Origin of the sequence: Falsiroseomonas tokyonensis, assembly GCF_019024325.1 — a bacterium.
In the GTDB taxonomy this organism is placed as follows: Bacteria; Pseudomonadota; Alphaproteobacteria; order Acetobacterales; family Acetobacteraceae; genus Falsiroseomonas; species Falsiroseomonas tokyonensis.
On sequence record NZ_JAFNJS010000002.1, the window covers coordinates 841209 to 895994 of the forward strand.

55 protein-coding genes and 2 tRNA genes (2 of these 57 running past the window's edge) are annotated in these 54786 nt (G+C 71.0%); 31 read left to right on the top strand and 26 right to left on the bottom strand.

Annotated features, from left to right (window positions below; translation table 11 throughout):
- A protein-coding gene (locus tag J3S20_RS10200) for a bestrophin-like domain (RefSeq protein ID WP_216836317.1) crosses the window boundary here: on the bottom strand, positions 1 to 185 show its 5' end (the start). The gene continues 712 nt to the left of window position 1, outside the view; only the first 185 of its 897 coding nucleotides appear in the window; the start codon lies at positions 183 to 185; the stop codon falls past the left edge of the window.
- Positions 186 to 345: 160 nt separating this feature from the next.
- On the opposite strand from J3S20_RS10200, the gene J3S20_RS10205 reads away from it, so the two are divergent.
- The 4 genes from J3S20_RS10205 (at position 346) to J3S20_RS10220 (ending at position 1896) form a co-directional block, all read left to right on the top strand.
- Entirely contained in the window at positions 346 to 672 is a 327-nt protein-coding gene (locus tag J3S20_RS10205) for an ETC complex I subunit (RefSeq protein ID WP_216836318.1), read from the top strand.
- A 10-nt stretch (positions 673 to 682) separates the two neighbouring features.
- A tRNA-Arg gene (locus tag J3S20_RS10210) sits at positions 683 to 759 on the top strand.
- A 215-nt stretch (positions 760 to 974) separates the two neighbouring features.
- Positions 975 to 1334: an H-NS histone family protein gene (locus tag J3S20_RS10215; RefSeq protein ID WP_216836319.1), complete on the top strand. Its 360-nt coding sequence runs from the start codon at positions 975 to 977 to the stop codon at positions 1332 to 1334.
- A 61-nt stretch (positions 1335 to 1395) separates the two neighbouring features.
- Positions 1396 to 1896: an HXXEE domain-containing protein gene (locus J3S20_RS10220; RefSeq protein ID WP_216836320.1), complete on the top strand. Its 501-nt coding sequence runs from the start codon at positions 1396 to 1398 to the stop codon at positions 1894 to 1896.
- A gap of 4 nt (positions 1897 to 1900) precedes the next feature.
- On the opposite strand, the gene J3S20_RS10225 is transcribed toward J3S20_RS10220, so the two are convergent.
- Entirely contained in the window at positions 1901 to 2893 is a 993-nt protein-coding gene (locus J3S20_RS10225; RefSeq protein ID WP_216836321.1) for a DUF2891 domain-containing protein, read from the bottom strand.
- Positions 2894 to 3093: 200 nt separating this feature from the next.
- Here J3S20_RS10225 and J3S20_RS10230 point away from each other — a divergent pair, with 200 nt between their 5' ends.
- From J3S20_RS10230 to J3S20_RS10255, 6 genes are all read left to right on the top strand, one after another.
- Entirely contained in the window at positions 3094 to 3726 is a 633-nt protein-coding gene (locus tag J3S20_RS10230) for a peroxiredoxin (protein WP_216836322.1), read from the top strand.
- 5 nt (positions 3727 to 3731) lie between these two features.
- Positions 3732 to 4733 carry a cysteine synthase A gene (locus J3S20_RS10235; RefSeq protein ID WP_216836323.1) on the top strand — a complete coding sequence of 334 codons (1002 nt, stop codon included), beginning with the start codon at positions 3732 to 3734 and terminating at the stop codon, positions 4731 to 4733.
- 6 nt (positions 4734 to 4739) lie between these two features.
- The gene (gene cysE / locus J3S20_RS10240) at positions 4740 to 5414 is read left to right on the top strand and encodes a serine O-acetyltransferase (RefSeq protein ID WP_216836324.1); all 675 of its coding nucleotides are present in this window, start codon (positions 4740 to 4742) and stop codon (positions 5412 to 5414) included.
- Positions 5415 to 5479: 65 nt separating this feature from the next.
- A complete protein-coding gene (locus J3S20_RS10245) occupies positions 5480 to 6277 on the top strand; it encodes an enoyl-CoA hydratase/isomerase family protein (protein ID WP_216836325.1) in 798 nt (265 codons plus the stop codon).
- A gap of 140 nt (positions 6278 to 6417) precedes the next feature.
- Positions 6418 to 7581 (top strand): acetyl-CoA acetyltransferase, encoded by a 1164-nt coding sequence (locus tag J3S20_RS10250; RefSeq protein ID WP_216836326.1) that lies wholly within the window; start codon positions 6418 to 6420, stop codon positions 7579 to 7581.
- On the top strand, positions 7578 to 8354 hold the full coding sequence (locus tag J3S20_RS10255; RefSeq protein WP_246602533.1) for a CatB-related O-acetyltransferase: 777 nt from the start codon (positions 7578 to 7580) through the stop codon (positions 8352 to 8354). The genes J3S20_RS10250 and J3S20_RS10255 overlap by 4 nt, the downstream gene beginning before the upstream one ends.
- Here J3S20_RS10255 and J3S20_RS10260 read toward each other — a convergent pair.
- Positions 8351 to 10369 (bottom strand): methyl-accepting chemotaxis protein, encoded by a 2019-nt coding sequence (locus J3S20_RS10260; RefSeq protein ID WP_216836327.1) that lies wholly within the window; start codon positions 10367 to 10369, stop codon positions 8351 to 8353. The genes J3S20_RS10255 and J3S20_RS10260 overlap by 4 nt on opposite strands.
- Before the next feature lie 68 nt (positions 10370 to 10437).
- Positions 10438 to 11583, bottom strand: coding sequence for a bifunctional 2-C-methyl-D-erythritol 4-phosphate cytidylyltransferase/2-C-methyl-D-erythritol 2,4-cyclodiphosphate synthase (locus J3S20_RS10265; RefSeq protein WP_216836328.1), 1146 nt, complete (start codon positions 11581 to 11583; stop codon positions 10438 to 10440).
- Between the two features lie 141 nt (positions 11584 to 11724).
- Here J3S20_RS10265 and dusB point away from each other — a divergent pair, with 141 nt between their 5' ends.
- The 11 genes from dusB to greB all read left to right on the top strand — a co-directional run bounded on the left by dusB (position 11725) and on the right by greB (position 23971).
- Positions 11725 to 12759 (top strand): tRNA dihydrouridine synthase DusB, encoded by a 1035-nt coding sequence (gene dusB, locus J3S20_RS10270; protein WP_216836329.1) that lies wholly within the window; start codon positions 11725 to 11727, stop codon positions 12757 to 12759.
- A 44-nt stretch (positions 12760 to 12803) separates the two neighbouring features.
- Entirely contained in the window at positions 12804 to 13910 is a 1107-nt protein-coding gene (locus J3S20_RS10275) for a two-component system sensor histidine kinase NtrB (protein ID WP_216836440.1), read from the top strand.
- The gene (ntrC, locus tag J3S20_RS10280; protein WP_216836330.1) at positions 13907 to 15367 is read left to right on the top strand and encodes a nitrogen regulation protein NR(I); all 1461 of its coding nucleotides are present in this window, start codon (positions 13907 to 13909) and stop codon (positions 15365 to 15367) included. The genes J3S20_RS10275 and ntrC overlap by 4 nt, the downstream gene beginning before the upstream one ends.
- 61 nt (positions 15368 to 15428) lie before the next feature.
- Positions 15429 to 17705 (top strand): sensor histidine kinase NtrY-like, encoded by a 2277-nt coding sequence (locus J3S20_RS10285; protein ID WP_216836331.1) that lies wholly within the window; start codon positions 15429 to 15431, stop codon positions 17703 to 17705.
- 2 nt (positions 17706 to 17707) lie between these two features.
- Positions 17708 to 19120, top strand: coding sequence for a nitrogen assimilation response regulator NtrX (ntrX, locus tag J3S20_RS10290; protein WP_216836332.1), 1413 nt, complete (start codon positions 17708 to 17710; stop codon positions 19118 to 19120).
- Between the two features lie 156 nt (positions 19121 to 19276).
- On the top strand, positions 19277 to 20149 hold the full coding sequence (locus J3S20_RS10295; protein WP_216836333.1) for a D-amino-acid transaminase: 873 nt from the start codon (positions 19277 to 19279) through the stop codon (positions 20147 to 20149).
- Entirely contained in the window at positions 20146 to 20814 is a 669-nt protein-coding gene (locus J3S20_RS10300) for an HAD family hydrolase (protein WP_216836334.1), read from the top strand. The genes J3S20_RS10295 and J3S20_RS10300 overlap by 4 nt, the downstream gene beginning before the upstream one ends.
- A 138-nt stretch (positions 20815 to 20952) precedes the next feature.
- Positions 20953 to 21294 (top strand): RNA chaperone Hfq, encoded by a 342-nt coding sequence (gene hfq / locus J3S20_RS10305; RefSeq protein WP_216836335.1) that lies wholly within the window; start codon positions 20953 to 20955, stop codon positions 21292 to 21294.
- A 40-nt stretch (positions 21295 to 21334) separates the two neighbouring features.
- Positions 21335 to 22621, top strand: a complete 1287-nt coding sequence (gene hflX / locus J3S20_RS10310; RefSeq protein ID WP_216836336.1) for a GTPase HflX — start codon at positions 21335 to 21337, stop codon at positions 22619 to 22621.
- Positions 22621 to 23451 carry an inositol monophosphatase family protein gene (locus J3S20_RS10315; protein WP_216836337.1) on the top strand — a complete coding sequence of 277 codons (831 nt, stop codon included), beginning with the start codon at positions 22621 to 22623 and terminating at the stop codon, positions 23449 to 23451. The genes hflX and J3S20_RS10315 overlap by 1 nt, the downstream gene beginning before the upstream one ends.
- A 58-nt stretch (positions 23452 to 23509) precedes the next feature.
- Positions 23510 to 23971: a transcription elongation factor GreB gene (gene greB / locus J3S20_RS10320; RefSeq protein WP_456305692.1), complete on the top strand. Its 462-nt coding sequence runs from the start codon at positions 23510 to 23512 to the stop codon at positions 23969 to 23971.
- 1 nt (position 23972) lies between these two features.
- On the opposite strand, the gene J3S20_RS10325 is transcribed toward greB, so the two are convergent.
- Genes J3S20_RS10325 through J3S20_RS10335 form a run of 3 tightly spaced genes read right to left on the bottom strand, consistent with a single transcriptional unit; the run spans position 23973 to position 24773 of the window.
- The gene (locus J3S20_RS10325) at positions 23973 to 24275 is read right to left on the bottom strand and encodes a hypothetical protein (protein WP_216836339.1); all 303 of its coding nucleotides are present in this window, start codon (positions 24273 to 24275) and stop codon (positions 23973 to 23975) included.
- A complete protein-coding gene (locus tag J3S20_RS10330) occupies positions 24272 to 24505 on the bottom strand; it encodes a cysteine rich repeat-containing protein (protein WP_216836340.1) in 234 nt (77 codons plus the stop codon). Before J3S20_RS10330 ends, J3S20_RS10325 begins: the two co-directional genes overlap by 4 nt.
- A 16-nt stretch (positions 24506 to 24521) precedes the next feature.
- On the bottom strand, positions 24522 to 24773 hold the full coding sequence (locus J3S20_RS10335; protein WP_216836341.1) for a hypothetical protein: 252 nt from the start codon (positions 24771 to 24773) through the stop codon (positions 24522 to 24524).
- A 167-nt stretch (positions 24774 to 24940) separates the two neighbouring features.
- On the opposite strand from J3S20_RS10335, the gene J3S20_RS10340 reads away from it, so the two are divergent.
- The 4 genes from J3S20_RS10340 (at position 24941) to J3S20_RS10355 (ending at position 27448) form a co-directional block, all read left to right on the top strand.
- A complete protein-coding gene (locus J3S20_RS10340) occupies positions 24941 to 25510 on the top strand; it encodes a sigma-70 family RNA polymerase sigma factor (RefSeq protein ID WP_216836342.1) in 570 nt (189 codons plus the stop codon).
- Between the two features lie 2 nt (positions 25511 to 25512).
- Complete coding sequence (locus tag J3S20_RS10345; RefSeq protein ID WP_216836343.1) at positions 25513 to 25962, top strand: hypothetical protein; 450 nt, start codon at positions 25513 to 25515, stop codon at positions 25960 to 25962.
- Positions 25959 to 26405, top strand: a complete 447-nt coding sequence (locus tag J3S20_RS10350) for a periplasmic heavy metal sensor (RefSeq protein ID WP_216836344.1) — start codon at positions 25959 to 25961, stop codon at positions 26403 to 26405. Before J3S20_RS10345 ends, J3S20_RS10350 begins: the two co-directional genes overlap by 4 nt.
- A 98-nt stretch (positions 26406 to 26503) precedes the next feature.
- Entirely contained in the window at positions 26504 to 27448 is a 945-nt protein-coding gene (locus tag J3S20_RS10355) for a pirin family protein (protein WP_216836345.1), read from the top strand.
- A gap of 106 nt (positions 27449 to 27554) precedes the next feature.
- On the opposite strand, the gene J3S20_RS10360 is transcribed toward J3S20_RS10355, so the two are convergent.
- The 11 genes from J3S20_RS10360 to J3S20_RS10410 all read right to left on the bottom strand — a co-directional run bounded on the left by J3S20_RS10360 (position 27555) and on the right by J3S20_RS10410 (position 40106).
- Positions 27555 to 29213 (bottom strand): radical SAM/SPASM domain-containing protein, encoded by a 1659-nt coding sequence (locus J3S20_RS10360; protein ID WP_216836346.1) that lies wholly within the window; start codon positions 29211 to 29213, stop codon positions 27555 to 27557.
- A 228-nt stretch (positions 29214 to 29441) separates the two neighbouring features.
- Positions 29442 to 30251 carry a nucleoside triphosphate pyrophosphohydrolase gene (gene mazG / locus J3S20_RS10365; RefSeq protein ID WP_216836347.1) on the bottom strand — a complete coding sequence of 270 codons (810 nt, stop codon included), beginning with the start codon at positions 30249 to 30251 and terminating at the stop codon, positions 29442 to 29444.
- A 243-nt stretch (positions 30252 to 30494) separates the two neighbouring features.
- Entirely contained in the window at positions 30495 to 31289 is a 795-nt protein-coding gene (locus J3S20_RS10370) for an MBL fold metallo-hydrolase (RefSeq protein WP_216836348.1), read from the bottom strand.
- On the bottom strand, positions 31290 to 32066 hold the full coding sequence (locus J3S20_RS10375; RefSeq protein WP_216836349.1) for a TatD family hydrolase: 777 nt from the start codon (positions 32064 to 32066) through the stop codon (positions 31290 to 31292). It lies immediately after the preceding gene.
- A gap of 2 nt (positions 32067 to 32068) precedes the next feature.
- A complete protein-coding gene (metG, locus tag J3S20_RS10380; RefSeq protein ID WP_343215197.1) occupies positions 32069 to 33598 on the bottom strand; it encodes a methionine--tRNA ligase in 1530 nt (509 codons plus the stop codon).
- A 40-nt stretch (positions 33599 to 33638) separates the two neighbouring features.
- On the bottom strand, positions 33639 to 34706 hold the full coding sequence (locus J3S20_RS10385) for a DNA polymerase III subunit delta' (protein ID WP_216836351.1): 1068 nt from the start codon (positions 34704 to 34706) through the stop codon (positions 33639 to 33641).
- Positions 34703 to 35326, bottom strand: coding sequence for a dTMP kinase (gene tmk / locus J3S20_RS10390; RefSeq protein WP_216836352.1), 624 nt, complete (start codon positions 35324 to 35326; stop codon positions 34703 to 34705). Before tmk ends, J3S20_RS10385 begins: the two co-directional genes overlap by 4 nt.
- A 59-nt stretch (positions 35327 to 35385) precedes the next feature.
- On the bottom strand, positions 35386 to 36594 hold the full coding sequence (locus J3S20_RS10395) for a D-alanyl-D-alanine carboxypeptidase family protein (RefSeq protein ID WP_216836353.1): 1209 nt from the start codon (positions 36592 to 36594) through the stop codon (positions 35386 to 35388).
- 85 nt (positions 36595 to 36679) lie between these two features.
- Positions 36680 to 37612, bottom strand: coding sequence for an SPOR domain-containing protein (locus tag J3S20_RS10400; RefSeq protein ID WP_216836354.1), 933 nt, complete (start codon positions 37610 to 37612; stop codon positions 36680 to 36682).
- The gene (locus tag J3S20_RS10405) at positions 37612 to 38574 is read right to left on the bottom strand and encodes a lytic murein transglycosylase (RefSeq protein ID WP_216836355.1); all 963 of its coding nucleotides are present in this window, start codon (positions 38572 to 38574) and stop codon (positions 37612 to 37614) included. Before J3S20_RS10405 ends, J3S20_RS10400 begins: the two co-directional genes overlap by 1 nt.
- 71 nt (positions 38575 to 38645) lie before the next feature.
- On the bottom strand, positions 38646 to 40106 hold the full coding sequence (locus J3S20_RS10410; RefSeq protein ID WP_216836356.1) for an amidohydrolase family protein: 1461 nt from the start codon (positions 40104 to 40106) through the stop codon (positions 38646 to 38648).
- Between the two features lie 171 nt (positions 40107 to 40277).
- Here J3S20_RS10410 and J3S20_RS10415 point away from each other — a divergent pair, with 171 nt between their 5' ends.
- Together J3S20_RS10415 and J3S20_RS10420 are read left to right on the top strand one after the other, a co-directional pair.
- The gene (locus J3S20_RS10415) at positions 40278 to 40610 is read left to right on the top strand and encodes a hypothetical protein (RefSeq protein WP_216836357.1); all 333 of its coding nucleotides are present in this window, start codon (positions 40278 to 40280) and stop codon (positions 40608 to 40610) included.
- 15 nt (positions 40611 to 40625) lie between these two features.
- Positions 40626 to 41504, top strand: coding sequence for a LysR family transcriptional regulator (locus tag J3S20_RS10420; RefSeq protein WP_216836358.1), 879 nt, complete (start codon positions 40626 to 40628; stop codon positions 41502 to 41504).
- A gap of 9 nt (positions 41505 to 41513) precedes the next feature.
- Here the strand turns inward: J3S20_RS10420 and J3S20_RS10425 are convergent, their stop codons facing one another.
- The 7 genes from J3S20_RS10425 to J3S20_RS10455 all read right to left on the bottom strand — a co-directional run bounded on the left by J3S20_RS10425 (position 41514) and on the right by J3S20_RS10455 (position 51357).
- Entirely contained in the window at positions 41514 to 42569 is a 1056-nt protein-coding gene (locus J3S20_RS10425) for a lipid A deacylase LpxR family protein (RefSeq protein WP_216836359.1), read from the bottom strand.
- A 95-nt stretch (positions 42570 to 42664) separates the two neighbouring features.
- Positions 42665 to 45709 carry a methyltransferase domain-containing protein gene (locus J3S20_RS10430; protein WP_216836360.1) on the bottom strand — a complete coding sequence of 1015 codons (3045 nt, stop codon included), beginning with the start codon at positions 45707 to 45709 and terminating at the stop codon, positions 42665 to 42667.
- Complete coding sequence (locus J3S20_RS10435) at positions 45706 to 46695, bottom strand: FkbM family methyltransferase (protein ID WP_216836361.1); 990 nt, start codon at positions 46693 to 46695, stop codon at positions 45706 to 45708. The genes J3S20_RS10430 and J3S20_RS10435 overlap by 4 nt, the downstream gene beginning before the upstream one ends.
- Positions 46692 to 47891, bottom strand: coding sequence for a hypothetical protein (locus tag J3S20_RS10440; protein ID WP_216836362.1), 1200 nt, complete (start codon positions 47889 to 47891; stop codon positions 46692 to 46694). The genes J3S20_RS10435 and J3S20_RS10440 overlap by 4 nt, the downstream gene beginning before the upstream one ends.
- On the bottom strand, positions 47884 to 48552 hold the full coding sequence (locus J3S20_RS10445; RefSeq protein ID WP_216836363.1) for an ABC transporter ATP-binding protein: 669 nt from the start codon (positions 48550 to 48552) through the stop codon (positions 47884 to 47886). The genes J3S20_RS10440 and J3S20_RS10445 overlap by 8 nt, the downstream gene beginning before the upstream one ends.
- Positions 48552 to 50222 carry an ABC transporter permease gene (locus J3S20_RS10450; protein WP_216836364.1) on the bottom strand — a complete coding sequence of 557 codons (1671 nt, stop codon included), beginning with the start codon at positions 50220 to 50222 and terminating at the stop codon, positions 48552 to 48554. The genes J3S20_RS10445 and J3S20_RS10450 overlap by 1 nt, the downstream gene beginning before the upstream one ends.
- Before the next feature lie 16 nt (positions 50223 to 50238).
- Positions 50239 to 51357, bottom strand: a complete 1119-nt coding sequence (locus tag J3S20_RS10455) for a glycosyltransferase family protein (protein ID WP_216836365.1) — start codon at positions 51355 to 51357, stop codon at positions 50239 to 50241.
- A 30-nt stretch (positions 51358 to 51387) separates the two neighbouring features.
- On the opposite strand from J3S20_RS10455, the gene J3S20_RS10460 reads away from it, so the two are divergent.
- The 3 genes from J3S20_RS10460 (at position 51388) to J3S20_RS10470 (ending at position 53270) form a co-directional block, all read left to right on the top strand.
- Positions 51388 to 51552 carry a hypothetical protein gene (locus tag J3S20_RS10460; protein WP_216836366.1) on the top strand — a complete coding sequence of 55 codons (165 nt, stop codon included), beginning with the start codon at positions 51388 to 51390 and terminating at the stop codon, positions 51550 to 51552.
- Positions 51553 to 51852: 300 nt separating this feature from the next.
- A complete protein-coding gene (locus tag J3S20_RS10465) occupies positions 51853 to 53142 on the top strand; it encodes a glycosyltransferase family 4 protein (protein WP_216836367.1) in 1290 nt (429 codons plus the stop codon).
- A gap of 38 nt (positions 53143 to 53180) precedes the next feature.
- Positions 53181 to 53270, top strand: a tRNA-Ser gene (locus tag J3S20_RS10470).
- Between the two features lie 292 nt (positions 53271 to 53562).
- Here J3S20_RS10470 and J3S20_RS10475 read toward each other — a convergent pair.
- Positions 53563 to 53901 carry a hypothetical protein gene (locus J3S20_RS10475; RefSeq protein ID WP_216836368.1) on the bottom strand — a complete coding sequence of 113 codons (339 nt, stop codon included), beginning with the start codon at positions 53899 to 53901 and terminating at the stop codon, positions 53563 to 53565.
- A gap of 662 nt (positions 53902 to 54563) precedes the next feature.
- Here J3S20_RS10475 and J3S20_RS10480 point away from each other — a divergent pair.
- Positions 54564 to 54786, top strand: the 5' portion of a protein-coding gene (locus J3S20_RS10480) for a hypothetical protein (RefSeq protein WP_216836369.1). 71 nt of this gene lie beyond the right edge of the window; only the first 223 of its 294 coding nucleotides appear in the window; the start codon lies at positions 54564 to 54566; its stop codon lies off the right edge, out of view.

The following is a 54786-nucleotide window of genomic DNA, read 5'->3' on the forward strand; positions in this document are numbered from 1 at the left end:
ACGGCGGCGGTGGTGCGCATCGCCATGTCGATATGCGCCTTGTCCTCCGGCAGCGGCAGGCGCGGCGCCACAAGGCGGCAGGTCAGCACCGCCAGCAGGGCGGCGCCCAGCATGTAGATGGCATAGACCGCGACATCCGGCAGGTCGTAGAGCAGCAGTGGCGGGGCGACGAGGGGCGGTTGCAAGGCGGCCTCCGGGGCGGGGCCGCAGTATCGGCGGGCGGTGCTTGACCGGGCGTTAGCGGAAGCCGGGCATGCTGGTCCTCGCCACCCCGGCGACAGGCGGCGCGCTTTTGTGTAAGGAAGCGCGCCGAGACCCTAGCCTTCCGAGGAAGACCGCAGCCTCATGTCGCGCGACAGCCAGATTGCCCGCATCCACCGCCAGCCGAAATCCGCCATGCAATCCGGCCGCGCCGGCGCCGGCGCCTGGCTGCTGGAATTCGCCCCCGGCGAGCCGAAGCAGCTGGACCCGATGACGGGCTGGCCGGGCTCCGGCGATACCCGGGCCCAGGTGAAGCTGCGCTTCCCGACGGCCGAGGCGGCCATCGCCTATGCCGAAAGCCGCGGCTGGCGGTATGAGGTGGCGCAGCCGCCGACGGTCCGCGCCGATATCAAGCCGAAGGCCTATGCGGACAATTTCAAGTTCGGCCGCGGCGAGAATTGGTCCCACTGACCCCGGCTTCGCACCCGTAGCTCAGCTGGATAGAGCATCGGATTTCTACTCCGTTGGTCGGGGGTTCGAATCCCTCCGGGTGCGCCATTTCCGCCTGTACCGCGCCGGCCCTCGCATTGCGGCCTGGCATCCGCTCTGATGTACTTCCAATACAATCCGGTCCCGTGCCAAAATTAGGATATCCCGCGAAGTGGATATCCTTTCAGCCGGTATAATCCCCGCCACCCGCATTGCAGGCGAATCTTGCGAAACGCGGCAAATCGGCGTAGCGCAGTTCTGCTAGCTGAATTGGGATGCAGGACATGGCTGAAAAATCTCCGATCAATCTCGACAGCCTGAGCGTGGCGGAACTCACCGCCCTTATCGCGGCCGCCGAGGCCAAGCGGCAGGAGAAGCTGGAAGGCGCCAAGGCGGCGCTGATGGAAGAATTCGCGCAGAAGGCGGCCGCATTGGGGATCGATGTCGGTGAGCTTTATGGCCGCGGCCCCCAGGAACCCTCCGCCTCCACCGGCCGCCGCAAGCCACGCAAGGATGCCGGACAGCCGGTGCCGGTCAAATACCGCTCGCCCAAGGGCGAGACCTGGTCCGGCCGCGGCCGCAGGCCCGGCTGGCTGACCGAGGCGCTGTCCCGCGGCAAGTCCGTCGAGGATTTCCGGGCCTGATCGGCCGGCCCGCCCCGCAAGGGGCGGGCCATCCTCAGCATGGTTGCGCGGCGGCTGGCCCATGGCAGTGGCATTGCGGTTCGAACGCTTTCTCTGGGCCCTTCCGGTCGCCTATGCGATCCATATTCCCGAGGAATTCCTGGCGGGATTCCCGGCATGGATGACCCTGCACATGCAGGCCCGGATGGACGACCGTGGCTTCCTGCTGAACAATCTCCTCTTCATGTGCATTCTGCTGGGGCTCTCCGCCTGGGCCTCCCGCAGCCGCTCCGCGATTTCCGCCTTTCTCTTCATGAGCTGGGCCAGCGGAAATCTTTTCTGGAATTTTATCTTCCATCTGGTCACCACCCTGATGGCGGACAGCTATTCCCCGGGGCTGGTCAGCGCCACGCTGCTTTATTATCCGATTGCCATCTGGGTCAGCGTTCTGGGCGTGCGCAGCGGGCGGATCGGCGCGGCGGGATTGGTGGGCGCGCATTCCCTCGGGGCCGGGTTGATGCTTTTCGTCATCTGGTCCGGCCTCTGGCAGTTCCGGCTGCCCTGGCTCTCCCCCGGCGTCTGAAAGCTCAGTTCTCCAGCGCCAGCAGCGCGAAGCTGGCGAGCCAATGGGCCCCCATGTAGCTGTCCTCCAGATGCGGCAGGCTGGCAGCCAGATGCGCCTCGGCCGCCGCCCGCAGCACCTCGGTGCGCGGATCGCCCTCCGGCAGCGTGGCCAGCAGGCGGCGCAGGCACCAGGCGCGGGACAGGTTCAGCCCGTCCAGATGCACGATCCGGCCATCCTGCCGGTCCGAGACGCGGGCAGGGGTGAAAAGGCTTGCGGGCTGCCGCGCGGCCAGGCGGGGCAGGAAGGCGTCCCGCCAGGGGCCGAAGCGCGCGGGCCCCAGCAGCCGTGCCATGCAGGCGGCCTCGACCAGGGCCGGGGAGAGGAAATCCTCGCCCGAGGGCTCCCAGGCCTGGCAATCGGTATCGGCGCCGTACCAGCGCCAGGCGGTGTCCTGCAGCAGGGCCAGCAGCGCCGGGTCCTGCGCCTCGGCCCAATCGGCCGCGAGCAGCAGGGCGAAGGCAGTATTGCCATGCACGCCGGCGCGGATCGGGTAGTCCGCGCGCGGCAGGTGGTCGCGGAAGCGCGCGGCGAAGTCCGCCGCCAGCGGTGCCAGCACGGCATGCCAGGGGGTGCCAACAAGCTCCGCATGCAGCTTCAGCAGCCAGGCCCAGCCATAGGGCCGCTCAAAGCCGCGCGCGGAGGGGCGGGCGAGATAGGCGCGCTCGGCGGCAGTGTTCTCCGCGGTGAAGGCGGCGTCGAAGCGCGCCCGGATGGCGGGCGCAGCCGGCAGATCGGGAAAAAGCTTCAGCAGCCTGGCCAGCAGCCAATGCGCATGCACGCAGGAATGCCAGTCGAAGCTGCCATGGAACATGGGATGCAGCAGGGCAGGGCGCAGCAGGTCCATCGGCCCGGTCAGCACATGGTCCAGCTTCTGCGGCCATTCCTGCCCGACATGACCCAGCGCGATTAGCGCCAGATCCTGCGCCTGAAGCGGTTCCAGCCCAGGATCCGGCATCTGAATTATTTTCCCCATCCGGCCGCCCGCACGACCGTCTCCGTCTCCATCCGCTCGGGCTGGGGAAAGGCAAGCGGCGCGGCCATGCGAATGGAGCATGCACGATGCCGTGGCAGCCGGGAACGGGCCGGCGGGCCGTCTGGAATCGGGCTTCGAAATCCCCTTATCGTCCCCATGACGCGACAGGCAGAGAGGACGCCATGACCATCCAGCTCGGCCAGGTGGCCCCCGATTTCGAAGCCGAGACCACCCAGGGCAGGCTCCGCTTCCATGAATGGCTCGGCAATTCCTGGGGCGTGCTGTTCAGCCACCCGAAGGATTTCACCCCCGTCTGCACCACGGAGCTCGGCGAGACCGCGCGGCTGAAGCCGGAATTCGACAGGCGCGGCGTGAAGGTCATCGGCCTGTCGGTGGACAGCCTGGAACGCCATGCGGGCTGGGATGCGGATATCGAGGCCACGCAGGGCCATGCGGTGAACTTCCCGATGATCGCGGACCCGGAGAAGAAGGTCGCCGCCCTCTACGGCATGGTGCATCCGGATGCCGATCCCGCCATTACCGTGCGCACCGTCTTCGTCATCGACCCGGCGAAGAAGGTGCGGCTGTTCATGGTCTATCCGCCCAGCACCGGCCGCAACTTCGACGAGATCTTGCGGGTGATCGACAGCCTGCAGCTGACCGATGGGAAGAAGGTGGCGACGCCGGTGAACTGGCGGCCGGGCGACCGCGCCATCATCCCGCCCGCCATCGGCGATGAGCAGGCCAAGACGCTGTTCCCGCAGGGGTGGGAGGCGGAGCGGCCCTATCTCCGCTGGGTCGAGGTGAAGGCCTGACCGCGGTGGCCCGCATCGCCGACGGGTTCTGGGGGGCGGTCGGCGAGACGCCGCTGATCCGCCTCAGGCGCGCTTCCGAGGCGACGGGCTGCGAGATCCTCGGCAAGGCGGAGTTCATGAACCCGGGCGGCAGCGTGAAGGACCGCGCCGCCCTCGGCATCCTGAAGGCCGCCATGGACCAGGGCCTGCTGGTGCCCGGCCAGCCCGGCACGATCGTGGAGGGCACGGCCGGCAATACCGGCATCGGCATCGCGCTCGCCGCCAATGCCATGGGCTGGCGCAGCGTGATCGTGGTGCCGGAGACCCAAAGCCGGGAAAAGCTGGACTACCTCCGCATGATCGGCGCCGACCTGCGCGCGATTCCGGCAAAGCCCTACAGCGACCCCGGCAACTACGTGCACTTCTCGAAGCGGCTGGCGGAGGAGCTGGGCGCGGTCTGGGCCAACCAGTTCGACAACCTGGCCAATGCCCGGGCGCATGAGGCGACCACCGGCCCCGAGATCTGGAACCAGACCGGCGGCCGGATCGACGCCTTCACCTGCGCCTGCGGCACCGGCGGCACGCTGGCGGGCGTGGCCCGCGCGCTGAAGGCGAAGAAGCCGGGCGTGCGGATCGTGCTGGCCGATCCCGGCGGCTCCGGCCTGCTGGACTGGGTGAAGACCGGCACGCCCAGGGCGGAGGGCAATTCCATCACCGAGGGCATCGGCCAGGCCGCCCGCGCCCCCGGCAACCTCGCCCAGGCCCGCGACCTGATCGACGACGCCATCCGCATCGAGGATCCCGAGATGCTGCAGCAGGTCTTCGACCTGCAGGCGCATGAGGGGATTTCGGTCGGTGGCAGCGCCGGGCTGAACGTGGCTGCCGCCATCCGCGTGGCGCGCGACCTCGGGCCGGGCCATACCGTGGTGACCATCCTCTGTGACGGCGCCGCGCGCTACCAGTCGAAACTGTTCAACCCTGGCTTCCTGCGTGAGCGTGGCCTGCCCACGCCACCCTGGCTGGAGTGACAGGCCATGGCGCTCGAAATCATCGAACTCGCCCGCACCATCCGCGCCCGGGACCCGGCGCGGCCGAGCTGGGTGGAGGCGATGCTGTCCTATGCGGGGCTGCATGCGGTGCTCTGGCATCGGCTGTCGCATGGGCTGTGGGGCCTCGGCCTGCCCGCGGCCGCGCGCTTCTCCTCCCACCTGGCGCGCTGGCTGACGGGCATCGAGATCCATCCAGGAGCAAAAATCGGCCGACGGCTGTTCATCGACCACGGCATGGGCGTGGTGATCGGGGAGACGGCGGAGATCGGCGACGATGTGCTGATCTATCATGGCGTGACCCTCGGCGGCCTCTCCGGCCAGCCGGGCAAGCGGCATCCGACGCTGGAGGATCACGTGACGATCGGCGCCGGCGCGCAGGTGCTCGGCCCCATCCGCATCGGCCGCGGCGCGCGGGTCGGCGCCAATGCCGTGGTGGTGGCGCCGGTGGCGCCGGGCTGCACCGTGGTCGGAATCCCCGCCCGTCCGCCGCGCGGCCAGCCCTGCCAGGACCCCTCGATCGGCTATGGGTTGAGCGCCACGGTGGATGAGGACCCGGTGGGCGAGCAGCTCGCGGCGCTGCGGGCGGAGCTGGTGGCGGTGCGCGCGGAGGTGGCGGCGCTGCGGGCCGCGCAACGGGAAGGGGAATGCGAGGGGGTCTGACCCCGGCTTGACGCGACCGGATGCCGGGCGGAGTTTCGCCCGGCCAGCAAGGGAGCAAGGGGCGCATGACCGAGGAAAATCCCGTTCTGATCACCAGGGACGGACCGGTGGTGCGTGCCGTGCTGAACCGCCCGCATCGCCGCAACGCCATGAGCCAGGCGCTGGTCGAGGCGCTGGACGCGCTGCTGGCGGAGCTGAAGACCGACACCACCGCCCGCGTCCTGGTCCTGTCCGGCGCCGGCGGCCATTTCTGCGCCGGCCTCGACCTGACCGAGGTGGGCGCCGTGGAGACGCCCGAGGAGAAGCTGGCCCGCCAGCACGCCCGCAACCAGAAGACCGGCGCCCGCTTCAACGCCATCGCCGAACTGCCCCAGGTGGTGATCGCGGCGGTGGAGGGCGCGGCCTATGCCGGCGGCCTCGGCTTCGTCACCGCGGCCGATATCTGCCTGGCCTCGGCGGATGCGCGCTTCTCCGCGCCCGAGGTGCGGCGCGGCCTGGTGCCAGCGCAGATCCTGCCCTGGCTGGTGCGCCGCATGGGGCGCAGCGAGGCCGCGCGGCTGTGCCTGCAGGGCCATGTGATGGATGCGGCGGAAGCGGCGCGCTGCGGCCTGGTGCACCAGGTGCTGGCCGATGCGCAGACGCTGGAACTCGCCGTGCAGGCCACCATCGGCGACATTTTGCAGGGCGCGCCCGGCGCATTGGCGGAAACCAAGGCGCTGCTGGCGGCCCTCGGCCCCGTCTCGCCGCCCGAATATGCCGAGGCCGGTGCCCAAAGCTTCGCCCGCCGCGCCGCGAGCCCGGAGGCCGAGGAAGGCATCGCCAGCTTCAAGCAGCGCCGCAAGCCCAGCTGGATGACCGCGTGACCTTGCCCTCAGACGCCGGGCGTCGGCATCCGCCGACTTGGCTTCGCGGCACGGGCCGCGGCGGCCATTCGGCCGCTTGGCTGATGCGAGACGCATCAGTCGCCTGTCGCCTGCCATCATAGCATCGGGAGGAATTCGCCATGACCGCCTGCATCGTCGGCTGGGCCCATACCCCCTTCGGCAAGCTCGAGGACCCGGATATCGAGAGCCTGTTCGGCCGCGTCGCCCGCGCGGCCATCGAGGATGCGGGGATTTCGGCGGCGGAGGTGGATGGCGCCTTCGTCGGCGTCTTCAATGCCGGTTTCTCCAAGCAGGACTTCTTCGCGAGCCTGCTGCTGCAGACCATCCCGGAACTGCGCTTCAAGCCGACCACGCGCTACGAGAATGCCTGCGCCACCGGCTCCGCCGCCATCCATGGTGCGCTGGATTTCCTGGCGGCCAAGCGCGGCCGCTTCGCCCTGGTGGTGGGGGCGGAGAAGATGACGGCGACGCCGGGCGCGCAGGTCGGCGACATCCTGCTCGGCGCCAGCTACCGGAAGGATGAGGGTGAGATCCCCGCGGGCTTCGCCGGCGTCTTCGGCCGCATCGCCGAAAGCTACTTCCAGCGCCATGGCGACCAGTCCGACGCGCTGGCCGCCATTGCCGCGAAGAACCACAAGAACGGCGTCGCCAACCCTTACGCCCAGATGCGCAAGGACCTCGGCTTCGCCTTCTGCCGCGCCGAATCCGAGAAGAACCCTTTCGTCGCGCCCCCGCTGAAGCGCACGGACTGCTCCCTGGTCAGCGACGGCGCCGCGGCGATGATCCTGACCGATGAGGAAACCGCGAAATCCATGGCCAAGGCGGTGCGCTTCCGCGCCGCGGTGCAGGCCACCGATCTGATGCCGATCGCCTCCCGCGACGTGATCCGCTTCGAGGGCGCCCGCGCCGCCTGGGGCCAAGCGCTCGGCCAGGCGGGCCTTTCGCTCGCCGATCTCAGCTTCGTCGAGACGCATGACTGCTTCACGGTGGCGGAGCTGATCGAATACGAGGCGATGGGCCTGGTGCCGGAAGGGCAGGGCGCCCGCGCCGCGCTGGAGGGCTGGACCACGAAGGAGGGCCGGCTGCCCGTGAACCCCTCCGGCGGGCTGAAATCCAAGGGCCATCCCATCGGCGCCACCGGGGTCTCCATGCATGTGCTGGCCGCCATGCAGCTGACCGGCACGGCCGGGGAGATGCAGCTGCCCAGGGCCGACCGCGCCGGCGTCTTCAACATGGGCGGCGCGGCGGTGGCGAACTACTGCTCGATCCTGGAACGCGCTTGAGCCAGGCGCCGGCGCCGAGGCGGACCGGATCCTTCACCTGCACCTGGTCGGCGGAGATCGAGGACTTCTTCCGCCGGCGCCGGGTCTTCCTCGCCCATCCGCTGAAGGTGGACGGCGTCTTCCAGCATGGGGAGACGGTCAGCCTGCCCTATGCCTGGCGGACGGAGGCCTATTCCGCCATGCCGCGGCGCGGCACCGCCAGCCTCGGCGCCTTCAGCTACAGCCACAGCCCGGGGCTGCAGGCCGGGCGCTATTGCTCGCTCGCCGCCCGCATCGCCGTCAGCGCGGATGAGCACCCGATGCAGCGCGTCTCCACCCATGTCTTCAGCTATCGCGCCACCTTTCAGGCTTTTGGCGCGGCGGAATTCGGCAAGCACTATCCGCTGCGCCCCTTCGAGGTGATGGGGCCGCCGCCGGTCATCGGCCATGATGTCTGGATCGGCCAGGAGGCCCTGCTGAAGCGCGGCATCACCATCGGCCATGGCGCCGTGGTGGGCGCGCGCGCCATCGTCACGCGCGACGTGCCGCCCTACGCCATCGTCGCGGGCTCCCCCGCCCGCATCAAGCGCTACCGCTTCGGGGAGAAGGTGATCGAGCGCCTGCTGGCGCTCGCCTGGTGGCGCTACCGCTACACCGATTTCGCCGACCTGGACCCGGAGGATATCGAGGGCTTCGTCGACCAGCTCTCCGCCCGCATCGCCTCCGGCGTGGTGACGGAGCTGCCGGAGAACTGGATCTTTCCGACCGTCGAGCTGGAGGCCCTCCTGGCCTAGGCCGCCTCCACACGCCCGATGAAGGTCCCCACCTCCCGCGACAGGGTGGTGGCCTGGGCGGCCAAAGTTTCGGCGGCGCCCAGCACGTCATTCGCCGCGCGACCGCTGCCGGAGGCGCTTTGGCGCACGGACTGGATGGTGCCGGCGACATCGCGAGTGGCGCTCGCCGCGGCCTGGATGCTGCGGGCGATTTCCTGCGTCGCCGCGCCCTGTTCCTCCACCGCCGCGGCGATGGCGGCGGCGATCTGGTTCACCTCCTCGATCACGGCGGAGACGCTGCGGAAGGCCTCCACCACATGCCGCGTGGCGCCCTGGATCTGGCCGATCTGCGCGCCGATCTCCTCCGTCGCCTTGGCGGTCTCCGAGGCGAGGGTCTTCACCTCGCTCGCCACCACGGCGAAGCCCTTGCCGGATTCGCCGGCGCGCGCTGCCTCGATGGTCGCGTTCAGCGCCAGCAGGTTGGTCTGGCCGGCGATATTGGAGATCAGGCCCAGCACCTCCCCGATTTTTTGGGCCGTCTCGGCGAGGGAACCCACCAGGCCATCGCTGCGCCGGGTTTCCTCCACCGCGCGGCTCGTCACCTCGGTGGAGCGCGCCAGCTGGCGGCTGATTTCCTGCACGGAGGTCGCCAACTCCTCCGCCGCGGCGGAGACGGATTGCACGTTGGAGTCGGCCAGGTCGGCGCTGCTCGCCACCTGCCGGCTCTGCTCATCCACCTGCCGCGCGCCCTGGCTCATGCCGCGCGCCGTCTGCTCCAGGGTGGAGGAGGCGTCGGAGACGGTGCGCACCAGCGTGCCGATGGTCTCCTGGAAGCCGCGCACATGGCCGGCGACGCGCAGCGCACGTTCCTCCCGCGCCTGCCGCTCCGCCTCCTGCTGCTGTTGCAGGCGGCGGCCCTCGGACAGGCTTTCGCGCATCTGCTGGGCGGAGCGGGCGATCAGGCCCAGCGCGTCCTTCCGGTCCACGCCGGGGATGGCGACCTCGAAGCGGCCCTCGCCCAGGGCATGCAGGCTCTGCCCGATCTCGCCCACGATGCGGGAGACGATGCGCAGGATCTGCCGCGTCACCAGCAGCAGGATGGCCAGGATGGCGCCCAGCCCGGCCAGCAGCAGCAGGGCCTGCTGCCAGGCATCCTCCCGCCGTTCGGCCACGGCCTCCGCCAGTTCCTGCTGGCCGGCGGCGATGAGGCCGGCATAGGCCTCCGCCTGCGCGGCGAAGCCCGCCATCCAGTTGGCGGCCGGGATGCTGGTGCCCTGGTCCGCCTGCATCGCGGCGCGCTGCGCGAGCAGGGCGGCGCGGGCCGGCGAGGCGTCGAAGGCGGCCAGGCGGGCCAGCAGTTCGGGGGAGGCGAGGCTGCCCAGCCGCTCCCGATAGATGTCCTGCGTCGCCAGCCCGCGCCGGAACAGGGCGACGGAGGCGGGCGGCGGGGTCGCCATGCCGAGCATCCGCAGGCCCCCGCCGCGTTCCATCATATTGCCGTTGTGCAGGCTCAGCAGCGCGTGGTTGGCCAGGCCGATCCGCACCAGCTCGCCATCCTGCGTCGCGATGGCAAGCTGCCCGGCCAGGGCCAGGGCGGTCTCGGAAATGGGCACGAAGAGCGCCGCGGAATCGGTGGGCCCGACCGTCCGGGCCGCCAGGCCACGGCGAAAGGCGGCAATCCGCGCCTCCTGCCCCAGGATGCCTGCGATCAGCTCCCGCGCCCTGGGCGAGAGGTTTGGCAGCGCCGCGGCCCGCTCCCGCAGCTCGGCCAGCGCGGCATCGGTTTCCCGCGCCGCCGCGGCATTGGTGGCGATGGCCTCGGGCGTGCCTTGCTGCAGCACAGGCAGGGAGCTCGTCGCCTCGATGGGCAGGCTGGCCAGCAGGCGGGTGGTGGTGGCGCTCAGCGCCTCCAGCCGCAGCATGCGGCCGGTTTCCTGCCAGACGGCATAGACGCGCTCCGCCTGCGGCAGCGCCATGGCGACCACGCTGGCCAGCGCCAGCCCCGCCAGAAGATAGAGCAGCGCGGTCAGGCTCATCCTGCGCATCTGGGTCTCGCTCATTGCCGTGAGGCCGCAGGATCGCCGGAAGCCCTTAACCGGGCGTTTCAGCCCGGCAGCAGGATGCAGACCGCCGCCTGCGCGGCGATGCCTTCTCCGCGGCCGGGAAAGCCCAGGCGTTCCGTGGTGGTGGCCTTGACCGAAATGCGGTCCAGCGGCGCGCCGAGCAGGGCGGCCAGCCTTTCGCGCATGGCGGTGGCGTGGGGGGTGATCTTCGGCCGCTCGCAGATCAGCGTGACATCGGCATTGGCCAGGGTGCCGCCACGGGCGGCGATGCGGCCGGCGGCGTGCCGCAGGAAGTGGGCGCTGTCGGCGTCCTTGTACTGGTTGTCCGAAGGCGGGAACCAGCGGCCGATATCGCCTTCGGCCAGTGCGCCGTAGATCGCATCGCACAGCGCATGCAGGCCGACATCGGCATCGGAATGGCCATCCAGCCCCATGGGCCCCGGGATGGTGACGCCACACAGCACCATGGGGCGGCCCTCGACCAGGCGATGCACGTCGAAGCCGGTGCCGATGCGGGGGATCAGGGGTGTCGTCAGGGCCGCCTCCATCCGGGCCAGGTCTTCCGGCCAGGTGATCTTGATGTTCTGCTCATGCCCCGGCACCAGCGCCACCGCCAGGCCGGCGGCCTCCAGAAGCTGGGCGTCGTCGGTGGCCTCCGTGGTGCTGGCGCGGTGGGCGGCGAGCAGGGCCGGGTAGCGGAAGGCCTGGGGGGTCTGGGCGCGGAACAGGCCGGCGCGGGGCACCGTTTCCTCGATCAGTCCCGCGGCACCGCGCTTCAGCGTATCCGTCACCGGCTGGGCTGGGATGGCGCCTGGGTGATCGGCCAGGGCCGCGCGCAGGGCGGCGATGGTGCCCGGCGGCACCACCGGGCGCGCCGCGTCATGCACCAGGACGATATCCGGCGGGTCGGCGGCCAGCGCCTCCAGCCCCGCCCGGACGCTGGCCTGGCGGGTGGCGCCGCCGGCCACGGGCGGCAGGCAGGGCAGGCCGTGCAGCATCGCCCGCACCGTCGCGCGCTGATCCGGCGCGCAGACGGGCAGCAGGGCGTCCACGCCGCCATCCCGCAAAAGCGCCTCCGCCGCATGGCGCAGCACGGGGCGGCCGGCGAGGTCCGTATACTGCTTCGGCCGGTCGGCACCGAAGCGGCTGCCGCTGCCAGCGGCCATCAGAAGGGCGATGCAGATCATGCGCCCAGGCTAGCCGAGGCCCGCGCATCGGCCCAGGCCAAGGCGGGCGGGAAGGGGGCTGCCGGATAAAGTGGCAGAGGCCCTTGGCGCCCTATGCTTCGCATTGCCGAAAGGCGAGGCCAGCCTTATCTTGCCCAAATCATGAGCATGACCGCAACTTCCACCCTTCCCAGGCTGCGCCCGATCGACCTGGGCGGCGCCATCATCGAGACGCCGGTCATCCTGGCGCCGATGTCGGGCGTGACCGACCTGCCCTTCCGCCGCCTGGCCCGCGCCCAGGGCACCGGCCTGGTGGTCAGCGAAATGATCGCCTCCAACGCCATGGTGCGGGAGAACCGGACCACGCTGAAGATGGTGGAGGTGGATGGCGACGGCGCCTCCGTCCAGCTCGCCGGCTGCGACCCCCAGGTGATGGCGGAGGCCGCGAAGCTGGTGGTGCAGCACGGCGCCAGCATCGTCGACATCAACTTCGGCTGCCCGGTGAAGAAGGTGGCGCTCGGCCAGTCCGCCGGCTCCGCCCTGATGCGGGACGAGATCGGCGCGGCCCGGATCCTCGAGGCGGTGGTGAAGGCGGTGGATGTCCCCGTCACGCTGAAGATGCGCATGGGCTGGGACCACCAGTCGCTGAACGCGCCGAAGCTGGCCCGCATCGCCCAGGATTGCGGGATCCGCATGGTGACGGTGCATGGCCGCACACGGCAGATGTTCTACAATGGCACCGCCGACTGGGCCTTCGTGGCCCAGGTGAAGGCGGCGGTGGACCTGCCCGTCATTGTCAATGGCGACATCCTGAGCCCGGAGGATGCGGCGGAGGCGCTGCGCCAGTCCGGCGCCGATGGGGTGATGATCGGCCGCGGCTGCTACGGCCGCCCCTGGCTGCCGCGCCGCGTCGCGACCTATCTGCAGACGGGTGTGCTGGAGCCGGAGCCGGATATCGCCCTGCAATATGCGACGCTGCTGACGCATTACCACGCCATGCTGGAGCATCACGGCCGCGACCCAGGCATGCGGCTGGCCCGCAAGCACATTTCCTGGTATTCCAAAGGCCTGCATGGTTCGGCGGAGTTCCGGTCTGAGGTCAACCGCACCGATTCGGTCGAGGCGGTGCTGGAGCTGATCGACCGCTTCTACCTGCCCCTGATGGAACGCGGGGCCGAGGAGCGGCTGGCCGCATGAGGTCCACCGCCCTGTCGCGCGCCGCCCGTGCCCTGCGGCTGCCGATGCCGGCGGCGGCGCCCGCCGTGCCGGATTCCATCGCCGTTCTGGGCGCCCTGCCAATCGCCGCCGTGGTGCTGGATGCGCAGAACCGCTTCCGCTTCGCCAATCCGGCGGCGGAGCTGTTCTTCCAGCATTCCGCCGCCTCGCTCCGCAGCTATTCGCTGCACGACCTGCTGCCGCCCGACCATCGGCTGTTCGCCATGCTGGCCCAGGTGCGGGCACATGACGCGCCGGTATCCGACCACGACCTGGCGCTGGAAAGCCCCCGCCTGCGGCGCCTGGGCGTAGCCGCGCAGGGCGCGCCGCTGCCCGAGATGCCGGGCGGGGTGGTGCTGACGCTGCAGGACGGTTCCACGGCCCAGATGTTGGACCGGCAGCTGAATTTCCGCGGCGCCGCGCGCAGCGCCTCCGCCATGGCGGCGATGCTGGCGCATGAAGTGAAGAACCCGCTTTCGGGCATCCGCGGCGCCGCCCAGCTGCTGGAACAGGGCGCTAGCGAGGGCGACCGGGAGCTTTGCCAGCTGATCCAGGACGAGGCGGATCGCATCCGCCACCTGGTGGAGCGGATGGACATGTTCTCCGACCGCCCGGTGGAGCAGGCGGAGGTGAATATCCATGAGGTGCTGGACCATGTGCGCCGCATCGCGCTGTCCGGCTTCGCGGCGCATCTGAAGATCCACCAGGACTACGATCCCTCCCTGCCGCCGGTCTGGGGCAACCGGGACCTGCTGATCCAGATTCTGCTGAACCTGGTGAAGAACGCGGCGGAAGCCGTTGATTCGCGGGACGGGGAGATCTGGCTGGGCACCGGCTATCACCATGGCGTCCGCATCGCCGTGCCGGGCAGCCAGGAACGGGTCGACCTGCCGCTGCAGGTGGTGGTGCGGGACAATGGGCCGGGGATTCCGGACGCCGTCCGCGCCACCCTCTTCGAGCCTTTCGTCACCACCAAGCGGGGCGGGCAGGGGCTGGGCCTCGCTTTGGTCGCCAAGCTGGTGGCCGACCAGGGCGCGCTGATCGAATGCGATTCGCGGCCGGGCCGCACCGCCTTCCGCCTGTCCCTGCCCGTGCCGCCCCCAACCCCCCGCCGATCCGGAGTTGCCGCATGAGTGACGCTGCCGCGGTCTCCGCCACCACCCGCACCATCCTGATCGCGGATGATGATCGCGCCATCAGGACCGTTCTGTCCCAGGCGCTTGGCCGATCCGGCTACCATGTGCGCGCAACCTCCTCCGCCGCCACGTTGTGGCGTTGGGTGGAGGATGGGGAGGGCGACCTGGTGATCACCGATGTAATCATGCCGGATGAGAACGGGCTGGACCTGGTGCCGCGCATCCGCCGGGTGCGGCCGGATCTGCGCGTGGTGGTGATGTCGGCGCAGTCCACCTTCTCCACCGCGCTGAAGGCCACCCAACGCGGCGCCTTCGACTACCTGCCCAAGCCTTTCGATCTGAAGGAACTTTTGGCCGTTGTCGGCCGGGCCTTGGCGGCGCCGTCGCAGCCTTCGGTCGCGGAGGCGGAGGAGCCGGAGGAGCGGCTGCCGCTGGTCGGGCGATCCGCCGCCATGCAGGAGATCTACCGGACGGTCGCCCGCCTCACCACCACCGACCTGACCGTGATGATCACCGGCGAGAGCGGCACGGGGAAGGAGCTGGTGGCGCGTGCCCTGCACGATTACGGCCGCCGCCGCAGCGGGCCTTTCGTCGCCATCAACATGGCGGCGATCCCGCGCGAGCTGATCGAATCGGAGCTCTTCGGCCATGAGCGCGGCGCCTTCACCGGCGCGCTGAACCGCGGCGTCGGCCGTTTCGAACAGGCCGCCGGCGGCACGCTGTTCCTCGACGAGATCGGCGACATGCCGCCCGAGGCGCAGACCCGGCTTCTGCGCGTGCTGCAGGAAGGCGAATTCACCACCGTCGGCGGCCGCCAGCCCATCAAGGCCAATGTCCGCATCGTCGCCGCCACCCATCGCGACCTGCGGCAATCCATCCGCGGCGGCATGTTCCGGGAAGACCTGTTCTACCGGTTGAACGTGGTGCCCATCCGCCTGCCGCCGCTGCGCGAAAGGCTGGAGGATATCCCCCTTCTGGCCCGCCATTTCCTCGAACGCGCCCGCGCCGCAGGCCTGCCCCAGAAGCAGCTCGACCAGGGCGCGATGGACCGCCTGAAGCAGCACGCCTGGCCGGGCAATGCGCGCGAGTTGGAAAACCTGATGCGCCGGATGGCGGCGCTCTACCCGCAGGAGATCATCGGCGCCGATGCCGTGGGCGCCGAACTCGCGGAGGCCGCCGCGCCGCCCGAGGAAGGCCCGCGCGCGCCCGAAACCCTGGAACAGGCGGTGGAGCGCCACCTGGCCGGCTTCATGTCCGCGCACAAGGACGGCATGCCGATTCGCGACCTCTACGACCGGGTGCTGGCGGAGGTGGAGCGGCCCCTGCTGAAACTGGCGCTGTCCGCCACGCGGGGCAACCAGATCAAGGCCGCGGCCATGCTCGGCCTGAACCGCAATACGCTGCGCAAGAAGCTGCGAGAGCTGGACCTGCCGGTGGTGCGGGGCCTGCCCTGACCGCCTACCGCCCGGGGGCACCCTTCGCCTTCGGGGCCGGCTCGGGCATACTGGGCCGGGCATGAGCGCCACCTTCACCAGACGCCTGAGCGATATCCTGCTCGGCCGGGCCACCACGCTCGGCCTGGCGGTGACGGCCGTGCTGCTGGGCGTTGCCACCTTCGTGCTGCTGGCCGGCGGCAGCCCCTTCGGGCCAACCAGCCCGGGGCAGATCGTCGCCGTGGTGCTCTGCAATGCCGGCGTGCTGCTGCTGCTGGCGGGCTCGCTCGCCTCTCGCCTCGTGCGGGTCTGGGCGGAGCGGCGGCGCGGCTCGGCCGGCGCCCGGCTGCATGTGCGGCTGGTGCTGCTGTTCGGCGGCGTCGCCGTGGTGCCGGCGCTGATCGTCGCCGCCTTCGCCGCCATCTTCTTCAACCTCGGCATCCAGGCCTGGTTCAGCGACCGGGTGCGATCCACTCTCGAAGCCTCGCTCGTCGCCTCCCGCGCCTGGATGGACCAGCACCGGGACGAGATCCGGGTGGATGCCCTGGCCATGGCAGCGGACCTGAACCGCGCCGCCCAGGTCTTCCTGCCGGACAATATGCCGGCCTTCGAGCGGCTGCTGGCGACGCAGACCTCGATCCGCGGCCTGACCGAGGCGGTGGTCTTCGAACCCACCCTCGGCCGCGTCATGGCCGCCGCCGGCTTCACCCCCGGCGCGATGATCGAGCCGCCGCCGGGCTGGGCGCTGGAACAGGTCCGCCAGGGCGAGGTCGCGGTGGTGCCGGGCGAATCGGATGCGCGGGTGCGGGCGGTGACCAGCCTCGATATCCCGCCCGGCCTGCTGCTGCTGATCGGCCGGCCGCTGGACGGCAGCGTGCTGGACCATATGCGGACCACGGAGCTGGCCTTCCAGGAATACGACCAGCTCGACCGCAACCGCGGCAGCCTGCAGATCACTTTTGCCATGATCTTCGCCTGCGCGGCCCTGCTGGTGCTGCTGGCGGCGGTGCTGGTGGGGCTGGTCTTCGCCAATCAGATGGCCCGGCCGATCTCCCGCCTGATCACGGCGGCGGAGCGAGTGAGGGCCGGCGACCTGGCCACAAGGGTGGAGGAGGGGACGCAGGATGACGAACTCGCCAGCCTTTCCCGCGCCTTCAACCGCATGACCAGCCAGCTATCGGCCCAGCGCGGCGAGCTGATGGAGGCCTATCGCCAGATCGACGAGCGCCGCCGCTTCACCGAAACCGTGCTGTCCGGCGTCTCCGCCGGCGTGGTCGGGCTGGATGCGGAAGGACGGATCAACCTGCCCAACCGCACGGCGAGCGAGCTGCTGGGGGTGGACCTCGATGCCGCCATCGGCCTGCCGCTGGCCGGCGTCGCCCCGGAATTCGCGGCCCTGGTGGCGGAAGCGCGCGGCCAGCCGGACCGGGTCCGCACGGCCGAAATCCCGATCGGCCCGCCATCCCATCGCCGCAGCCTGATCGCCCGCATCGGCGCCGAGGGCCAGCCCGGCCGCGTCGCCGGCTTCGTGCTGACCTTCGACGACATCACAGAGCTGCAATCCGCCCAGCGCAAGGCCGCCTGGGCCGATGTGGCGCGGCGCATCGCGCATGAGATCAAGAATCCGCTGACCCCCATCATGCTCTCGGCGGAGCGCCTGAAGCGCAAATACCTCAAGGAGATCGGCAGCGATCCCGAGACCTTCCGGACGTTGACCGACACCATCGTGCGCCAGGTCGGTGATATCGGCCGCATGGTGGATGAATTCTCCGCCTTCGCCCGCATGCCCCAGCCGGTGATCCGCCCGGACCGGCTGGACCAGGTGGTGCGGGAGGCGCTGGTGCTGCAGCAGGGCGCGCATCCCGATATCCGCTACGAGACGACCATCCCGGAAGACCTGCCGCCCCTGCCCATGGACCGGCGACTGATCGGCCAGGCGCTGACCAACCTGCTGCAGAACGCCGCGGATGCCGTGGCCTCCGCCCATCGGGAGGAAGGCGAGCCGGGCCGGATCACGCTCCGGGTCGAGCCGAGGGAGGAAGGTTTCGCGGTGGTGGTCGAGGATAACGGCATCGGCCTGCCCGATGGCGAGGAGCGCGCGCGGCTGACGGAGCCCTATGTGACGCACAAGGCGAAAGGGACGGGCCTCGGCCTTGCCATTGTGAAGAAGATCATGGAGGACCATGGCGGGCGGCTCGAGCTTGAGGACCGGTCCGAGGGTCCGGGCGCGCGGGCGCTGCTGATTCTTCCTCGGGTTGCGCCGAGCGATTCGAAGGACTCGGGGCCGCTTCAGGTACAAGTGCGCGAGGAAACGCCCGTCATGGGCGCATCTGCGGGGCGCGGCGATGGGGCAGGCTGACCATGGCGCATGAAATCCTGATCGTCGACGATGAGCCGGACATCCGCGCCCTGATCGAGGGCATCCTGTCGGATGAGGGCTATGAGACGCGGCAGGCAGCGAATTCGGACCAGGCGATCGCCGCCTTCAAGGCGCGGCGGCCGTCGCTGGTGGTGCTCGACATCTGGCTGCAGAATTCGCGACTCGATGGCCTTGGCATCCTGGCGGCGCTGCATGGGGAGGAACCGCGGGTTCCCTGCGTGATGATCTCCGGCCATGGCACCATCGAGACCGCGGTGCAGGCGATCCAGAACGGCGCCTACGACTTCATCGAGAAGCCCTTCAAGTCCGACCGGCTGCTGCTGGTGATCTCCCGCGCGCTGGAGGCGTCCCGCCTGCAGCGGGAGAATAGCGAGCTGCGGCTGCGGGCGGGGGCAGAGGCGGAGCTGGTCGGTGTTTCCGGCCCCATGACCCAGCTGCGCCAGGCGATCGACCGGGTGGCGCCCACCGGGTCCCGCGTGCTGATCAGCGGGCCGGCGGGGGCGGGGAAGGAGGTGGCGGCCCGCATGCTGCATGCCCGGTCCCGCCGCGCCGATGGGCCCTTCGTCGCGCTGAACTGCGCCACCCTGGCGCCCGGGCGCTTCGAGGAGGAGCTGTTCGGCGTCGAAGCCGGCAGCGACCCCACCGCCCAGCCGCGCCGCGCCGGCGTGCTGGAACGCGCCCATGGCGGCACGCTGCTGCTGGACGAGGTGGCGGACATGCCGCTGGAAACCCAGGGCAAGATCGTCCGGGCTTTGCAGGAGCAGGGCTTTGTCCGGATCGGCGGTGCGCAGCGGGTGACCGTCGATGTGCGGGTGATCGCCACCACCAACCGGGACCTGCAGGCCGAAATCGCCGGCGGGCGGTTCCGGGAGGATCTGTACTACCGGCTCGCCGTGGTGCCCCTGAAGATCCCGCCGCTGCGGGAGCGGCGGGAGGATATTCCCGCGCTCGCCCGCCACTTCATGGCCCGCTCCGGCGAGACCAGCGGCATGGCGCCGCGCGAGCTGTCCGAGGATTCGCTGGCGGCCATGCAGGCCTATGAATGGCCCGGCAATGTCCGCGAATTGCGCAACCTGATCGACTGGCTGCTGATCATGGCCCCGGGCGATGCGCGGGAGCCGATCCGGCCGGACATGCTGCCGCCCCAGGTGGGTGCCTCGGCGCCCGCGGTGCTGAAGCTGGACCGCAGCTCCGAGATCATGACCCTACCGCTGCGGGAAGCTCGTGAACTGTTCGAGCGGCAATACCTCGAAGCCCAGCTGCTGCGCTTCGGCGGCAATATCAGCCGCACGGCCGCCTTCGTGGGGATGGAACGCAGCGCGTTGCATCGCAAGCTGAAATTCCTGGGGGTCCATGCCGAGGACCGCGCCCCGGCCGCGGCCGCCGGGGGCTAGCCACACGCAACGAGATCACAAGATTATCGCAGCCTGCAGCCTGGGCCACTTCGCCCAGGCTTAGTGCCCGAACGGGCGCCGCGGCCCCTGCCGCGAAAGCCAAGCGGCCGGGTCGGGGCACTGCCCCGACGCGCCGGCGTTTGAGGGAAAGCAAAGATGTCGAAGATCGCCTATGTGAACGGTCGCTACCTGCCGCAGTCCGAAGCCTCGGTGAATATCGAGGATCGCGGCTACCAGTTCGGCGATGGCATCTACGAGGTCGTCCATCTGCATGACGGCCGCTATGTGGATGAGGATCTGCACCTGGCCCGGCTGGAACGCTCGCTGGGCGAGATCCATCTGGCCATGCCGATGTCCCGCGCCGCGCTGTCCATGGTGCTGCGGGAGGTGGCGCAGCGGAACCGGGTGCGGGAGGGGCTGCTTTACATGCAGGTCACGCGGGGCGTGTCCCGCCGCGACCATGCCTTCCCGGCGAAGCCCGTGCCGCCGGCCCTGGTGGTGACCATCCGCCGGGTGCCGCCCTATCCCACCGATGTCGACAAGTGGCAGGCCGCCTGCATCACAATGCCCGACCTGCGCTGGGCGCGGCGGGACATCAAGTCCGTGAACCTGCTGCCGAATTGCCTGGCCCGGCAAAAGGCGCGGGAGCAGGGCGCCATCGAGGCGATCCTGTATGACGAAGCCACCGGCATGGTGACGGAGGGGGCAGCGACCACCTTCTGGATCGTCGACGAGAATGGCGCCATCCGCACCCGCTTCCTCGACCACGTCATCCTGCCCGGCTGCACCCGCGCCGCGCTGATGGCGGAGCTGCGGACGCTGGGCATGGCCTATGACGAGCGCGAATTCTCGATCGACGAGATGCGGCGGGCGAGGGAGGCCTTCATCACCTCCGCCACCTCCTTCGTGAAGCCGATCACGAAGATCGACGGCCAGCCGGTGGGGGATGGCAAGGTCGGGCCGGTGGTGCGGCGGCTGTTCGACATCTTTGCCCGCCATGTGAAGGGCGACGTGAAGAACGCGGCGTGACCCCGCCCGCCTGCATCCTCTGGGATTGGGACAACACCCTGGTCGACGGCTGGGCCGCCATCCAGCATGGGCTGAACGCGACCTTTGCCGAATTCGGCATGCCGGCCTGGGACCGGCAGACGGTGCTGGCCAATGTCCGCGGCTCCCTGCGGGATACCTTTCCGGGCATGTTCGGCGCGGAGTGGGAACGGGCGCGGGATGTCTTCTACACCGCCGTCCGGTCCTGCCACCTGGAGGTGCTGAACCCCATGCCCGGCGCCGCCGAGGCCATCGCGGCCGCCGGCGCGCTGGGACCTCAGGGCGTCGTCTCCAACAAGCAGGGGCCGCTGCTGCGGGCGGAGGCCGCGCATCTCGGCTGGGCCGGCCATTTCGCCGCGCTGGTCGGCGCGGGTGATGCCAGCGCGGACAAGCCCGCCGCCGCGCCGCTGCTGATGGCGCTCGAATCCTGCGGCATCCAGCCGGGCCCGGCGGTGTGGTATATCGGGGATACCATCCTGGACATGGATGCGGCGCGGGCCGCCGGCTGCACCGCGGTGCTGCTCGGCCATGCCCCGCATGACGGCGGGGTGGCGGCGGCGCGGCCCGATCTCGTATTCGATGACGGCCATGCGCTCGCGGCAGAGTTGCAGCACCTTGCCAGGGCAGGGGTTGGCGAGGGAGATTAGCGGCGTCCGCGCCGCTGGTTCACCCCGGTTGCCGGATGACGTCGCCGGTCGGCTGATGGTGGTCCAATGCCACCTGTCGCCCGGTGCGCCGCCTGCATCGGGCCGTCCAACGGCCAAGAAGAAGAAGGAACCCTCCCCATGGCCGAAAAATCCCAGAACGTGCAGGACGTGTTCCTGAACCACGTCCGAAAATCCAAGACCCCGGTGACGATCTTCCTGGTCAATGGCGTCAAGCTGCAGGGCATCATCACCTGGTTCGACAACTTCTCCGTGCTGCTGCGCCGCGACGGGCATACCCAGCTGGTCTACAAGCACGCCATCAGCACCGTGATGCCGGGCGCGCCGATCATGCTGTTCGATGCGACGGCCGCCGGGGCCGGCGCCGCGCCGCCCGCGCAATCCGCCGAGGGTGCGGCGCCCGTTCGTGAAAGCCGGCTGACGCTGGGCCGCGAGGTGAATCCTGTCGGATCGCGCGATTAAGGCCGGGGACCCCAGGTCCCAGGACACCGGCGGCGGCCCCGTGAAGGCCGCCGTCATCCTGCCCTATGACCGCACGCTGCGCGGCGGCGCGGCGCATGGCGAATCCGGCGCCAATCGCGCGGCGGAGGCGAAGCTGGCCGAGGCGGTGGGGCTCACCGCCTCCATCGGCCTGACCATCGTCCATTCCGCCATCTTCCCGCTGCGCATGACCCGGCCCTCCACCCTGCTGGGGGAAGGCCAGGTCGAGATGGTGCATGAGGAATGCGAGCGCCACGGCGTGACGGTGGTGGTGGTGGATGCCGCCCTGTCTCCGGTGCAGCAGCGCAACCTGGAACGCGCCTGGGGCGCCAAGGTCATCGACCGTACCGGCCTGATCCTGGAGATCTTTGGCGAGCGCGCCCGCACGCGGGAGGGTTCGCTGCAGGTGGAGCTCGCCCATCTGTCCTACCAGCGCACCCGTCTGGTGCGGTCCTGGACCCACCTCGAGCGTCAGCGCGGCGGCTTCGGCTTCCTCGGCGGCCCGGGCGAATCGCAGATCGAGATCGACCGGCGGCTGATCGACGAACGCATCGTGCGCCTGAAGAAGGAGCTGGAGCAGGTGCGCCGCACCCGCGGCCTGCACCGCTCCGCCCGCGCCCGCGTGCCCTACCCGGTGGTGGCGCTGGTGGGCTACACCAATGCCGGCAAGTCCACCCTGTTCAACGCCCTGACAGGCGCCGGCGTCTTCGCCCAGGACCAGCTTTTCGCGACCCTCGATCCCACCATGCGGGCGATCAAGCTGCCCTCCGGCCGCACCGTCATCCTCTCCGACACGGTGGGCTTCATCTCCGACCTGCCGACCCAGCTGGTGGAAGCCTTCCGGGCGACGCTGGAGGAGGTGGCGGCGGCCGATATCATCCTGCATGTCCGCGATGCCGCCCACCCGGACAGCGCCGCCCAGCGCGCCGATGTGCTCGGCGTGCTGGCCGAGATGGCCGAGGGCGAGGACGCCACCATGGATGAGGGCTGGCCGGCCCGCGTCATCGAGGTGCTGAACAAGGCCGACCTGATGGGCGGCGTGGACGCCGTCCCCGAAATCCCCGGCGCCATCGCCGTCTCCGCACTGACCGGCGACGGGCTGGATGCGCTGCGGGAGGCGCTGGACGCGCGGATGACGGCCGGGATGGAAACCGCGGACTACCGCCTGGCGCCCGCGGATGGCGCCAGCCTCGCCTGGCTCTATGAGCATGGCGAGGTTCTGGCGCGCGAGGATACGGAGGAGACGATCCGCGTCTCCGTCCGCCTGACCCCCGCCGATCGGGCACGTTTCGAACAACGGGGGCCGTGATGCGCTTCGATACCAGGGCAGCGCGCGACGTCGCCGTGCTGCTGCGCGACGCGACGAAGAAGGAAATCCTGCCCCGCTTCCGGCGCCTGGCCGCGGGCGATATCCGCACCAAGTCCAGCCCGCTGGACCTGGTGACGGAAGCCGACGAGGCCGCCGAACGCATGATCGAGGCCGCGCTCCGCGCCCGCTTCCCCGGCTGCGTGGTGGTGGGGGAGGAGGCGACGGCGGCCGATGCCTCGCTGCTGGCGAAGCTGGCCGATGCGGACCTCGCCTTCGTGGTGGACCCGGTGGACGGCACCGCAAATTTCGCCGCCGGCATGCCGCTCTTCGGCTGCATGGCCGCGGCCTTCGTGAAGGGCGAGGTGGTGGGCGGCTGGATCCACGATCCGCTGGGCGACGACACCGCGGTGGCGCTGCGCGGGGAGGGCGCCTGGTTCGAGGATGCCGAGGGCCATCGCTTCGCGGATCTCCGCGTCGCCGCGCCGGTGCCGATGGGGCGCATGATCGGCGCCGTCTCCTGGGGTTTTCTCAAGGAACCGCAGCGCAGCCAGGTGGCCTCTCGCCTGCCCAAGCTCGCGGGCATCGTGAACTACCGCTGCGCGGCGCATGAATACCGGCTGGCCGCCAGCGGGCACGCGCATCTGCTGTTCTACAACAAGCTGATGCCCTGGGATCACGCGCCCGGCTGGCTGCTGCACCGGGAGGCCGGTGGCTATGCCGCCCGCTTCGACGGCAGCGACTACCGCGCCAGCGAGCATGTCACCGGCGGGCTGATCTGCGCCCCCGACAAGGCCTCCTGGCAGGAAGCGCGGGACGCGCTGCTTGGCTGAGGAGGAGGACGAGGGCGAGGACGGCCCGCCCGGCCTGCCCCCCGGCACGCCCTTCTACATGACCCCCGCAGGCCATGACGCCCTGCGCGCGGAGCTCCGCAAGCTCTGGGACGAGGAACGGCCCAAGGTGGTGGAGGTGGTGAGCTGGGCCGCCGGCCTCGGCGACCGGTCGGAGAATGCGGACTACCAATACGGCAAGCGCCGCTTGCGCCAGATCGACAGCCGCGTGCGCTTCCTCCGCAAGCGGCTGGAACGGGTGCAGGTGGTCGATCCGGCGGCGCAGGCGCGGCGGGACCAGGTCTTCTTCGGTGCCACCGTCACCTATGCCCGGGCCTCCGACGATGCCGAGGTGACCATCACCATCGTCGGCGTGGATGAGGCCAACAGCGCCGCCGGCCGCATCTCCTGGGTCGCACCGGTGGCCCGCGCGCTGCTGGGCGCGCGGGTGGGCGATACGCGCAGGCTGCGCACCCCGGCGGGGGCGGAGGAGATCGAGGTGGTGGCGATCGCCTATCCCTGAGCTAGCGGCTGCGCGTCCAGCTTCGCGAATAGGCGCGCCCGCCGAGGCCGCTCGCGCTGCGGGTGCCGCTCCATTGGCCCGGTGCCATGCGCGTGACCTGGCGCTGGCGCGCGGCCGCCTGGCCCTGCGGCCCCGTCACGCTGCCGCTGCGGCTGCAGGTGCCGTCCGCGCAACCGGTAGACCGGCTGCCGGTCCAGGTCCCATTCGGCGTGGTCACGCTGCCCGACTGCTCCCAGGCGCCGGCGGCGGGTGCCGCCAGCATCGCCGTGGCGGCGAGCAGCAGGATGCGGCGCATCGCGCTCACCGGCTCGGCAGCCGCGACAGCGCATCGCGGCAGGGCTGGGACAGCTGGGCGGAGTGCTGGCGCAGGCAGGCCAGGATGCGGCCCTCGCCGCGCGGCGTATTGGCGCAATGGGCCTGGTAGTCGGCGCCGCAGGCCTGCATCAGCGCGCGCTGCTGCGGCCCCTGCTGGGCGGCGGCGGGCAGGACGGGGGCGGTGAGGAGCAGCGTGGCCAGGATCAGCTTGCGGGACATCTCGGTTTCCTTTTGATCAGGTGCGCATGGGCGCCGGGGGTGGCAGGACCGGCGGCCCGTCCTCGGCTGGCGGCAAAGCGGGAGGCGCGCAGGCGAGAGGCTCCGCCCCGCCCAGCAGCCGCCAGGATGTCCCGCGCATGCGCCAGGCGAGCCCGGACTCCAGGTCGAGCGTCAGGCATTCCACGCTCTGTCCGCTGCAACCGGCCAGCGGCAGAAGGGCCGCGAGCCAGAGGCGCCGGGGCAGGGCATGACGGGTCGTGCGGGTCATCGGGGCTGATACGGCGCGGCCCGCCAGAATCGCCGCGCCGCGGCGCCGAAAATTCTCGCGCCTGGGCAGCGACGATTCCCGGCGCAGCCGCCGTATCAGTCCCAGAACGGCTCGCGCCAGGGTGGCGCGGCTGCGAAGGTGGGGCCGATGGGAACGGCAGGATGGGCGTGACCGCGGAATGGGTCTCCGCGCCGGCGGTTCCGGAGGCCGGCGAGGCGGCGCTGATGGCCCGCGTCGCGGCGGGGGAGGAAGCCGCCTTCCGCCTGCTCGCCGAGCGCCATGCGCCACCCCTGCTGCGCTTCGCCGACCGCATGCTGCGAAACCGCGCGGAGGCGGAGGAGGTTGTGCAGGAGGTGCTCTGGCGGCTCTGGCGGCAGGCCGGGCGCTTCGATGCGGAGCGCGGCCGGCTGGCCACCTGGCTGCATGCCATCGCCTGGCGTCTCTGCCTGGACCGGCTGCGCCGGCGCGGCGCCGACTTGCCGCTGGACGCCGCGGCGGAGGCGCGCGATGCCGCGCCCTCGCCGCTGGACCTCGCCAGCCGGCAGGCGGAGATGGCGGCGCTGGCCGTTCATCTCGCCGCCCTGCCGGAACGGCAGCGCGCCGCGCTGACGCTGTTCTACCACCAGGAAATGGAGGGTCCGGAGGCCGCTGCCGTGCTGCGGCTGGACCTGCGGGCCTTCTGGTCGCTGCTGCGCCGGGGCCGGGCGGCGCTGCGCGCCCGCATGCGGGGAGACTGACCATGGATATCCAGGATTTTCGGCAATTGCTCGACACCCATGGGGCCGACCCGGCGCGCTGGCCGCAGGCGATGCGGGCTGCCGCACTGACGTTGCGCGATCGCAACCCGCAGGCCCAGGCCGCCTGGCGGGAGGCTTCGCGGCTGGAGGCGCTGCTGCGCACCCGCCCGGCGGAGACGGCCGAGGACCGGCTGCGCGCAGCACGGGTGGTGGCCGCCAGCATGGCCCGCATCCGCGCCGAAGCCGCGGCGCGGGAGGCGAGCCTTGCCGCGCGCCTCTGGCAGGAATGGCGCTGGCTGTTTGCCCGGCCGGTCGGGGTGGGGCTGGCAGGCGTGATGCTGGCCGGCTGGTTCGCCGGCCAGGGCCTTCTGCCGCTGCCGCCGCGCGGCGATCCGGTGCTGGAACTGCTGCTGACCGAACCGCTCGCGCTGTTTGAGGAGGATGTCTCGTGACCGGCCTCTCCCGCCTGCGCCTGGCGCTGCTCGCCTCGCTCGGGCTCAACCTGTTTGCCGGCGGCTATCTGGCGGCGCAGGCCTGGCGCCAAGCGGCGCCGGTCGAGGTCGCGGGGCTGGCGCTGGAGCTCAGCGACCGTCCGCTGCGCCGCCTGATGGACGCGCTGCCGGAAGCCGATGCGTCCCAGCTGCGCCAGGCCTTCGTGCCCCGCCGCCAGGCCGTGCTGGCGCGCTTCCAGGCGCAGCGGGATGCGCTGGCCGCGGTGCGAAGGGAGCTGCTGCGCGATCTGGTGGACCCGGCCGCGCTCGCTTCCGCCATCGCCGTGGTGCAGCAGGGGCGCGCGGATCTGGCCGCGGAACTGGCCGCTCTGCTGCAGGAGGTGGCGCCGCGGATGTCGCCGGAGGGCCGCCGCGTGCTTGCCGAATTCCGCCTGGCGCGCTGATGCGATTTGCGGATGGCGATCATCCCGGGCGATGATTCGCGCCCGGGATGCCGCCGGTCCATCTGGTGCATCGACCACCTCCAGGGGGAGACCGCGCCATGTCCAGCATCGCCGACCCGACCAACCCGCTGCCGCCGGGCCTCGAGACCGTCATCCTGCCGCGCAGCCATGATATCGGCGGCTTCGAGGTGCGCCGCGCCCTGCCGGCGAAGGAACGCCAGATGGTCGGGCCCTTCATCTTCTTCGACCAGATGGGGCCGGGCGAGTTCCTGACCGGCACCGGCGTGGATGTCCGCCCGCATCCGCATATCGGCCTGTCCACCGTCACCTATCTGTTCGAGGGCGAGATCTTGCACCGGGACAGCCTGGGCACCGAATTGCCGATCGCGCCCGGCGACGTGAACTGGATGACGGCCGGGCAGGGCATCGTGCATTCCGAACGCACCGCCGCCGCGCGCCGCGCGGCGCCGCATCGCCTGTCCGGCATCCAGTCCTGGGTGGCGCTGCCCAAGGCGCATGAGGAGACGGCGCCGGCCTTCATGCATCACGGCAGCGCCGAGCTGCCACGGCTGGATGCGGAGGGGGTCAAGCTGCGCCTGGTGGCCGGGCAGGGCTGGGGCCTTTCTTCCCCGGTCGCGACGCTGAGCGAGCTGTTCTACGCCGATGCCGTGCTGGCCCCCGGCGCGCAGCTGCCGATGCCGGACCAGCAGGAGGAGCGCGGCGCCTATGTCTTCGCCGGCAGCGTCGAGGTAGCTGGCCAGGTCTTCGAAGCCGGCCGCATGCTGGTCTTCCGCGCCGGCGACCGGATGTCGCTGCGCGCGGGGCCGGAGGGCGCGCGGCTGCTGCTGCTGGGCGGGGCCACCATGGATGGCCCGCGCTACCTGTTCTGGAACTTCGTCAGCTCCTCCCGCGACCGGATCGAGCAGGCCAAGGCGGATTGGGAGCGTGACCGCTTCAACATGCCGGTGCCGGGCGAGACGGAATGGATCCCGCTGCCGGAGCGGAAGGTGGTCCGGGCCGGGGAGCGGTCGCCGACCAGCTGAGGGCTGGAGCCGTTGCACCGCAAGCGAGGACGGTGGAACGGCTCCAGCTCATTGTTTTATCGCGTTTTCCGAGTCGCCTTGCGAAGCCGCAAGGCTCGAAAACGCTTTAAGCCACGACCGTCTGCGGGTCGCCGTAGCAGAGCCGGCAGCTTTCCCGCTCCGCATGGCGCCCGGCTGCGAAGAGGTCCAGCACTTCCCGCCGGGCGGGGGAGAGCAGGGTGTCGATCAGGCTGTCCCGCGCCAGGTTGCCGACCGGCTCCCGCCGCTCGAAGTCCATGCAGCAGATCGTCACCGTGCCGTCGCAATCGACGATCAGGCAGTCCGAAACCTGTTCCGGCCGGCAGCGGATGGGGGAGGCGCCGAGGCTGATCCGGTCGAAGGTGGTGCGGTCGCGGCTGCAGCGGCTGGCCAGCCCGTCGAAGGCCACGCCATTGGCGCCGCGCTCCAGGAACCAGGCGCGGATCGCCGGCAGCTCCGCCAGGTTCAGCCGGCTGACCGGCACGCTGACATAGACCTTGCCGGGGAAGTCCCGGAGGATCGCCTCGATCTTCGGCAGCACGCGTTCCAGGCGCAGCGGTGCCATCAGCTCCGCATAGACCTCCGGCACCAGGGATTCGAGGTGCACGGCGATCTGGGTGACGCTGTCGAACAGCGCCTTGTGCCGCCGCGGGTTGTAGGCGGCGCCATTGGTATTGACCGAGACCAGCGCTTCCGGGAACAGCGCCCGCACCAGCCGGGCGCGCTCCACGACCAGGGGATCGACCAGCCCATCGCCCCAGAGCCCGAGCGAGATCTGGCCGCGGATGGAGAAGTGGTGCTCCGCCATCTGCCGCAGGATGCCTTCGAAGAGCGGCATCGGCATCGGGTGGCGCGGCGCCTCCGCCGTTTCCGGCTTGTTGGTCGGACAATGGATGCAGGAGGCATTGCAACTGCCGGTGGTGCCGAAGCAGACGAAGTCGAAGGCGGCCGGCAGATCCTCCGCCCGCACGCCGCGCTCGGCGGCGATCAGGCGGCGGATGCCGAGGTTCAGCTCGGCGCGCAGATCCCGCATCGCGGCCCAGGCGCGGGGATTGGCATGCTGCCGCTTCAGGGTGGCATCCAGCCGGGCGAAGGCGGCCTCCAGCTTGCCTTCGTCGCGTTCCAGCAGGGCCAGGACCGTCTCCGCCTGGGGCAGGTTGGGGGACAGGGAGAGCGCCCGGCGGCAGGCCGCGGCGGCCGCATCCTTCGAGCCCGTCTCATGCAGCCGCTCCGCCAGCCCGGCGAGCACCACGGCCTCCGACGGCACCTCGGCCAGCGCGGCGAGGTAGTGCGATGCGGCCTCGGCGCGGTCATGGCGGGCGAGGGCGGCCTCCGCCGCATGCCAGGCCGCGTTGAACTCCAGCCGCGACAGCTCCGCGATCGCGGCGGAGAGTAGCGGATCCGCGCCGGCGCGGTGCAGAGCCGCGCGCAGCAGCGCCAAGCCCTCCCGCCGCTCGCCCTGCAGGCCCAGCAGATGGCCCAGATGCAGCGCCGCATCGGCGCTCTCGGGGGCCAGTGCCGCGGCCGCACGATAGGCGGCCAGGGCGCCGGTGTGATCGCCCATCTCCCTCAGCGCATGGCCCTGCTGGATGCGGATCGGGGCGCGTCCGGGATCGAGCGCCAGCGCGGCCGCATAGGACGTGGCCGCCATGGGCCAGTCCCGCCGGTCCCGCGCCTGGTTGCCGGTGCGGATCAGCGCCGCGACGCGCCGCTGGCGGATATCCAGCTTCCGCCAGAGGCGCTGCAAGCGAGCCTGAAGGCCGGCCGCTCCCTCCATGGTCTCCCCCGGACTGTCCCTTATCGCAATGAATGACGCGGGGCGGCGCCTGGCGCAAAGGGAAATGCCGGGTCGAGGGCGAAGTTCACCCTCCGTTCCAGAGGTCCGGCCAAGGCAGGGCCGGAGTTCACACCGGCGCCTGGAGTAGCGCAACAACTGACTTTCGTAGCACTACTACATGCCCGGTCACGCTGTAGCTCAGCCCTTTTCCGCAGCCTTCACCGCCTGCCACTCGGCCTCCATCGCCGCCAGCCCGGCATCTGCCGGCGCCAGTCCGCGCTGCGCCAGGCGGGTCTCCACGGCCCGGAACCGGCGCTCGAACTTGGCATTGGCGGCGGCCAGGCAGGCCTCGGGGTCCAGGTCCAGCTTGCGGGCCAGGTTCACCATGACGAAGAAGAGGTCGCCCAGCTCATCCGCCTGGCGTGCCTTGTCCATCGCCGGCAGCTCCGCCCGCAGCTCCGCCGCTTCCTCCTCCAGCTTGTCCAGGACCTGGCCGGCATCCGGCCAGTCGAAGCCGACCCGCGCGGCGCGGCGGGAGATTTTCAGGGCGCGGGTGAGGGCGGGCAGGCCCACCGGGATGCCGGCGAGCGTCCCGGTCTCGGCGCGGGCGGCGCGCTCGGCTTCCTTCTGCGCCTCCCAGGCCGCGGTCTGCATGCCGGCGTCGCGGGCCGCGGCCTCCCCGAACACATGCGGATGGCGGCGGATCATCTTGGCGGCGATGGCTTCCGCCACCTGGGCGAAGCCGAAATGCCCGGCCTCCGCGGCCATCTGTGCGTGATAGACGACCTGGAACAGCAGGTCGCCCAGCTCATCCAGCAGCTGGGGGAAGTCCGGGCCCCGGGCGATGGCATCCGCCACCTCGTAGGCTTCCTCGATCGTGTAGGGCGCGATCGAGGCGAAGTCCTGCACCCGGTCCCAGGGGCAGCCATTCGGCGCGCGCAGCCGGACCATGATCTCGAGCAGCCGCGTCAGCGCGGCGGCCGGGTCGGCTTGGGGGGCGGTGGGCATCGGGCGCGAATCTCCGGGGCAGGCGGCGGCATCCTGGCGCAGCCCCGGCAATCCCCAAAACCCTCCCAGCTTTTATCCCCATGTCCGTTTGTCGCATAATGAATATTATGGAAAGAAAAGCCCTGGGGACAAGTCGGGGAGAACTTCAGACAAAGGATGAGGATAAGGAAGAGGCTGCAGCCAAGCCTGGCGGGCGGCCCTGGGGAGACCGCTGGAACGGAGGGTGAACCTCAGCCCCCTCGGTCAGGCGGCGCGGATCTCCAGCACCATCCCGTCATGCCCCGGCTCCACGCCGGTGGGCAGCATGCGGCGCAGCTCGGCAAAATCCATGTCGATGCCCATATGCGTCAGCACCGTCCGTCGCGGCCGCAGCCGCGACACCCAGGCCAGCACCTGGTCGACATTCGCATGCACCGGATGCGGGCTGCGCTGGAAGCAGCCGACCACCCAGGTATCCAGCCCCTCAAGCCGCGCCAGGCTTTCCTCCGGCATGGTCACCACATCGGTGGAATAGGCAAAGCGGCCGATCCGGAAGCCCAGCGTCTCCATCACCTTGTGGTCCTGGCGGAAGACCTCGGCCCGCATCCCGGCCATTTCCACCGTCTCCCCCGGGGCAATGATCCGCGGCGTCAGCGCGGGCCGGTAGAAGCCGGGCGGTGTCGGCGGGCGGAAGGCATAGTCGAAGCGCTGGATCAGCAGATCCAGCGTCTCGGCGCTGCCGAAGGCCTCCAGCGCCGTGCCGCGCAGCCGGTTGACGCCGCGCAGGTCGTCGATGCCCAGCACATGGTCGGCATGGGCATGGGTGAAGGCCACCGCATCGATCGTTGCGAATCCAAAATCCAGGAACTGCTGGCGGAGGTCAGGCCCGGCATCGATCAGCAGCCGGCTGCCGGCCGCATCCTCCACCACCGCGGAGGTCCGGCTGCGGCGATTGCGCGGCTCCGCCGGGTCGCAGACGCCCCAGGCACCGCGCCCATCCTCGCCGCCGATCTGCGGCACCCCGGCCGAGCCGCCGCAGCCCAGCAGCGTCACCCGCATCTAGATCGCCCGGGCGAATAGGCGTCGGAAGTTGCTCGTGGTGAGGTCGGCCAGCGCCGCGATGCCGAGGCCCCTCACCTCCGCCAGCCTGGCCGCCGTATGCACCACATAGGCCGGCTCGCAGCGCTTGCCGCGCAGCGGCACGGGGGCGAGGTAGGGGCTGTCCGTCTCCACCAGCAGGCGGTCCGCCGGTGTCTCCGCCGCAACGGCGCGGATGGCATCCGACTTCGGGAAGGTCAGCATGCCGCTGAAGGAGATGTAGCCACCCAGCCGCACCGCGGTGCGTGCCAGTTCGGCGCCGGAGGAAAAGCAATGCAGCAGGAAGGGGAATTTCCCCCGCGCATCCTCATCCTCCAGGATCGCCGCCATATCGGCATCCGCGTCGCGGGCATGGATCACCAGGGGCAGGCCGGACTGGCGGGCGGCGGCGATGTGGCGGCGGAAGCCGGCCTGCTGCACGGCCCGCGGCGCCTTGTCGTAGAAATAGTCCAGGCCGCTTTCGCCGATCCCTACAACCCGCGGATGGTCGGCCTCCGCCAGGATGTCCTGAACGTCCGGCACCTCGCCCTCCCCGGCATTGTGGGGGTGGATGCCGACGGTGGCGAAGACGCCCTCATACTTGTCCGCGATGGCCCGCACGGTGGCGGCCTGTTCGCCGAGGCGGGTGCCGATGGTGACCATCACCCCCACGCCAGCGGCCTTGGCGCGGGCCACCACCTCCTCCTGCTCCGCCCCCACGAAATGATCCAGGTGGCAGTGGCTGTCGACGATCAGCATGGTCAGGCGGTGGCCTCGATCTTGCGGAACAGCGGCTCCGGCGGCGGCAGGGTCAGGCCGGCGGGCAGCGGCGTCGCCAGTGCATCGAGCCCCCTCGCCGCCTCCGGCACGCCCAGCTGGTCCAACAGCTTGGCCATGGTGGTCGGCATGAAGGGCTGCAGCACGGTGGCGAAGGCACGAAGAGCGTCATGCAGGTGGCGCAGAACGGCGAGCCCCCGCGCCGGGTCGGTCTTCTTCAGCGCCCAGGGGGCGGCCACGGTGATATAGCCATTGGCGTCGCGAACCGCGGCCATGATGGCCTCCAGCGCCAGGTGGAATTCCTGGCGGTCGAGATGCGCGCCGACCACCCCGGGCAGCGCCGCGACCTGGGCGGCCAGCGCGGCATCGGCCTCGGTGGGCGCCGTGGCTTCCGGCAGCTGCGCCTCGGCATTGCGCTGGATCAGCGAGAGGGTCCGGTTGGCCAGGTTGCCCAGCGCATTGGCCAGCTCGCCATTCAGCCGATTGACCAGAGCGGTGCGGGAGAAATCGCCATCCTGGCCGAACGGCACTTCGCGCAGCAGGAAGTAGCGCAGCGGGTCCAGGCCGAATTCCTCGACCAGCGCCACCGGATCGATGACGTTGCCGAGGCTCTTGGAGATCTTCTGGCCCTCATTCGTCCACCAGCCATGCGCGAAGACGCGCTGCGGCGCCGGCAGGCCCGCGGCCAGCAGGAAGGCAGGCCAGTAGATGGCGTGGAACCGCAAAATGTCCTTGCCGACGACATGCACCTCCGCCGGCCAGAGCTTCCAGAGCGGCGCGTCCTCGTCCGGATAGCCCAGCGCCGTGATGTAGTTGGTCAGCGCGTCGATCCAGACATACATCACATGGCTGTCGTCGCCCGGCACCTTCACCCCCCAGGTGAAGGAGGTGCGGGAGATGGACAGGTCGGAGAGGCCCGACTTCACGAAGGCCACCACCTCGTTCCGCCGGCTGGCCGGCAGGATGAAGTCGGGATTCGCCTCGTAATAGGCCAGCAGCTTCTCGGCCCAGGCGGAGAGGCGGAAGAAGTAGGAGGGCTCCTTCACCCATTCCACCGGCGCGCCGGAGGGGGCGTATTTCTGGCCATCGCGCTCGACCAGCTCGTCCGGGCCGTAGAAGGCCTCGTCGCGCACCGCGTACCAGCCCTCATAGGCGCCGAGGTAGATTTCGCCGCGTTCCACCAGCTTTTCCCACAGCGCCTGGCAGGCCCGCTTGTGGCGCTCCTCCGTCGTGCGGATGAAGGCGTCGTTGGAGAAGCCCATGGTGGCGGTCAGGTCCCGAAAACTCTGGCTGACCTTGTCGGTGAAAGCCTGGGGATCCATGCCGGCGTCCTGCGCCGCCTTCTCCACCTTCTGGCCGTGCTCGTCCGTGCCGGTCAGGAAGAACACTTCCCGCCCCTGCAGCCGGCGCCAGCGCGCCATTACATCGGCGGCGAGCGTCGAATAGGCGTGGCCGACATGCGGCTTGTCGTTCACGTAGTAGATGGGCGTGGTGATGTAGGAGCTTTGGGTCACAGCATTGGCTTCCGGTTTCTCGCCCATCAGCGCCGACCCCCTAGCGACGGGACGGCGAGAGCCAGAGTAGCGCCGTCAGCACCGCCTGCTTGCGGTCCAGGCTGAGCACATCCGTCTCGGCTGCGAGCCGTCCGAGGCTATCCCACAGGGTCGACCACTCGGCAAGCGGACGCTCGCCCAGCCAGCCGGGCGCACCCTGCCCACGCGCCGCCTGCCGCACCGCGGAGGAAATCGCCCGCCGCAGCAGCGCGATGAAGGTCGCAAAGCCGCTGCCGTCGCGCTTGGCGGCCACTGCATCGGCGATCCGGTGCCAGTTGCGGCGATCGCCCAGCTCGCCCAGCGCCTGGTCGACCAGCGCCTGCAAAGCGAGCCCCTCGCCTTCCGCCAGCGCCACCGCCTGGCCCGCCGAGCCCTCCGCGATCCGGCCGAGCGTCGCGCGTTCTGTCGCGTTCAGCTCCGGCAGCAGCCGCCCCAGCAGCGGATCGAGCACCGCGGCATCGAGCGGCGAAAGATCCAGCCGGCGGACGCGGCTGCGGATGGTGGGCAGCAGCCGGTCAGGCGCCGCGGTGGTCAGCACCAGCACAGCGCGGGGCGGCGGCTCTTCCAGCGTCTTCAGCAGGGCGTTGGCGGCCTCGGGGCGCAGCATTTCGGCGCCATCCACCAGCACGAAGCGCCAGCCGCCCTCGGCGGGGGTCATGGCCAGGAAGCGGATGGCATCCCGCACATCCTCCACCCGGATCACCAGCTTCACGCCGCCCTTCTCCCCCGTGTTCGGGCGCAGCGCCCGCAGGTCCGCATGGGCGCCGGCGGCGATGCGCCGGAAGGTGGTGTGCTGGGGGTCGAGGTTCAGCGGCGTGCTGCCCAAGGGCACGCTGCCCTCCGCGCCACCGGCCAGCAGCCAGCGCCCGAAGCGGTAGCCGAGCGTCGCCTTGCCGATGCCCGGCGGCCCCGCCAGCATCCAGGCATGCGGCAGCCGGCCGGAGAGCGCCGCGCGCTGCAGCGTCTCCGCTGCCGCGACATGCCCGAACAGGTCCGGCATGGCCCGAACCGCCTGGTCCGGATCCTCCGCAAAGACCTGTTCCTTGGGGGCGCGGGGGGCGCGGCTCATGGCAGGCGGTCGTCGACCAGCGTGGCGATCCGGGCCGCCACCGCATCCGCCCCCGGCGTCGCATCCACCAGGGCGCAGCGCCCGGGCTCCGCCGCGGCGATGCCCAAAAATCCGTCGCGGATGCGCTGGTGGAAGGCGGTGTCCAGCCGCTCGTAGCGATCCGCCGCCACGCCGCGGCCGCGGGCGCGCGCCATGCCGGTCTCCACCGGCAGGTCCAGCACCAGGGTCAGGTCCGGGGCGAACCCCTCCAGCGCCACCGCCGCCAGCTGTTCGATCGCAGCCTGCGCCACGCCCTGCCCGAAACCCTGATAGGCGCGGGTGCTGTCGGCAAAGCGGTCCGAAATGACCCAGATGCCGGCCGCCAGCGCCGGGCGGATGGTGGTCACCAGGTGGTCGCGCCGCGCGGCGAAGACCAGCAGCGCCTCCGCCACCGGATCCAGCCCCTGCCCGCCCAGCAGCAGCCGGCGCATCGCCTCCGCCCCCGGCGCGCCCCCCGGCTCGCGGGTCAGCAGCACCGGCAGTCCGCGCGCCGCCAGATGCGCGGCCAGCCGCCGGGCCTGGGTGGACTTCCCCGCGCCCTCCCCGCCTTCGAGCGTGATGAATCGTCCGCGTTGCTGCATGGCCCTATCTCGCCGCTATCGGCGCGGCGCTCAAGCCATGGTGCTAACGCGCCGCGGCCTCAGCTGCCGAACCAGCGCCCGATCACGGCCGGGATGCGCGGCAGCAGGCCGAGCCGGTCCACATCGGCGCCAGCGATGAGCGGCACGTTCATCTCCGGCACGCCCTGGCCCGCGATCAGCAGCGTGCCGATGCCCTGGCCCTTGCTGACCGGCGCCGGCACCGGCGCGTCGTAGCGCACCCGCACCTCCAGGTTGCGGCGCCACTGCCGCGGCAGGGTCAGCACCAGGTCGCGCCCGGCGACCAGCGGCACGGTGGCACGTTCGCCGAGATAGACCGGCACTTCCTCCACCGTATCGGCGGCGCGGAAGACCACGACATTCTCGAATTCGCGGAAGGCCCATTCGAACAGGCGCTCGCTTTCCTCGGCCCGCGCCCGCATCGAGGGCAGGCCGTTCACCACCAGGATCAGCCGCCGCCCGCCGCGGATGGCGGAGGCCGTCAGGCCATAGCCGGCTTCCTCCGTATGGCCGGTCTTCAGCCCATCGGCGCCGGCCACGCGGCTCAGCGCCGGGTTGCGGTTCTCCTGGGTGATGTCGTTCCAGCGGAAGCTGCGCTCGTTGTAGAGGCTGTAGTATTCCGGGAAGTCGCGGATGATCCGGCGCGCCAGCGTCGCCAGGTCGCGCGACGTCATGCGATGTTCCGGGTCGGGCCAGCCGGTCGCGTTGCGGAAGGTGCTGTCGCGCAGGCCGATGCGGCGTGCCGTCTCGTTCATCAGCTCTGCGAATTGCGTCTCGGACCCGCTGATGCCCTCCGCCAGCACGATGCAGGCGTCGTTGCCGGACTGGATGATGACGCCGCGCGACAGGTTCTCGACGCTGATCGAGGAGCCGACCTCGACGAACATCTTGCTGCCGCCCATGCGCCAGGCGCGCTCGCTGACCGGCAACTGCTGGTCCATGCGCAGTCGGCCGTTCTTCAGCAGTTCGAAGACCACATACATGGTCATCAGCTTGGACATGGAGGATGGCGGCATGCGGTCATCCGCCGCCTTCTCCAGCAGCACCGCGCCGGTGTCGAAGTCCATGATCAGCGCGTGCCGCGCGCTGGTATCCAGCGGGCCCAGCGGCGTCGTGGCCGGGCTGGTCGGCGGCGGGGCCGGGCGCGCGGCGCGGGGCGGCGTCGCCGGGCGCTGCTGCGCCAGGCTCTCCGTTGCGGCCAAACTTGTCGCGAGGCCGGCGGCGGCCCCCATCATGTCCCGGCGGCGCATTGGCAGCCTCCCTTCTGGAGCAGTCCCGAGCCTCGCTGCCTGGCGAAGGCGGCCCGGAAATGCGTTATTCAAGTTCGACTCGTGGTCAGTCCACGAGAATGCGCGCTTCGGATACGCCCGCCCGCAGAGTCCCCTCAAGCGCCCTGTCGGCCTCGGCCGCCGCGTTGAAGGGGCCGAGCCGGACGCGGTAGCTGGGCTGCACGCCCCGGCCCCGGCCGCCCAGCACATCGACCCGCGGCAAAAGCCCCGCCAGCCGCGCCGCCTGCCGGTCCGCCATGTCGCGGCGGGAGAAGGTGGCCAGTTCCACCCAGAGCATCCCGGGCCGCGCCGGCACGCGGCTGACGCGCTCGGGCAGCCGCAGCGGGGGCGCCGAGCCCGTGGCCGCGGCGGTAGCGCCGGCCGAGGCGCCGGCGCCCGGGAATTGCCGCGCCTGGCGCAGCCGGGTGGCCTGAGTCGCGCCCGGCGGCGGCGCCAACTCCTCCCGCCCCACGGCGCCGACCGGGGCGGCGGCGATTTCCAGCGTCTGCGCCTCCGTGCTCGGCAAGCCGCCGGCCAAGGCGCGGGAGGGTTCGCCCACCACCTCGATCCGCACCTGGGCGGTGCCGCCGGGGCGGATGCCGATCAGCTCCGCCGCGCGCCGCGACAGCGCCACCACCCGGCCGGGGTTCTGCGGCCCGCGATCATTCACCCGCACCTCGACGCGCAACCCGGTCTCGAGATTGGTCACGGCCAGCACCGCCGGCAGTTGCAGCGTGCGGTGCGCGGCGGTCAGCACCGCAGGATCGTAGATTTCGCCATTGCTGGTGCGGCGCCCGGCCCTCGCATCGGCCGCCACGGCAGCGAGGCCGGTCTGGTCCAGCGCAAAATCCTCGCGAGGATAGGACCAGAGCCCGCCCATCTGGTAGGGCTCGCCGATCATGTAGCGCGGCTGCGCCGTGGGTGCCGGGGGGCGCGGCGCGCAGCCGGCCAGCACCGCCGCGGCCAGCGCCGCCGCCAGCCCGAAGCGGGCCAGGCGCATCAGGCGACGCGATCCGACAGCATGCCCACCGCGAGGGCATAGAAGTTGGAGGGGTTGTAGCGCCGGATGACGTTGAAGTTGTGATAGACGAGAAAGGCCTGCCCGCTCGGCCCCGGAATCAGCACCGCGGCCTGCATCTCGAGCGGCGGCAGTTCCACCCCATCCGGCCGGCGCACGCCCATCCGCACCCAGTCGCGCAGCGGGCGCATATTCTCGCGGCGCGCCTGTTCCGTGTCGAAGCCGGCGGGCAGCACCACCTCCCGCCCCCAGAGCTCGTCGTCGCGCCAGCCGGAGCGGGAGAGGTAGTTGCCGATCGAGCCCAGCGCATCGGCGCGGTTGTCCCAGATGTCGCGCCGGCCATCGCCATCCAGGTCGACCGCCAGGCGGTCGAAGTTGCTGGGCATGAATTGCGGATGGCCCATGGCGCCGGCCCAGCTGCCGCGCATGCGGTCCGGCGTGACATGGCCGGCATCCAGGATCTTCAGCGCGGCCATCAGCTCGTTGCGGAAATAGCTGGACCGCCGCCCGTCCCAGGCCAGCGTGGCCAGGGACTGGATGACGTTCATATTGCCGGTGAAGCCGCCGTAGTTCGTCTCCAGCCCCCAGATCGCGGTGACGATGCGGGGCGAGACGCGAAAGCGGTCCTGCACTGTTTCCAGCGTCGCGCGGTTGTCGGCGAAGGCGCGGCGGCCGGCATCGATGCGCTGCTGGGACAGGCGGGCGTCGCGATACTGTTCCCAGGTCTGGGTGAATTCCGGCTGCCGCCGGTCCAGCTCCAGTACCCGGTCATTCGGCTGCAGCCCGTCCAGCGCCCGGCTGACCGTATTGGCGGAGACGCCGGCGCGCCGGGCCTCCGCCCGCACTCCGTTGAGGAAGGCGGCGAAACTTTCGCTGGCCGCCTGCGCGCGCGCGCCGACCAGAAGGGCGGGAAGGGAGAGGAGGATGCGCCGAGTCGGAACCATCGGCGCTGGATGCCACAGGCCGGGGGGCCGGGGCAACGCACGGTTGCGCTGGTGCCCCCCGCGCCCCGCTTCTATCGCGCCGCGGCCGCCGCCATTTCCTCGGCGCGGGACTGCAGGCGCGCGAGGACCGCGGCGGCACCCGGATCGGTCAGCCGGCCGTCGCGCTTGCGGAGCCGGCCATCGACCATCACCGTCTCGATCTCCCCGGCGCCGGCCTGCAGCAGCACCAGGCCGGCGGGGTCGGAGCGCGGGGCGGTCAGCGGCTGGTCGGCGCGCACCAGCAGCAGGTCGGCGCGCTTGCCCGGCGTCAGGCTGCCGGTGACGCGGTCCAGCCCCAACCCGCGGGCGCCGCCGATGGTGGCGAATTCCAGCATCTGCCGCGCGGTGACGGGCGGCGTCGCCGGCACCCCCTGCCCGGCCGCCAGCGCCGCCGCATTGATCCGGTGCAGCTCCGCCGCCATGGCCACCCGCAGCTGCGGCAGCAGGCCGCCGCCGACCATGGAGGGGATGTCGGTGCCGACCGAGACCTTCATCCCCGCCGCCGCGGCCTTGAACATGGCCGGGTGGCCATGGCCCATGCGCATCTCCACCTCTGGCGTCGAGCACAGCATTACGCCCCGATCGGCGGCCAGCTTGTACTCATCGGCCTCGTGGGTGTTGGCATGGACGATCTGCAGCCGCTCGTTCAGCAGCCCCTCGGCATCCAGCTGCGCCAGCAGGCGCGTTTTGCGATTGGGATAGATGCCGGCGCCGGTGTGGATGGCGATCGGGACGCCGAGCTCCGCGAGGCGCTTCATATCGGCCAGCGCCGGCGCCAGCGGGGTGAAGTCCGGCCCCTGCAGGCAGGTCCAGATCCGCACCAGCCCCTCGGCGCGGGCGGCCAGCAGGCTTCGGGCATGGGCGATCATCCGGCCGCCGAGCGCGGCCGCATCGCCGCCCTGCGGGATGGGGGGCGCGGTATAGGCCAGCACGCCGCGGATGCCGGCGGCATCCAGCCCGGCCAGCGCCGCATCGGCATGGTCGGGGGACATCGTCTCCCGCGACCAGTCCATCACGGTGGTGACGCCGGCGGCGATCTGCTCCAGCCCGCCGGCATGGTCGGCCAGTTGAACATCGGCCGGCGTCATGCGGTTGGAATGGCGCAGCACGATGGTCTGGAAATAGCCGCCGAAGGAATGTTCGGTGGACAGGCCGCGCTGCATGGATTGCGCCAAGTGGATATGGCCATTGACCATGCCCGGCAGGGCGATGCGCCCGGCGCCCTCGATCACCAGCGCACCCTCCGGCGCCGGGATGCTGGCGGCGATGGCGCGGATCACGCCGTCCTGCACCAGGATATCGCCCTGCGGCAGGTCGCCGATGGCGGGGTCCATCGACAGCACGAAGGCGCCACGGACCAGGATGGGCTGGCCGGCCGCGGGCGCCGGCGCTTGGGCGGCGGCAGGCCGGGCGAGGCTCGCCAGCAGGGGCGCCGCGGCGCCGGCGGCCAACAGGCTGCGCCGGCCGAGGCCGGAGCCTTCGGTCTTGTTCATGTCAGGGTCCGTTTCTTCCCGCCGCCCCTCCGCAACGGAAGGCCGGCGCGGGGACGATGCCCGCAATCGATTGCACCCGCAAGAGCCTTCGCGAAACGCCGCGTTGCAAGCTTGGCCGTCGCCCGCCGCCGCGCGCCACGGCAGTTTCCCGCCACCACGACGGAGACTGCCATGCGCCACCCCGAACTCCTCATCCTGCTCTCGGCCCCGCCCGGCCCCGGCTGGCAGGACGCGGCGGAGACGCTGCGCCAGGCCGGGCACCTGCCGATCGACGCCGCCGGGCTGGAACGCGCCTTGGCCGAGGGCGGCCCCGGCCTCACCGCCGCCCGCCGCCTGGCCCGCTTCTGCGATGCCGCCGTGCTGCTGGGCGCGGCTCCGGGGCTGGAGGGCGCCTTCCGGGCCAGCCGGCGGCCGGTCTATGCTGCGGCGGAACAGCTCCGGCCCGCCGCGCCCCGCCCTGCCCCCTCCCTGCCCTGGTATGCGCTGCGCTCGCTGGACCGATAGGGGCCCCCGCGGCGGATGCGCGACTTCTCCTGGGACGACGCCAAGATCTTCGCCGCGGTGGTGGAGGCCGGCGGCTGGCGCCGCGCGGCGCAGCGCCTCGGCCTCAGCGCCGCCACCACCAGCCGCCGGGTCGATGCCTTCGAGGCCTGGGCCGGGGAGAAGCTGCTGGAACGCCGCCCGGACGGGCTGCGCCTGACCCCGCGCGGCGCCCGCGTGATGGCGGCGCTGCAGCAGATGGGCCAGGCCGCAGACAGCATCCGCCGCGCGACGGCGGAGCGGGAGCAGGAGGTGGTGCGGATCTCCGCCACCGCCTCCATGGCCCTGGTGCTCGCCGAGCATATGTCTGCCCTGGCCGCGGCCACGCCGGGCGTCGTCATCTCCCTGCTGCCGTCGCGCGCTATCCTCAGCCTGGCGCGGCGGGAGGCGGAGATCGCCATCCGCATGCGCACGCCGCCCGATTCCGGCAGCCTGGTGATGCGCCGCCTGGCCCGGGTGCGGGTCGCGCTCTACGCCGCGCCGTCCCTGGTGCCGGATCCGGCGGCGGCCGATCTGCGCGCCCTGCCCTATATCGGCCTGGCCCGCCCAGCCGCGCAGTCGCGCACGGTGCGGGCGCTGGAGGCGCTGGTGGGGCTGCGCCCGCCCGTCGCGGTGCTGGACGATACGCCGATCCGGCTGCGCGCCTGCATCCAGGGCCTCGGCATGGCCCTGCTGCCCTGCCTGCCGGCGGAGGCCACGGGCCGGCTGCACCGCATCGCCAGCCTGCCACCGGATTGCGACGAGGATGCCTGGCTGGTGATGCATGAGGACCTGGCGCCGCTGCCCGCCCTGCGCGCGGTGGCGGAAGCCGTGGCCGCGCTGTTCCACCGCCAGCGCGCCGCCCTGATGGGCGAGTGAGGCCCGCGGTCAGAACCTGGCGGTAAAACCCACCGAGCCGAAGCTCTGCAGCCCGCCGCGCTGGCCGTAGAACTCCTCGGTCCGCCAGACATGGCTATAGGCCAGGCGAAAACCACGCCAATGCGCGACCAGCCCCGCCGTCGCATCCGCGACCAGCGGCCGCTTGTCGACCGAAGGCCCGCCATCGCGCCAGGTATTGCCATCCAGGAAGATGTCGCGGGCGATGGCGCGACCCTGGCCGCCGATGAAGGCATACCAGCCGAATTCCTCCCGCGGCTGGAAGAAGGCGGAGCCCACCAGGCCCGGCCGGATGCGCGGCGCGCCGTAATCGGCCTCCAACCCCTGCCCCACCCGGAAGGTCACGCCGGCGCCGCCATAGGTCGAGACGTTGCCCAGCGCCACGGTATAGGAGGTCAGCATATCCGCCTGCAGGCTGCCGAGCTCCAGCGGCGCGCTGCGCAGCGTGCGCTCGAAGACCATGTTCAGCGCCAGCTCGTCCTTCAGCTGGCTGTCCCAGCCCTTGGTGGTATCGACGCGGATCGCCTCATGCACCGTGTTCTGCACGAATTCGCCGAGCGCCGAGGGCCCGATCACGCCCGCCTGCAGTTCCAGCGTGGTGAGCGAGAAACCGGTCTCGCGCTGCAGAACCAGGGCGCCGTAGAGGTGCCCGGCATAGGGCCGGTCATTCGGGTCGGGGATGCGCCGCTGGGTGTCCTCGGGCGTGTAGATCGCCTGCACGAGGCCAGCGCCCCAGCGCACCTGGCCGGGGCCCAGCAGCCGCGTCGCCTGCTCGTTCAGCCAGCGCAGGGGCGTGGGCAGTTCCGCCGAAGGCGACCGCCAGGCGATCTGCAGGCCGCTGGTATAGTTGCGGTCGGTGCCGCCCAGCGTGTCGTTCTCGTAGTTGAAGGTCCAGCTGCCATAGGGGTCGGGCGGCGGCGGCGTCACCTCTCCCACCGTCGGCGTCAGCGAATCCGGCAGGGCCGGCAGTAGGCCCTGCGCCGAGGCGACGGGCGCCAGGGCGGAGGTGGCGAGGAGGAAGCTGATCAGCAGGGGGGCGTTGCGCATGGCGCGGTCTATCCGTTGCGGGGGACGCAGGCAAACGCCGCGACCCCGCCCCTGGCCATCTGTTGATCGTGCCCGCCGCGGTCACATCCGCGATATCATACCATGCCCATCGCCCCCGCCGCGCTGGTGGTGGCGGTGACGGTCACCCAGTCATGCCCGCCGACGAAGGCGCCCACCTGGCGCTGGTTCAGGCCGATGACGGAAAAGCCGGCCGCTTCCGCCATGGCCGCGAAGCCGCGGGCGTTGAAGGCCCAGATATGCTGCTCGGCCGGGAAGATGGATTGCAGCTCGGCCAATGGCGAGCCCACCACCAGCATCCCCGGCTCCATCGACCGGTATTCGGACAGCACCGCCAGCGGGTCCGGGCAATGCTCCAGCACCTCGAAGGCGGTGATCAGGTGGATGCGCCGCCCCGCCGCCAGGCTGCGGGCTTCCGCCACATCCCCCACCTCGAAGCGGCAATGCGCCAGGCCGAGATTGCCGGCCACCACCCGCGCGGTGCGGATCGCCGGCGCGTTGAAGTCGAAGCCCAGGAAGCTGCAGCGGCCCTGGATGTTCTGCGGCGGCTGCACCGCATTCATGATGACGCCATAGGAACAGCCGGCATCCACCCAGAGGATCTCCTCCCCCGGATAGCGGTCGCCGAGCAGGCGCAGCGCCACCTCGATCTCCCGCGCCGCCTGGTTCAGGCGCGTGACATGGTCCAGCCCGCCGCGCAGCGTATCAAGGCGCGTCACCAGGTCCGGCGCCGGCGCATGCGCCCCCATCGCCGCGGCTTCCGCCTTGTAGAAGTCGATGTATTCGCCGAAGGGTTTTGCGGGCTTGGGATAGAGCACCGGCCGCGGCGCTTCCGTCCGCAGGCGTAGCGCCAATTGCCCGGTGCGGTTGGCGCCCAGGTCGAAGCGCGCCCAGCCGGCCAGCAGCGCGGTGATGCGGAAGGCGCATTCCTGCGCCACCAGGGCGGCGTGCCAGAGCCCCTCGCCTGGCGGCTGCGTCGCCAGGTGCTGCATCAGCGCGGCCAGCCGCCCGGTCAGGTCGGGATCGACCAGAGTGATGGGCGTGCCCGGCGCCTGCATCAATTGGCGCGCCTGGTCCTGCAGCGCCTGGGGCGTGGGCGGCGGCGGCGGACGGTCCAGCATCAGCGTGGCCAGGACATCCCGCGGCGTGGCGCCGCCGGCATTCAGCGCCGCCGCCCCGCGCAGCGTGGCCTCCAGCTGCTGCAGCATGTAGTCGGCGCCGAAGCCGCCGGGCAGCACCGCCAGCTTTTCCGGCAGGGTGGCGGAGATGCGTTCCAGCAGCAGCAGGAAGGCCTCCACCCGCCCCTGCCCGCCATCGCGCCGCATCGCGGCGAGATTGGCGACGAGGATCGCATTGGTGCAGCCGATGATGTGCAGGAAGGGCGCCAGTAGCGGGCTGGCGGCCAGTTGGCGCAGCCGGAAATCCTCGGCGCAGGGCAGCAGCAGCACCGCCGCCTCGTGCCGCGCCGCCACCTGCGCCACCGGCGCACCGCGACCCGCGATCTCGAACAGCGTGGCGAGGATGGCCAGGCTGCCGCCGCGGGCGGGCATGGCCAGCGGCCTGCCGCGCTCCAGCGGCTCCAGGATGCTGCGCCGGGCGGCGGCCCAGACATGGTCCGGCGACAGCAGGTCCAGCAGGCCGCGCAGCAGCGGCAGATCGAAGACCAGGTTGCGCTCGCAGGGCGGCGGCGTGGCCTCCGCGGCCGGGCGCCGCACCAGGTCCAGCAGATCGGCCGGCGCCTTGTCGGACCAGTTCTGTCCCGGCCAGAACAGCGCGCCCAGCGTCGCCGGCCCCTGCCGCGTTTCCGGCAGCGCCGCCAGCACCATGTCGCCGATCGCCAGGCCCTTCTGCCGGGCGTCGTCGATGATCGGATCGATCTCCTTGTGCGATTTGGTGAAGGGCACCTCGATGGCCAGCATGCGGAAGCCGTCGCCGGCATTGGGCAGGTCGAAGCGGGCGCGCAGGATGGGCTGGGCCAGGCCGTGTTCCACCTGCGGCGGCGCGCTGGGCGGCACGCCATCCAGCGTCAGCGCCACATGCTCCACCATCGCCCAATCCAGCACCGAGACCAGGTGGATCGACAATTCGAGCTGGCGCAGCTGCGGCGCGCGCAGGCGGATGGTGGCGCGGCGGCTCGGGCCGGTCCAGCGCGACAGCGTCTCGCCCTCGCCTTCCCGCACATGCCAGCCCTGGCCATCCAGCGCATCGGCCATGCGGAAGCGGGTGAGCCCGCCATCCAGCAGGGTGGCCACCAGCGCCGGATCCGGGCGGTGGAAGCTGCGGCCGCGGCGCGACGGCCGCTGCGTGGTCAGCCTGCCACGCGCCTCCTCCCACAGCAGCTGGTCGATGCCGGTGTATTCGGCGACCAGCGCCTCCGCCTCCGCGCTCAGCTGCAGCGGCGCCTCCGACGGCGCCACGTTCAGCGGCCGCACCGGATCGGGCGGCGCCCAGCCATAGGCTTCCGCGATGCGGGCCAGCGCCTCATCCACCGCATCGGTGGTGCCGACCACGTCGAAGGCGGCCAGGTTGGCGCGCGCGGTGGCCAGCAGCGTGGCCTCGTCCATCACCTCGGCGGTGCCCAGGCCGCAGATCATCCGCGCCTGGAGATTGCGGAAATGTGCCTCCGCATAGGGGATCCGCGCCTCCAGGAACTCGGTGAGCGTCAGGTTGCGGGCGGCGAGGAAGGCATTGCGCTGCTCCTCCGGCAGGTCCGCCAGGCTGGCATCCACCTTGCGGCGCCAGTAGCGGTACTGGCTGATCAGCCGCGCCCGCGGGTCGCGCAGCACCGTCACGGTGAACAGCCGCTCCCCGGCCGGAAGGCCGGCGGCGATCGCGTCCAGCTGGTCGTGGTCCAGGTGGCTGCCGATGCCCAGCGCGCGGAACGCCGTCGCCACCTGCGGCAGCAGCGGATCCGCCGCGCCGGAGGGCATGGCCATGCGCGAGGTGCTGGCGATCTCATGTTCGGCGAAGTGCTGCGCCAGGGCGGCGCCGAAGGCGGTGCCGGCGGTCTTCGGAATATGCAGGAAGCCCAGCCGCATTCCGGCGGCCCAGCCGGGCTGTCGCCCCTGGGCGCCACTGACCATCTCATGCCCCGGCTGCAAGGCGGTGACAGGTGCGTTCATCGGAAGGGATCCTCCTCGATCCTGGTCCAAAGGTAGTCGCCATGCGGCGCGGTGGTGGTCAGCGTCTCGTGGCTCAGCGGCGGCGAGAGATGGATGCCGCCATCGGCGGCGACCCTGGGCTGCAGCAGCCGCACGCGGTAGCCGAGCAGGGCGAGATGCGCCCAGACGGCATCGAAGGCATCGCGCAGCCGGGGCGAGCCCAGCCGGTAATGGCCGGAGGACCATTCGGTGATGATCTTCAGCCGCGGCGACTGGCGCAGCGTCTCCAGCGCGCCCAGCAGCGCGAAGGGCTCCGACCCCTCGATATCCAGGTGCAGCAGGTCGAGCTTGGGCAAGGCGAGATGCGCCAGCACGCGGTCGATGGTGGTGCTGCGCGCCGTGACGGTCAGCATCAGCCCCATGCCCTTGATCCAGCGCCCCTGCGCATCCTGCAGCCGGCCCACCGTGCCGGCGGACCACAGCGCCTCGGCGAAACCGTCCTGCCCGGCCTCGGCCGGCGCGACCCCCTGGGGCGTCGCGCAGATCGCGCCGCCGCCCAGGTATTGCGGGTCGAAGTGGAAGGCGATGTCCTCATCCGGCGCATCCGACAGCGCGCGGGCGACGATCTCGGTATTGCCGATGCTGCCGTTCCAGTAGATCGACTTCATCAGGAAGGGCAGGATATGCGGGTTCGGCTCGACGCCGATCACATGCCCTTCCGGCCCCACCAGCCGGCCGGCGAGGCAGACGAAGTAGCCGAAATTGGCCCCGGCATTCAGGTAGGTATCGCCGGGCCGCAGCAGTTCCTGCACCAGCCGCGTGGTCCAGGCCTCATGCACTCCATCGCGCGTCACGCCGATGGCGACATCGAGGTTGAAGGCCGGCACCACCATGAAGCCGCCCCAGCTGGCCTCCACCAGCAATTCGCCGGGCCCCAGCGGCAGCACGCGTCTTTCCCGCAACCGCTGCTCTTCGCCCATGCTGCTGCTTCTCTGCAGGTAGCTCATGCCAGGTGTTCCTTCAGCGCGCGCAGGGCGATCAGCCCGACGAACCAGGCCAGCAGCGCCGCGGCGAAGACGGTGAGCGTATTGGCGATGCGCGCCGGATAGACCGCGCGTTCCGGCGCCACCGGCCGCACCACCGGGGCGAGATAGACCTGCTGGCGGGAGGCTTCCGCACGCGCACGGTCCAGCGCGGCCATCGCCGCCTCATAGGCGCGCTGGGCGAAGATCGCCTCCGTCTCCACCGCCTCGAAGCCGCCGATGCTGTGGCTGAGTGTCCGGCTGCCGGGATCACGCTCCGTCAGCCGCCCCTGCACGGCGGCGATCTGCTGCTCGGTGCTGCGGATATTGCCGAGCAGCTGCATCACCGGCGTCGCCGTGTCGCTCATCACCGCGCGCAGCGTGGCGAGCTGGCCCTGCATGGCGATCAGCTCGGAGCGCAGCTTCACCAGGTGTTCCGCATAGGCCTGCGCGTCCCGCCGAGGGTCCACTTCCTGGCTGCGGTCGCGGAAGGCCTGCACGGCGGCGCGCGCCGCGGCGAAGCGGCGTTCCGCCAGCGTCACGTCGTGTTCCGCCGCCGCCATCAGCTCCGCGCGGCTGCGTTCGGACATGCCGTTCACCAGCTCCTCGGACGCTGCCTCCACCGCCTGCGCCAGCGCCAGCGCATCGGCCGCGCTGAAGGCGCGCACCTCGACCGAGACGATGCCGCTGGCGCGGTCGAAATAGGGCTGCACCTGCCGCCGCCAGGCGCGCAGCGCCACTTCGAGCGGCGCGGCGGGGTCGAGCCAGGCCAGCGGATCGGCCTCCGCCCGGCCGAGGATGCCGCGCACATCGGTGTAGCGCGACACGGCGAGGATCGCCGCGCGGCTCTGCAGGTGCTGCACCACCGCATAGGCATCGGTATTGCCCGCGGTGGCGCCGGCCAGCATGCCCGCCGGCAGCGCGGCGCGCGCCGGATCCGCCGGCCGCACCGCGAAGCGGATCTCCACCGCATACTGGTCCGCCGCACCGAAGACCTGCCAGGTGCTGAAGCCCAGCGTCGGCAGCACCACCAGCAGCAGGAAGCCGAACCAGGCGCCCGGGCGCCAGCGCTGGCGCGGCGCCGGCGCCGGCGGGCGCTGCGGCGGCGGGCGCTTCAGCCCCGCCTCCGCCGTACGCGCCACATCGAGGACCGGCGCCGGCCGGGTCACCGTCTCAAGCATCGGCCACTCCCATCAATTCGGAATACCGCTCCAGCGCCGCATCCACCGTGTCGAAGGCGATGAGGTCCCCGCCATGCAGGATCGCGCAGCAGTCACACAGACTGCGGATCGTGTGGCTGTTGTGCGAGACGAGGATCAGCGAGGCATGCCGCAGCCGGTCGCGGAAGGCCGCGACGGAGCGGGCGCGGAAGCGCGCATCGCCCACCTCCGTGATCTCATCCACCAGGTAGACGTCGAAATCGATGGCGAGCGAGGCGCCGAAGGCAAACTTCGCCATCATGCCGGAGGAATAGTGTTCCAGCGGCGCGTCCATCTCCCGCGCCATCTCGGTGAAGTCGGCGACGGAGCGCACCATCGCGGCCGCATCCAGCCCATAGACGCGCGCCAGGAACTGCAGGTTCTCCCGCCCGCTGAGCTGCGGGTGGAAGGTGCCAGAGAAGCCCATGGGGAAGCTGACGCGCCCATGCCGATGGATGCGCCCGGCATCCGGCGGCTCCGTCCCCGCGATCAGCCGCAGCAGCGTGGACTTGCCGGCGCCGTTCGGCCCCAGAACGCCCACCTTCAGCCCCGCCGGAAAGGCGATGGAGGCGTCGCGCAGGATGGCGCGCCTGCCGCCATCCGCCATGCGATAGGACTTGCTGACCCCGTCGAGGATGACCATCAGGCGGGCCGCCGCATCTGCCGCGCCGCGGCGGCAAACAGCGCGGTGCCCACCAACAGGCAGCCGATGGTCCATTGGAACAGGTAGGGGATGTCGAGGAAGGGGCTCTCGTAGCCGTGGAAATAGGCCTGCCGCATCCATTCGGTGACATGCACCAGGGGGTTCAGCAGGATCAGGTTCCGGATATCCTCCGGCATGTCGAGCGGATGGTAGAAGACGCCGCAGGTGAAGTATTGCAGCCGCAGGAAGCTGGGCCACAGCTTCTCCCAGGCCGAGGTGACGGTGGAGGCCACCATGTTCACGCAGGCGACGCCGAAGGACAGCAGGAACAGCATCAGGTAGCAGGCGACCATCGCCGCCGGATCCTCCGGCAGCTTGCCGACGCCGAGCGCGATCAGCAGCGCGAAGGTGACGGCGGCGACGACGAGATCCGTCACCGCGGACAGCACCGCCTTCGCCGCCAGGATGTCGAACAGCCCGACCGCCGGCACCAGCAGCAGCGACCGGTTGGCTGCCGGCAGGTCCATCGCGCGCTCCGTCATATGCGCGAAGAACAGGAAGGACAGCACGCCGGTCATGTAGAAGGTCAGCATGGCATCGCCGATCGGCGGCCGGCTGTCGTGGCCCAGGAAGAAGAAGACCGCGCTCAGCAGCAGCACATGCGACAGCGGCTCGACCAGCGCCCAGGCGTAGCCGAGGCGGCTGCCGCTGAACATGGTGCGCGTTTCCCGCAGCAGCAGCGCATCGACGATGCGCGCGCGCGTCGCCACGGCACGGCGCAGCGGCGGTGGCGGCGGCGCGACCGCCGCGGTCGGCAGGCGTGCCCAATCGGCCTGCACTTTCGGACGCTGCGGCGATGGCGCTGCGCTGTCTCCGGGCAGCTCCGCCGCGCCGGCTGCGGGCAGCTCCGCTGCATGGGCCGCCGGCAGCTCCGCTGCATGGGCCGTGCGGATCTGCTCGGCATGCGGCGCGTGCAGCGCCGAAAGCCGCGCCGCGCGATTGGCGGCCGCGATCGCATCGGCCGTCTGGCCGAGTTCGAGCAGCCCGGTGGAGGCCAGCCGCCAGCCCTGGTGGGACTGCGGCGCCGCGCCGATGGCCCGCCCGGCGGCCAGCAGCGCCGGTCCGGGCTGGCCGGCGCGCAGCAGCAGGCCGGCCAGGTGCTCCATCGGCTCCGGCGCCTGGGGCGCGGCCTCGGCGGCGATGCGCGCGGCCTCCAGCGCCTGCGCCTCCCGCCCCAGCAGCATCCAGGTGCCGGACAGCGCGCGCGCCACCATGGCGCTGCTGGCATGGCCGGCCCAGGCCGGCAGCAGCAGCGCCTCCGCCAGCCGGTGCCGGCCGGCGACCAGAACCAGGGAGGCGAAATGCACCCGCGCCGTCTCCGCGCCCGGATCCCGCGCCAGGCCGAGCAGCGCCGCCACCAGGTCCGGCCCCGGCCCGCCAACCGGCAGGCCGAGCTCACGCAGCGCCGCCTCCAGCCCCGCCGTCTCGGCTCGCGGCAGCCATTCCGCCAGCGCGTCGCGACGGTCGAGCAGCAGCAGCGCGAGCAGCGCCGCGGCCGGGTCCGGATGGGCCCAGGCCTCGAACATCCCCGCTGCCTGTTCTGGCAGACCGGCCTCGATCGCGGCGCCGATCGCCGCGAGAGGCCGCCGAGCATCCTGCCCCGCCGCCATGATCGCGCCCTTCCCGCTAGCCGAGGAGTTCGGCGGGTTGCGCGGCGGAGCTCAGCGGCTGGGGCGCCTCCTGTTCGGCCTCCTGCCCTGGCGCGTCCGGCGGCAGCATGCCGGGCGGCAGGCTGACGCGCAGATACAGCGCGGCATTGCTGTTCGTGTCGTGGCGCGGCCCGCGGGGCTCGGCCGGAGGCGGCGGTCCGGCCTCGATCCGCCGGGCGAGCTCGGCAAAGTTGCCGATATCAAAGAACTCGACGCGGCCCGGGTGATACCGGGAAAATTGCAGGAAGGCGCGGGTGCGGGAGGCGATGACGCGGCAGCCCATCTCCACCGCCATGGCGATGGGCCCGCTGCTGGACTGCCCGACCTCGAGATAGGGCAGCACCACCGTGTCGCAGAGCGCCATGGCGGTCATGAACTGCGCGTCGTCCAGCACGCCCATGAAGTGCAGCCGGTCGTGCAGGTCCTGCGGGTGGCGCGCCAGCAGCTGCGCGGCGGAACCATCCAGCGCCAGGCTGGTGCTGGCGCTGCCGTCGCGCAGCGTGTCGATCACGCTCTGCCCGATGCGGCCCTGCGCCAGCAGCTTGGTGATGTAGCCGTCGCGCGGCTGGTTGCGGGCGATGGCCTGTGGGTGGATGCCACCGAAGACCAGCAGGTGGTGATCCTCCGGCAGGTAGCGCAGCGCCTCCACCGCCGTCTCGAAGCCCTTGTAGGGCGAGAGGAAGCCGAAGGTGCCGATCAGCTTCGCCTCCGGCGGCAGGCGCTTCATCATCGGGAAGGCCTCGCGCGTCGCCGTGGCGCGAATCGCGGCGGCCGCCTCGGGCGGCACGAAGGCCAGCGGGTGGTGATGCACATCGGCCAGGCGATGCACGTCGCGCAGCAGGCGCATGTCGCGCCGCGTGTGGGTGATGACATGCACCGGCTTGCGGCGCTGCTGCCGGCGCAGCTCCGAATAGATGCCATGCGCCAGGAGGCGGGAGCGGATGCTGTCCAGCGCCCCGTTGGTGGCAGCCCCCAGCTTCAGGCGCGTGAGCTGCTGCCAGATCTGCTGCGGCGGCATCGCCGATTCATCGAGGATGGTGTGGAAGGTGACGGAGAGCGCGGGGGCGGCGCGTGCCAAAATCCGGAACCGACGCACGATTTGAGGCATAGTCCGGCCCAGAGTGCCGTGCTCAAGTTGCAGATTGACGCTGTCGAATTCTTTGAGACGAAGCGCTATTTCCTGTATATGCGCATCGGCCAGGCGCTGCACGTTGGGGTGGGTGTTGCGCAGCAGGTACTGATCCAGGTCGAAAACCTGCAGATCCATCCTCGGCCGCAGCTGCTGCTCTAAAGCCCTGGTATATCCTGCGATTCCGCAAAGCTCGTCATAGGTGCTGATGATCGCCAGGCGCGGGCGGTGCGTCATGCGGTGAGCCGGATGACGCGTTTTGGATCCGATGTGCACAGCCGATGCGTTCCTGTTTGCGTTTGTTCAGCAACTCAGGGTAGATCGATACACCTTTGCGTCAATGCTTTGCAAGAGTGTGGACACGGCGATGCACAACCATGGCGACAAGAGGTCGATCCCGTTTCGCGCAACTGTCCTTGTTTTTGAAACAAGACACGCAGTCCGCCGGTTCGGATCACGCGCATGACCCCCGCCGCACTCGGGCTGCTCGAGGCGCCAGTCGCCCCGGCCCCGCCCCGCCTGCCGCCCCGCCCCGCCTGGCGCCCTTTCGCCGGGCCGCCGATCTGGCTCGACCTTTCCCGCCTGCTCTGGCGCGTCTTCCGCGGCACATTGACCGGGGTGGACCGGGTCGAACTTGCCTATGCCGAGCATCTGCTGGCCGAGGCCGGCGACCGGCTGCGCTTCGTCGCCTTCGACTATCGCGGCAGCTTCGGGCTGCTGCCGCATGCGCGCACGGCGGCCCTCGTGCGGGCGGTGGGCCCGGCCTGGCAGGCCGGCACTCTGGCGCGGCTGGCGCCGCAGGCCCTGGCGCTGTTCGCCGGCAGCCTGGCCCGGCTTCGCCCCCTGCCCCGGCCTGCGATCGGCGCGCCGCGCCCCGTCTATCTCAATGTCTCGCACCACCCGCTGGCGCATACTGAAGCCGTGGCCCGGATGCTCGCCCGCACCGGCGCGCGGCTGGTGCCGCTGGTGCATGACCTGATCCCGCTCGACTTCCCGGAATATGTCGCGACGGCGGAAACGCTGCGGCACCAGCGGCGGATGGCGACCATCACCCGGCATGCAAGCGCCGTCATCGCCAATTCCGGCGCCACCGCCTCCCTCCTCGCGCCCCTGCTGCCGCCCGGCCTGCCGCTGCTGGCGGCGCCGCTCGGCGTCGTGCCGCGCCCTGCGGCCGCCCTGCCCCCGGCGCTGCAGGGCCTGCCCTTCTTCCTCTGCCTCGGCACCATCGAGCCGCGGAAGAACCACCTGATGCTGCTGCATCTCTGGCGGCGGCTGGTGGAGGAGGCGGGAAGCGGGCCGGTGCCCAAGCTGGTCATCGTCGGCAATCGGGGCTGGGACAATGAGCAGGTGCTGGACCTGCTGGACCGCTGCGCCCGGCTGCGGCCGCATGTGCTGGAACTCGGCCGGGTCTCGGATGCCGTGGTGGCCGGGCTGATGGACCAGGCGCGCGCCCTTCTCATGCCCTCCTTCGCCGAGGGTTTCGGCCTGCCGGTGGCGGAGGCGCTGGCCCGCGGCACGCCGGTGCTCTGCAGCGACATCGCGGCGCATCGGGAAATCGGCGGCGCGGTGGCGGACTACCTGGACCCGCTGGACCTGCCCGCCTGGCTCGCCGCCGTGCAGGACTACGCCGCGCCGACCGCGCCCCGCCGCGACGCCCAGCTGCGCCGCCTGAAGGGGTGGGAGGCGCCGGACTGGCCGACCCATATCGATTCCGTGCTGGGCTTCATCGAGGAGCTGGCGCCCGCCGGGTGATTCCCTGGCCCGGCGGTCTGGGCTAAAGCTGCTGCGCGGGATGGGTGGCCGAGTGGTTTAAGGCAGCGGTCTTGAAAACCGCCGTGGGTTCACGCCCACCGTGGGTTCGAATCCCACCCCATCCGCCAGTATCACCAATCCGATCAGTGGCTTAGGCTTCACGTAGGGGATTGTCCCCTCTATCGTCCCCTCATCACCCGGCCGCTACCCCTGCCCTGCGCCTCGCGCTCTCCACCCTGCGCGCCTCGCCTCGGCCTGCGCGCGCCGCCAGGAATGAGGGGGGTGGGGGTGGGGGTGGGGTCTTTTCGCGGCCCGCGGCTGGCAGGGGACGGGTCCCCCTCACGCCTTCCCCTTCCCCTATGCTTCCCCTTCTGGTCATCGCCAGATTTTTCCGGCTGGCCTGTGAAGGTGGAGCCGCGCTCAGGTGTCGTCGGGGATCGGCGGCCAGGTGCTGCGGTTGAGGGGTGGCGGCCATTGCCTCCGGGCTTTCCAGAACCGGGCCTCGCGCTCCATGCGGCGGTGCGCCGGCCGCCAGAACCATTCGGGGTGCCGGCCGGAGATGCTGGCGATCATCTGGAGGGGCGCCCGCTGCGCCAGGTCGGGATTGCCGCCGGCGCCGAGGTAGGCGTTGACGGCCAGGGTCACGCAATCGCCCTCGGGCAGACCGGCGCCATGGGCGTTGCGATAGGCAAGGATGGTGGTGAGTAGGAGCTCGCGGGGCCAGGTCGTGACAGGGAGGCCGGCGCGCTCGTCCACCATGGCCGGAGGGTAGCGCGTGCTTCGGCTGGAGTGGAAGGCTTGTGCAGGCCGGCGGTGAACGCGTAGCTCGAGCTTAACTGAACAGGCGGCACTCGCGGCACGACGGGCTTGGCGATCTATTCATTGTCGGGGCGGAAGACACCCTGCAGCGCGCGCGTCGGCCCTTGTTCTGACGAGGAGGCACCCGCCTAGGATGCGGCCCCGGTAATTCGCCTCCGCGTCCTCGCTTGGCAAATCGGGCAAAGCGGCGAAAACCCGGAGATTTGGCGCTGGTGACAGTGGGAACGTGTCATCGCACCCGCACAGCGGCCGGTTTCTCTCAAGAAATACAACATCGACCAAGCATCGGCGCCGAACTTCTCGGCATTGGGCGCGACCATCTGCCTGTGCTCGCTCTCGGTTCTGTCGATCTTGTTGAGATCGGGCTGCATCTGCGATAGCCGCTTCGTGTGCTGCGCGAATGTCAGCGTCAGAGAGACGCGCGATGCGGTACTGCCACATCTCCTCAACGCTCGGCGGCTTGCCCTCTTCGTCGCAGGCCAGCAAGGGAATGGCGGCAAGCATGGTGATGGCGAACCGCCTCATGTGCCCCTTTCCTCTCATCGCTGCAGCGGCAGTCTGGCGCCTTCGCCACCCCGCCTAGTCCTAGATTGCCGCATCCGATGCGTTTCTGTCATCTCGGCGGCGCGCTGGCGGGGGAGGCCGATCTCGGTAAGGGTGGCGCGAGTGTCCGAAGCGCGGACACTCGCCTGCACGCCCTTGCCATGCTCGGCCTGCGTCGCGACCTCGCCCCGCTCCTGCGCCGCCTTCAGCTCTGCACCAATGCGAGCTTCGGCCAGCAGCAGGTGGTGGACATGAAAAACCCCGGCGCGGTTTCCCGGCCGG

Bases quoted from the DNA above. Each gene is read 5' to 3' on its own strand.
- J3S20_RS10205 (WP_216836318.1), top strand. From the start codon at position 346: ATGTCGCGCGACAGCCAGATTGCCCGCATCCACCGCCAGCCGAAATCC.
- J3S20_RS10215 (WP_216836319.1), top strand. From the start codon at position 975: ATGGCTGAAAAATCTCCGATCAATCTCGACAGCCTGAGCGTGGCGGAA.
- J3S20_RS10220 (WP_216836320.1), top strand. From the start codon at position 1,396: ATGGCAGTGGCATTGCGGTTCGAACGCTTTCTCTGGGCCCTTCCGGTC.
- J3S20_RS10225 (WP_216836321.1), bottom strand. From the start codon at position 2,893: ATGCCGGATCCTGGGCTGGAACCGCTTCAGGCGCAGGATCTGGCGCTA.
- J3S20_RS10230 (WP_216836322.1), top strand. From the start codon at position 3,094: ATGACCATCCAGCTCGGCCAGGTGGCCCCCGATTTCGAAGCCGAGACC.
- cysE (WP_216836324.1), top strand. From the start codon at position 4,740: ATGGCGCTCGAAATCATCGAACTCGCCCGCACCATCCGCGCCCGGGAC.
- J3S20_RS10245 (WP_216836325.1), top strand. From the start codon at position 5,480: ATGACCGAGGAAAATCCCGTTCTGATCACCAGGGACGGACCGGTGGTG.
- J3S20_RS10250 (WP_216836326.1), top strand. From the start codon at position 6,418: ATGACCGCCTGCATCGTCGGCTGGGCCCATACCCCCTTCGGCAAGCTC.
- J3S20_RS10260 (WP_216836327.1), bottom strand. From the start codon at position 10,369: ATGAGCCTGACCGCGCTGCTCTATCTTCTGGCGGGGCTGGCGCTGGCC.
- J3S20_RS10265 (WP_216836328.1), bottom strand. From the start codon at position 11,583: ATGATCTGCATCGCCCTTCTGATGGCCGCTGGCAGCGGCAGCCGCTTC.
- dusB (WP_216836329.1), top strand. From the start codon at position 11,725: ATGAGCATGACCGCAACTTCCACCCTTCCCAGGCTGCGCCCGATCGAC.
- J3S20_RS10275 (WP_216836440.1), top strand. From the start codon at position 12,804: ATGCCGGCGGCGGCGCCCGCCGTGCCGGATTCCATCGCCGTTCTGGGC.
- ntrC (WP_216836330.1), top strand. From the start codon at position 13,907: ATGAGTGACGCTGCCGCGGTCTCCGCCACCACCCGCACCATCCTGATC.
- J3S20_RS10285 (WP_216836331.1), top strand. From the start codon at position 15,429: ATGAGCGCCACCTTCACCAGACGCCTGAGCGATATCCTGCTCGGCCGG.
- ntrX (WP_216836332.1), top strand. From the start codon at position 17,708: ATGGCGCATGAAATCCTGATCGTCGACGATGAGCCGGACATCCGCGCC.
- J3S20_RS10295 (WP_216836333.1), top strand. From the start codon at position 19,277: ATGTCGAAGATCGCCTATGTGAACGGTCGCTACCTGCCGCAGTCCGAA.
- hfq (WP_216836335.1), top strand. From the start codon at position 20,953: ATGGCCGAAAAATCCCAGAACGTGCAGGACGTGTTCCTGAACCACGTC.
- J3S20_RS10315 (WP_216836337.1), top strand. From the start codon at position 22,621: ATGCGCTTCGATACCAGGGCAGCGCGCGACGTCGCCGTGCTGCTGCGC.
- greB (WP_456305692.1), top strand. From the start codon at position 23,510: ATGACCCCCGCAGGCCATGACGCCCTGCGCGCGGAGCTCCGCAAGCTC.
- J3S20_RS10330 (WP_216836340.1), bottom strand. From the start codon at position 24,505: ATGTCCCGCAAGCTGATCCTGGCCACGCTGCTCCTCACCGCCCCCGTC.
- J3S20_RS10335 (WP_216836341.1), bottom strand. From the start codon at position 24,773: ATGACCCGCACGACCCGTCATGCCCTGCCCCGGCGCCTCTGGCTCGCG.
- J3S20_RS10345 (WP_216836343.1), top strand. From the start codon at position 25,513: ATGGATATCCAGGATTTTCGGCAATTGCTCGACACCCATGGGGCCGAC.
- J3S20_RS10355 (WP_216836345.1), top strand. From the start codon at position 26,504: ATGTCCAGCATCGCCGACCCGACCAACCCGCTGCCGCCGGGCCTCGAG.
- mazG (WP_216836347.1), bottom strand. From the start codon at position 30,251: ATGCCCACCGCCCCCCAAGCCGACCCGGCCGCCGCGCTGACGCGGCTG.
- J3S20_RS10370 (WP_216836348.1), bottom strand. From the start codon at position 31,289: ATGCGGGTGACGCTGCTGGGCTGCGGCGGCTCGGCCGGGGTGCCGCAG.
- J3S20_RS10375 (WP_216836349.1), bottom strand. From the start codon at position 32,066: ATGCTGATCGTCGACAGCCACTGCCACCTGGATCATTTCGTGGGGGCG.
- J3S20_RS10385 (WP_216836351.1), bottom strand. From the start codon at position 34,706: ATGAGCCGCGCCCCCCGCGCCCCCAAGGAACAGGTCTTTGCGGAGGAT.
- tmk (WP_216836352.1), bottom strand. From the start codon at position 35,326: ATGCAGCAACGCGGACGATTCATCACGCTCGAAGGCGGGGAGGGCGCG.
- J3S20_RS10395 (WP_216836353.1), bottom strand. From the start codon at position 36,594: ATGCGCCGCCGGGACATGATGGGGGCCGCCGCCGGCCTCGCGACAAGT.
- J3S20_RS10400 (WP_216836354.1), bottom strand. From the start codon at position 37,612: ATGCGCCTGGCCCGCTTCGGGCTGGCGGCGGCGCTGGCCGCGGCGGTG.
- J3S20_RS10405 (WP_216836355.1), bottom strand. From the start codon at position 38,574: ATGGTTCCGACTCGGCGCATCCTCCTCTCCCTTCCCGCCCTTCTGGTC.
- J3S20_RS10410 (WP_216836356.1), bottom strand. From the start codon at position 40,106: ATGAACAAGACCGAAGGCTCCGGCCTCGGCCGGCGCAGCCTGTTGGCC.
- J3S20_RS10415 (WP_216836357.1), top strand. From the start codon at position 40,278: ATGCGCCACCCCGAACTCCTCATCCTGCTCTCGGCCCCGCCCGGCCCC.
- J3S20_RS10420 (WP_216836358.1), top strand. From the start codon at position 40,626: ATGCGCGACTTCTCCTGGGACGACGCCAAGATCTTCGCCGCGGTGGTG.
- J3S20_RS10425 (WP_216836359.1), bottom strand. From the start codon at position 42,569: ATGCGCAACGCCCCCCTGCTGATCAGCTTCCTCCTCGCCACCTCCGCC.
- J3S20_RS10430 (WP_216836360.1), bottom strand. From the start codon at position 45,709: ATGAACGCACCTGTCACCGCCTTGCAGCCGGGGCATGAGATGGTCAGT.
- J3S20_RS10435 (WP_216836361.1), bottom strand. From the start codon at position 46,695: ATGAGCTACCTGCAGAGAAGCAGCAGCATGGGCGAAGAGCAGCGGTTG.
- J3S20_RS10440 (WP_216836362.1), bottom strand. From the start codon at position 47,891: ATGCTTGAGACGGTGACCCGGCCGGCGCCGGTCCTCGATGTGGCGCGT.
- J3S20_RS10445 (WP_216836363.1), bottom strand. From the start codon at position 48,552: ATGGTCATCCTCGACGGGGTCAGCAAGTCCTATCGCATGGCGGATGGC.
- J3S20_RS10450 (WP_216836364.1), bottom strand. From the start codon at position 50,222: ATGGCGGCGGGGCAGGATGCTCGGCGGCCTCTCGCGGCGATCGGCGCC.
- J3S20_RS10465 (WP_216836367.1), top strand. From the start codon at position 51,853: ATGACCCCCGCCGCACTCGGGCTGCTCGAGGCGCCAGTCGCCCCGGCC.
- J3S20_RS10475 (WP_216836368.1), bottom strand. From the start codon at position 53,901: ATGGTGGACGAGCGCGCCGGCCTCCCTGTCACGACCTGGCCCCGCGAG.